Annotated in this window: 48 protein-coding genes (1 of these 48 only partly in view); 43 read left to right on the forward strand and 5 right to left on the reverse strand. The window is 46.0% G+C overall.

Going from position 1 to position 57,671, the window contains the following annotated elements; translation table 11 throughout:
- The 8 genes from pstB to LI091_RS03775 all read left to right on the forward strand — a co-directional run.
- On the forward strand, nt 1–403 hold the 3' portion of the coding sequence (gene pstB / locus LI091_RS03740) for a phosphate ABC transporter ATP-binding protein PstB (RefSeq protein ID WP_173740515.1). Its footprint begins 356 nt before the window's first position; 403 of the gene's 759 nt are visible here — the last part of the coding sequence; the start codon falls outside the window, past its left edge; the stop codon is at nt 401–403.
- 4 nt (nt 404–407) lie between these two features.
- Nucleotides 408–1,091 carry a phosphate signaling complex protein PhoU gene (gene phoU / locus LI091_RS03745; RefSeq protein WP_265190844.1) on the forward strand — a complete coding sequence of 228 codons (684 nt, stop codon included), beginning with the start codon at nt 408–410 and terminating at the stop codon, nt 1,089–1,091.
- 188 nt (nt 1,092–1,279) lie between these two features.
- On the forward strand, nt 1,280–2,962 hold the full coding sequence (locus tag LI091_RS03750; RefSeq protein WP_320442565.1) for a sensor histidine kinase: 1,683 nt from the start codon (nt 1,280–1,282) through the stop codon (nt 2,960–2,962).
- A gap of 262 nt (nt 2,963–3,224) precedes the next feature.
- On the forward strand, nt 3,225–4,553 hold the full coding sequence (locus LI091_RS03755; RefSeq protein WP_243279041.1) for a hemolysin family protein: 1,329 nt from the start codon (nt 3,225–3,227) through the stop codon (nt 4,551–4,553).
- Nucleotides 4,554–4,708: 155 nt separating this feature from the next.
- Nucleotides 4,709–5,269 carry a TetR/AcrR family transcriptional regulator C-terminal domain-containing protein gene (locus LI091_RS03760; protein WP_015526280.1) on the forward strand — a complete coding sequence of 187 codons (561 nt, stop codon included), beginning with the start codon at nt 4,709–4,711 and terminating at the stop codon, nt 5,267–5,269.
- Between the two features lie 201 nt (nt 5,270–5,470).
- On the forward strand, nt 5,471–6,025 hold the full coding sequence (locus tag LI091_RS03765) for an HdeD family acid-resistance protein (protein WP_265190845.1): 555 nt from the start codon (nt 5,471–5,473) through the stop codon (nt 6,023–6,025).
- Between the two features lie 56 nt (nt 6,026–6,081).
- Nucleotides 6,082–7,458: a radical SAM protein gene (locus LI091_RS03770; protein ID WP_021652466.1), complete on the forward strand. Its 1,377-nt coding sequence runs from the start codon at nt 6,082–6,084 to the stop codon at nt 7,456–7,458.
- 206 nt (nt 7,459–7,664) lie between these two features.
- Nucleotides 7,665–9,113 carry a uracil-xanthine permease family protein gene (locus LI091_RS03775; protein ID WP_118752848.1) on the forward strand — a complete coding sequence of 483 codons (1,449 nt, stop codon included), beginning with the start codon at nt 7,665–7,667 and terminating at the stop codon, nt 9,111–9,113.
- Nucleotides 9,114–9,480: 367 nt separating this feature from the next.
- On the opposite strand, the gene LI091_RS03780 is transcribed toward LI091_RS03775, so the two are convergent.
- Both LI091_RS03780 and LI091_RS03785 read right to left on the reverse strand, forming a co-directional pair.
- Nucleotides 9,481–9,669, reverse strand: a complete 189-nt coding sequence (locus tag LI091_RS03780; protein WP_110103587.1) for a hypothetical protein — start codon at nt 9,667–9,669, stop codon at nt 9,481–9,483.
- A gap of 332 nt (nt 9,670–10,001) precedes the next feature.
- The gene (locus LI091_RS03785; RefSeq protein ID WP_092069884.1) at nt 10,002–10,865 is read right to left on the reverse strand and encodes a class I SAM-dependent methyltransferase; all 864 of its coding nucleotides are present in this window, start codon (nt 10,863–10,865) and stop codon (nt 10,002–10,004) included.
- A 392-nt stretch (nt 10,866–11,257) separates the two neighbouring features.
- Between LI091_RS03785 and LI091_RS03790 the strand changes: the two genes are divergently transcribed.
- The 5 genes from LI091_RS03790 (at nt 11,258) to LI091_RS03810 (ending at nt 17,324) form a co-directional block, all read left to right on the forward strand.
- The gene (locus LI091_RS03790; protein ID WP_021651427.1) at nt 11,258–12,541 is read left to right on the forward strand and encodes a hypothetical protein; all 1,284 of its coding nucleotides are present in this window, start codon (nt 11,258–11,260) and stop codon (nt 12,539–12,541) included.
- Nucleotides 12,542–12,613: 72 nt separating this feature from the next.
- Nucleotides 12,614–14,014: a L,D-transpeptidase family protein gene (locus LI091_RS03795; protein ID WP_178016244.1), complete on the forward strand. Its 1,401-nt coding sequence runs from the start codon at nt 12,614–12,616 to the stop codon at nt 14,012–14,014.
- Nucleotides 14,015–14,081: 67 nt separating this feature from the next.
- Entirely contained in the window at nt 14,082–15,122 is a 1,041-nt protein-coding gene (locus LI091_RS03800) for a D-alanine--D-alanine ligase family protein (protein ID WP_265190867.1), read from the forward strand.
- 64 nt (nt 15,123–15,186) lie between these two features.
- Entirely contained in the window at nt 15,187–16,575 is a 1,389-nt protein-coding gene (locus LI091_RS03805; protein ID WP_265190846.1) for a UDP-N-acetylmuramoyl-tripeptide--D-alanyl-D-alanine ligase, read from the forward strand.
- A 149-nt stretch (nt 16,576–16,724) separates the two neighbouring features.
- Nucleotides 16,725–17,324, forward strand: a complete 600-nt coding sequence (locus tag LI091_RS03810; RefSeq protein WP_022427348.1) for a hypothetical protein — start codon at nt 16,725–16,727, stop codon at nt 17,322–17,324.
- Nucleotides 17,325–17,517: 193 nt separating this feature from the next.
- Here LI091_RS03810 and LI091_RS03815 read toward each other — a convergent pair whose 3' ends face one another.
- A complete protein-coding gene (locus LI091_RS03815; RefSeq protein ID WP_015526267.1) occupies nt 17,518–17,784 on the reverse strand; it encodes a hypothetical protein in 267 nt (88 codons plus the stop codon).
- 227 nt (nt 17,785–18,011) lie between these two features.
- On the opposite strand from LI091_RS03815, the gene LI091_RS03820 reads away from it, so the two are divergent.
- The 14 genes from LI091_RS03820 to LI091_RS03885 all read left to right on the forward strand — a co-directional run bounded on the left by LI091_RS03820 (nt 18,012) and on the right by LI091_RS03885 (nt 35,647).
- A complete protein-coding gene (locus tag LI091_RS03820; RefSeq protein WP_022427347.1) occupies nt 18,012–20,270 on the forward strand; it encodes a hydratase in 2,259 nt (752 codons plus the stop codon).
- Nucleotides 20,271–22,563: 2,293 nt separating this feature from the next.
- A complete protein-coding gene (locus LI091_RS03825) occupies nt 22,564–23,262 on the forward strand; it encodes an RluA family pseudouridine synthase (protein WP_092069748.1) in 699 nt (232 codons plus the stop codon).
- Between the two features lie 140 nt (nt 23,263–23,402).
- Complete coding sequence (locus tag LI091_RS03830; RefSeq protein ID WP_022427345.1) at nt 23,403–24,500, forward strand: substrate-binding domain-containing protein; 1,098 nt, start codon at nt 23,403–23,405, stop codon at nt 24,498–24,500.
- Nucleotides 24,501–24,813: 313 nt separating this feature from the next.
- Nucleotides 24,814–25,122 carry a V-type ATPase subunit subunit G family protein gene (locus LI091_RS03835; protein WP_022427344.1) on the forward strand — a complete coding sequence of 103 codons (309 nt, stop codon included), beginning with the start codon at nt 24,814–24,816 and terminating at the stop codon, nt 25,120–25,122.
- 16 nt (nt 25,123–25,138) lie between these two features.
- Entirely contained in the window at nt 25,139–27,145 is a 2,007-nt protein-coding gene (locus LI091_RS03840; RefSeq protein ID WP_173722451.1) for a V-type ATP synthase subunit I, read from the forward strand.
- 4 nt (nt 27,146–27,149) lie between these two features.
- Complete coding sequence (locus LI091_RS03845; RefSeq protein ID WP_015526259.1) at nt 27,150–27,620, forward strand: V-type ATP synthase subunit K; 471 nt, start codon at nt 27,150–27,152, stop codon at nt 27,618–27,620.
- A gap of 19 nt (nt 27,621–27,639) precedes the next feature.
- Entirely contained in the window at nt 27,640–28,233 is a 594-nt protein-coding gene (locus LI091_RS03850; protein WP_015526258.1) for a V-type ATP synthase subunit E, read from the forward strand.
- A 30-nt stretch (nt 28,234–28,263) separates the two neighbouring features.
- The gene (locus LI091_RS03855; RefSeq protein ID WP_015526257.1) at nt 28,264–29,235 is read left to right on the forward strand and encodes a V0D/AC39 family V-type ATPase subunit; all 972 of its coding nucleotides are present in this window, start codon (nt 28,264–28,266) and stop codon (nt 29,233–29,235) included.
- A complete protein-coding gene (locus LI091_RS03860; protein WP_173739481.1) occupies nt 29,228–29,548 on the forward strand; it encodes a V-type ATP synthase subunit F in 321 nt (106 codons plus the stop codon). The genes LI091_RS03855 and LI091_RS03860 overlap by 8 nt, the downstream gene beginning before the upstream one ends.
- A gap of 24 nt (nt 29,549–29,572) precedes the next feature.
- On the forward strand, nt 29,573–31,342 hold the full coding sequence (locus LI091_RS03865; RefSeq protein WP_265190847.1) for a V-type ATP synthase subunit A: 1,770 nt from the start codon (nt 29,573–29,575) through the stop codon (nt 31,340–31,342).
- A 1-nt stretch (nt 31,343) separates the two neighbouring features.
- Nucleotides 31,344–32,717 (forward strand): V-type ATP synthase subunit B, encoded by a 1,374-nt coding sequence (locus LI091_RS03870; RefSeq protein ID WP_118061791.1) that lies wholly within the window; start codon nt 31,344–31,346, stop codon nt 32,715–32,717.
- Between the two features lie 14 nt (nt 32,718–32,731).
- A complete protein-coding gene (locus tag LI091_RS03875) occupies nt 32,732–33,406 on the forward strand; it encodes a V-type ATP synthase subunit D (RefSeq protein WP_021975777.1) in 675 nt (224 codons plus the stop codon).
- A gap of 339 nt (nt 33,407–33,745) precedes the next feature.
- The gene (locus LI091_RS03880; RefSeq protein ID WP_015526252.1) at nt 33,746–34,300 is read left to right on the forward strand and encodes a phosphatase PAP2 family protein; all 555 of its coding nucleotides are present in this window, start codon (nt 33,746–33,748) and stop codon (nt 34,298–34,300) included.
- Nucleotides 34,301–34,456: 156 nt separating this feature from the next.
- Nucleotides 34,457–35,647, forward strand: coding sequence for a pyridoxal phosphate-dependent aminotransferase (locus LI091_RS03885; RefSeq protein ID WP_195635042.1), 1,191 nt, complete (start codon nt 34,457–34,459; stop codon nt 35,645–35,647).
- Between the two features lie 155 nt (nt 35,648–35,802).
- Here the strand turns inward: LI091_RS03885 and adhE are convergent, their stop codons facing one another.
- Both adhE and typA read right to left on the reverse strand, forming a co-directional pair.
- Complete coding sequence (gene adhE / locus LI091_RS03890) at nt 35,803–38,439, reverse strand: bifunctional acetaldehyde-CoA/alcohol dehydrogenase (RefSeq protein WP_059086686.1); 2,637 nt, start codon at nt 38,437–38,439, stop codon at nt 35,803–35,805.
- Nucleotides 38,440–39,228: 789 nt separating this feature from the next.
- Nucleotides 39,229–41,061 carry a translational GTPase TypA gene (gene typA, locus LI091_RS03895; RefSeq protein WP_265190848.1) on the reverse strand — a complete coding sequence of 611 codons (1,833 nt, stop codon included), beginning with the start codon at nt 41,059–41,061 and terminating at the stop codon, nt 39,229–39,231.
- A 201-nt stretch (nt 41,062–41,262) separates the two neighbouring features.
- On the opposite strand from typA, the gene LI091_RS03900 reads away from it, so the two are divergent.
- The 16 genes from LI091_RS03900 (at nt 41,263) to LI091_RS03975 (ending at nt 57,583) form a co-directional block, all read left to right on the forward strand.
- Nucleotides 41,263–41,889 (forward strand): single-stranded DNA-binding protein, encoded by a 627-nt coding sequence (locus LI091_RS03900; RefSeq protein ID WP_021652685.1) that lies wholly within the window; start codon nt 41,263–41,265, stop codon nt 41,887–41,889.
- A gap of 131 nt (nt 41,890–42,020) precedes the next feature.
- Nucleotides 42,021–42,527, forward strand: a complete 507-nt coding sequence (locus tag LI091_RS03905; RefSeq protein ID WP_015526247.1) for a cob(I)yrinic acid a,c-diamide adenosyltransferase — start codon at nt 42,021–42,023, stop codon at nt 42,525–42,527.
- 35 nt (nt 42,528–42,562) lie between these two features.
- Nucleotides 42,563–43,459 carry a 4-hydroxy-tetrahydrodipicolinate synthase gene (gene dapA, locus LI091_RS03910; RefSeq protein WP_015526246.1) on the forward strand — a complete coding sequence of 299 codons (897 nt, stop codon included), beginning with the start codon at nt 42,563–42,565 and terminating at the stop codon, nt 43,457–43,459.
- Nucleotides 43,460–43,494: 35 nt separating this feature from the next.
- A complete protein-coding gene (gene dapB / locus LI091_RS03915; protein WP_015526245.1) occupies nt 43,495–44,250 on the forward strand; it encodes a 4-hydroxy-tetrahydrodipicolinate reductase in 756 nt (251 codons plus the stop codon).
- A 179-nt stretch (nt 44,251–44,429) separates the two neighbouring features.
- On the forward strand, nt 44,430–44,888 hold the full coding sequence (locus LI091_RS03920) for a hypothetical protein (protein WP_118752832.1): 459 nt from the start codon (nt 44,430–44,432) through the stop codon (nt 44,886–44,888).
- An 80-nt stretch (nt 44,889–44,968) separates the two neighbouring features.
- Nucleotides 44,969–45,739 (forward strand): phosphoribosylformimino-5-aminoimidazole carboxamide ribotide isomerase, encoded by a 771-nt coding sequence (hisA, locus tag LI091_RS03925; protein WP_118752831.1) that lies wholly within the window; start codon nt 44,969–44,971, stop codon nt 45,737–45,739.
- Nucleotides 45,740–45,986: 247 nt separating this feature from the next.
- Nucleotides 45,987–46,514, forward strand: coding sequence for a ribosome hibernation-promoting factor, HPF/YfiA family (gene hpf / locus LI091_RS03930; RefSeq protein ID WP_015526242.1), 528 nt, complete (start codon nt 45,987–45,989; stop codon nt 46,512–46,514).
- Nucleotides 46,515–46,656: 142 nt separating this feature from the next.
- Nucleotides 46,657–46,782 carry a hypothetical protein gene (locus tag LI091_RS03935; RefSeq protein ID WP_265190849.1) on the forward strand — a complete coding sequence of 42 codons (126 nt, stop codon included), beginning with the start codon at nt 46,657–46,659 and terminating at the stop codon, nt 46,780–46,782.
- A gap of 11 nt (nt 46,783–46,793) precedes the next feature.
- Nucleotides 46,794–47,549 (forward strand): hypothetical protein, encoded by a 756-nt coding sequence (locus LI091_RS03940; RefSeq protein WP_265190850.1) that lies wholly within the window; start codon nt 46,794–46,796, stop codon nt 47,547–47,549.
- Between the two features lie 70 nt (nt 47,550–47,619).
- Entirely contained in the window at nt 47,620–49,419 is a 1,800-nt protein-coding gene (locus tag LI091_RS03945) for a fibronectin type III domain-containing protein (RefSeq protein WP_265190851.1), read from the forward strand.
- A gap of 232 nt (nt 49,420–49,651) precedes the next feature.
- On the forward strand, nt 49,652–52,231 hold the full coding sequence (gene secA, locus LI091_RS03950; protein ID WP_118368578.1) for a preprotein translocase subunit SecA: 2,580 nt from the start codon (nt 49,652–49,654) through the stop codon (nt 52,229–52,231).
- A 255-nt stretch (nt 52,232–52,486) separates the two neighbouring features.
- Complete coding sequence (locus tag LI091_RS03955) at nt 52,487–53,320, forward strand: carbon-nitrogen hydrolase family protein (RefSeq protein ID WP_022427328.1); 834 nt, start codon at nt 52,487–52,489, stop codon at nt 53,318–53,320.
- Between the two features lie 73 nt (nt 53,321–53,393).
- Nucleotides 53,394–54,513 (forward strand): peptide chain release factor 2 gene (prfB, locus tag LI091_RS03960; RefSeq protein WP_110104007.1). Its coding sequence is split into 2 segments (ribosomal slippage): nt 53,394–53,468 and nt 53,470–54,513, totalling 1,119 coding nucleotides; the frame shifts between segments, so codons are not numbered across the junction.
- A gap of 171 nt (nt 54,514–54,684) precedes the next feature.
- Entirely contained in the window at nt 54,685–55,137 is a 453-nt protein-coding gene (locus LI091_RS03965; RefSeq protein WP_021652696.1) for an ACT domain-containing protein, read from the forward strand.
- 4 nt (nt 55,138–55,141) lie between these two features.
- Nucleotides 55,142–56,353, forward strand: a complete 1,212-nt coding sequence (locus LI091_RS03970) for a homoserine dehydrogenase (protein ID WP_021652697.1) — start codon at nt 55,142–55,144, stop codon at nt 56,351–56,353.
- 21 nt (nt 56,354–56,374) lie between these two features.
- The gene (locus LI091_RS03975) at nt 56,375–57,583 is read left to right on the forward strand and encodes an aspartate kinase (RefSeq protein ID WP_021652698.1); all 1,209 of its coding nucleotides are present in this window, start codon (nt 56,375–56,377) and stop codon (nt 57,581–57,583) included.
- The last annotated feature ends 88 nt before the right edge of the window (nt 57,584–57,671 follow it).

The following is a 57,671-nucleotide window of genomic DNA, read 5'->3' on the forward strand; positions in this document are numbered from 1 at the left end:
GAAGCTGGACGAGATCGTGGAAAAATCTCTCCGCGATGCGGCAATCTGGGATGAGGTCAAGGACCGCCTGAAAAAAAGTGCTCTTGGAATGTCAGGCGGACAGCAGCAGCGTCTCTGCATTGCCCGTGCCCTGGCAGTACAGCCGGAGGTGCTTCTTATGGATGAGCCTACATCTGCCCTGGACCCGATCTCTACTTCCAAGATCGAGGATCTGGCAGTAGAGCTTAAAAAGGATTACACCATTGTTATGGTCACACATAACATGCAGCAGGCAACCCGTATCTCCGACAAGACAGCATTTTTCCTTCTTGGTGAGGTTGTGGAATTTGCGGATACAGACAAGCTGTTCTCCATGCCGGCAGATAAGCGTACAGAGGATTATATTACAGGAAGGTTTGGTTGAGATTATGTCAGAACGTTTTGTAAGACAGCTGGAAGAGCTTCACGTGGAACTGATCACCATGGGAAGTCTCTGCGAAAAAGCAATTTCACTTTCTGCCAAAGCTATTCAGGGTGAAGGCGGGATGACTCTCATTGGCAAGATCTTTGAGACGGAAAAAGAGATCGATGCACAGGAAAGAGAGATTGAAAATCTCTGCATGAAGCTTCTTCTTCATGAGCATCCGGTAGCCGGAGATCTGCGATCCATTTCCGCAGCGCTGAAGATGATCTCCGATATGGAACGCATCGGTGACCAGGCAGCAGATATTGCGGATCTTTCCGAGCATATCGAGGACAAAGCAGTTACCGGAGATATCATTAATATCCGGAAGATGGCAGAGGATACTGTCCGGATGGTTACAGAAAGCATCGATGCCTTTGTAAAGGGTGATCTTGAGCTTTGCAGAAAGGTTATTGACGATGATGATAAGGTGGACGATGCCTTCAATGATATTAAGGAAAAGCTGGCCGAGGTTCTGAATAACGGAAAGCCGGATGCAAGCATCGGTCTGGATATCCTCATGGCTGCAAAATATTTCGAGCGTATCGGTGATCACGCTGTGAACATTGCAGAGTGGGTGGAATATTCCATCACAGGAAACCACAGAAGCGGTTCCAGTCATACAGATAACTATTTTGTTGAGGAATAGAAATAAGTAAGAGCAGATTGCAAAGAGTTGCATTATTGCAAAAAAAAGTGCTGTGGTATTGAAAGGATATCACAGCACTTTTTATAATGTGATGAAATTTACAAGGATTTAACTTTTTCCGGATAATTATTTTTACATTGCTTTTGTAAAATGCTATATAGATTTCGGAGAAAGGAAAGGGCTGAGCTTTGAGTAAAAAAATATTTAAGTATATCATGCTGGTTTCATCACTGATCACAGTACTGGGACTGGCATTTGTCGTGGGGATCCTTTATCACTATTTTCAGGGACAGCTGATGGGTGAGCTGAAGAAAGAAGCCGTGTATATTTCCAGAGGTGTGGAAAGTACCGGGACAGATTATCTGAAGAAGCTGAATGATGAGGATTCCAGGATCACTTATGTGGATGAAAGTGGAAAAGTTATCTACGACAATGAGGCAAATGTGGAAAGCATGGATAATCACGGACATCGCAAGGAGATCCGTGAAGCAGAGATCAACGGAGAAGGTGCGGATGAAAGAATGTCATCCACGCTTTCCGAAAAAACAATGTATTATGCAGTACGCCTTGAAAATGGCAATGTGCTGAGAGTTTCCAGTAACCAGGCTTCTGTATGGATGTTGCTCCTGCAGCTGCTTCCGCCTTTTGCTGCAGTTCTGATACTTATGCTGCTCCTGTCTGGCGTATTTGCATCCAGGCTTTCCGGGAAGGTTGTGGAACCTCTTAATGGGCTTGATCTGGAGCATCCGGATGAGAATGATGCCTATGATGAGGTACAGCCGCTTCTCAGCAAGATTGGCAGACAGAGCCGGCAGATCCGTCTGCAGCTTGAGGCAGCCAGAAGACAGCAGAAAGAATTTTCTATTATCACGGAGAACATGCAGGAGGGACTTCTTGTGATCGACCGTTATACCATGGTACTTTCTGTCAACTCCAGTGTGGGAAAGCTTCTTAAGGTAAAGGAGATCAAAACAGGAGAAAGTGTATATCTTCTGAACCGCTCGGAGGAGTTCAGGGATGTCGTTTGTCAGGTCCTTGAAGGAAAGCATGAGAACAAGAGCCTTCGTCTGGATGGCAGTGAGATTCAGGTGATCGCCAATCCTGTCACAAGAGAAAACAAGACAGAGGGTGCGGTGATCCTTCTGGTGGATGTGACCGAAAAAGTAGAAAGGGAACAGCTGCGAAGAGAATTTTCCGCCAATGTTTCCCATGAACTGAAAACGCCGCTGACTTCCATTTCCGGATTTGCTGAGATCATGCAGGACGGATTTGTGAAGGATGAGGATGTGAAGGTTTTTGCAGGACGCATCTATAAGGAAGCGCAGAGACTGATCCGTCTGGTTGGGGATGTGATCCGGATCTCCCGTCTGGATGAGGGCGGATTGCCGTATCAGTGGGAAAAACTGGATCTTTACAGTCTGACTCATGATATTTTTTCTACCTTACATGAAGCTGCCGAAAAGCAGGAAGTGCATATGTATATGGAAGGCGGAAGTACAGTGCTGGATACAGTGCCGACGATCATGGAAGAGGTTCTCTATAATGTCTGCGATAATGCTGTCAAATATAACCGCCGGGGTGGAGAGGTCTTTGTGAGACTGAAGGATGGCGAGGATGCAGTTCGCGTGAATGTGCGGGATACAGGGATCGGTATTCCGAAGGAAGATCAGGAACGCATTTTTGAACGTTTTTATCGGGTGGACAAAAGCCATTCTAAGGAAATCGGCGGAACCGGTCTTGGCCTTTCCATTGTGAAGCACGGGGTAAAAACTCTGAACGGCAGGCTGTGGCTTAACAGTGAACCGGGACAGGGAACCGAGATCATTATGGAATTTCCGAAACATCATATGGAAAAGGAAGCAGCAGAGTGAACATAGGTCGTGCAGCGATGATGTTCATAGGCATGCAGCAGAGTGGAAGATGAAAGGCCGTTCTGTTGTATGTATCTGCTGCTTTTTATATCATAGTATATTGCTAGTTGGAGGTTGATGGTTTGACAGACTGGAAGGGTTATGCTATCTTATGTAATAATAATCAGAATAAGCAACAGGAAAGCGGATGATAACGGTCCGCTTTCTGTATTATAATTGGTTCGGAATAATTCCGGACGACTATACTGAGGGGAATAAAAATATGATACAGGCAATTGTTTTATTGGTGTTCCTGATCTTTCTGAATTCTGTTTTCGCAGGTGCGGAAATGGCGGTTCTGTCCATGAATGAAGCGAAGATGAAGGAGCTGGCAGAAGAGGGAGATCACCGGGCGCAGATTTTGATAAAGCTTACAGAACAGCCGGCACATTTTATGACAGCGATCCGTGTAACGGTAACTACGGCAGGATTTCTGCAGAGCGCTTTTGCGGCAGAATATTTTGCACAGCCTATGACCGCGGCACTGATAAAGGCAGGAGCAGATGTACCACAGAACATTCTGAAAATCGTATGTATGATCATTGTAACAATACTGCTTTCTTATGTAAGTCTTCTGTTTGGAGAGCTGGTTCCAAGACGTCTGGGGATGAAAAATCCGGATGAGCTTTCTCTGAGACTTGCAGGACTTCTTAAGATTGCGCTTCTTGCGGTGTGGCCGGCTACGGCACTTCTGACAGTTACCGCCAACGGAGTGCTGCACCTTATGGGAATCAGGCCGGAAGAAAAAGAGGATCAGGCCACGGAAGATGAGATCCGTATGCTTCTCAGTGAGGGAAATGAACAGGGCAGTATCCAGCAGGAAGAGAGCGAGATGATCCGCAATGTTTTTGATCTGGATGACACTACCGCAGATGAAATCTGTACTCACAGAAGAGATGTGGTTGTTCTCTACATGGAAGATTCCGATGAAAAATGGGAAGAGATTATCAGAGAGAATCGTCACACCTTTTATCCGGTATGCGGGGAAGATCAGGATGATATTATCCATATTCTGGACACCAGAGATTATTTCCGCCTGGATGACAGATCCAGAGAAGCTGTTCTGCAGCATGCCTGTTATTCACCGTTTTTTGTACCGGAATCCATGCGTGCCAACCTGATCTTCCGGGAAATGAGGGAAAAACGGGATTATTTTGCAGTAGTGCTGGATGAATACGGCTGCTTTGTGGGAATTGTCACTCTGCATGATCTTGTGGAGACGCTGGTAGGAGATATTGACGACAGGACAGATCTGCCGAAGCCGGATGATATTGAGAAGACAGGAGAACATATCTGGAAAATACAGGGAGGAGCGATCCTGGATGATGTGGCAGAGGTCATAAATGTGGAGCTTCCTGTAGAAAAATATGATACTTTCAGCGGCTTTGTCTGCGGAGTTCTGGAACGTGTACCGGAGGACGGAGAACAGTTCCGATGCAGCTGGAAAAACCTGGATATTGTGGTAAATCAGGTCAGAAACCATACCGTTGTGGAGGGAATCGTTCATGTTCAGCCAGAGAAAAAAGTGCAGGAACAGAAAGAAGAGATCTGACAAAACCTTGTTCAGCCAGGTCATGGGACAGTTATCGGGAGAAAGATCTCCGGGGATTTATGGACATTTTCGAACATGTTGTTGCTTGAAAGTATGTTATTTTTATGACATAATAAGGAAATAACCCGAGGAAAGCTTGTGATGGGGGAGAAAAAATGCCAGGTTTTACAAGACAGATCATACTGCATACACTGACGGAACTTATGAACGAAAAACCATTGTCCAAGATCACGGTAAAGGACATCGTGGAACGCTGTGGAGTAAACAGGAATACATTTTACTACCATTTCAGGGATATTCCGGATGCAGTGGAAGCAATGGTAAAGGAAGAGCTGAATGACATTCTGAAGGATCAGAAAGTACCGGAATCAGTCAGCGACTGTATGGAAATCCTTGTCAACGCAGTTCAGAAGAACAAAAAAGCCATGATACATCTGTACCGCTCGATCCAGAGGGATGTATTTGCCGATTATCTGGATCATGCCGCAGAGCGTGTGGTGGAGGAGCTGATCAACAGGGCGGTCGGAGACTTTGAAATGGATCAGGAAGATAGGCATCTTATAAGCCGGTATTATAAATGCGTATTTGTGGGAGTGATCCTGGACTGGCTGCGGCATGATATGGATTATGATATCCTGTCAGATATGCATAAGCTGGAGTATATTTACGAGAAGAGCCTTGAGAGTCAGTACAAAAATCTGAAAGAAAAGCTATGATTTCAACTAAATGAAGATTAAAAATATCCATTTAGCTGTAGAACAGGAATGTCCTCGAATTTTATTAAGGTATAGAAACGGTTAATTTTGAGCTGGTGTCTGAAATTTAGGCACTGGCTCTTTTTTGTCTGTTTTTTTAAACGACACAGTGAAGTATAATTCAGTACAATAAATGAGAAAAAATTATCAAGGAGGGAACGTATGGATGACCTGAAACAGCTGAAGCTTGTAAAAAACATCTACATCGTCATGTCATTACTGTTCTGTGTGCTGGGTATTTTTCTGATGGCGAAGCCGAAAAGTTCTGTAAAAATGCTGTGCGTGCTCATGGGAATCATGCTGATCCTGTACGGAGCTATTAAGATCAGCGGATATTTCACGAGAGATGCTTTCTGTCTGGCATTTCAGTTTGATCTGGCTTTCGGGATCCTGCTGATGGCAGTGGGAGTGATCCTGATAACCAGAAAAAATTTCGCAGTGGATCTTATTTTTTCCGTGTTCGGAATTCTGATCCTGGCAGATGCCCTGTTTAAGGTCCAGATGTCTGTAGATGCGAAGAGATTCGGTTTGGCGTTGTGGTGGCAGATCCTGCTGATCGCACTGGTCACCGGAGTGATCGGAGTTCTGGTTTTTATCAGACCATTTGAAGCAGCAGCTATGATGATGGTGTTGGTAGGATTTTCCATTTTACTGGAAGGGATCCTCAATCTATGGGTCGGGATCCTGACGATCAAGATCATCAAGAGTCGGCTTTAAACATAAACATAAAAATAACCAATCACTTTAGATAATAACATAGGAGGAAATAGAGTATGGGAATCGTAGACAAAGCAAAACAGGCAGCGATCGCAGCTACCGTAACAAAAGCACTGGATTATCTTGAGAAGGATCCGGAGACAAATATACCGAAGATCATGGAAATGGTTGATAAAGTAACACCGGATGGCTGGTATGCAGGACAGAGAAATGCGATCCGTCACTCCATCGAGGCAAAGGACAACTGGTATCAGCTGATCCTTCGTATGTATCAGCTGGATGCCGGCGTACGCCAGACATTTTTCCGCAACTTTATTGTAAATGCCAGTCTTAAGGGAAGCGCAACGCAGGAAAAGGTATCAGAAGAGAATGACTGCAATGTACCGTGGGCAATTCTTCTTGATCCTACCAGCGCATGTAACCTTCATTGCACAGGATGCTGGGCAGCAGAGTATGGCCACAAGCTGAACCTGGATCTTGAGACCATCGATTCTATCGTAAAACAGGGTAAAGAACTGGGAACCTATATGTACATCTACACAGGCGGTGAGCCACTGGTCCGCAAAAAGGATCTCATTAAGATCTGTGAGATGAATCCGGACTGCGAGTTCCTTTCCTTCACAAACGGAACTCTTATTGACGAAGAATTCTGTCAGGAAATGCTCCGTGTGAAAAACTTCGTTCCGGCTATCAGCCTTGAGGGAACAGAGGCAACTACAGACGGACGTCGTGGTGATGGTGTATATCAGAAGGTTATGCACGCCATGGAGCTTCTGAAGAGTCATGGCCTTCCGTTCGGTGTTTCCACATGCTACACATCCGCAAACGTAGATGCAGTAAGCAGTGAGGAGTATTTTGATCATCTGATTGAGTGCGGAGCTTATTTTGCATGGTTCTTCCACTATATGCCGGTTGGAAATGATGCAGCAGCAGATCTCCTTCCCACACCGGAGCAGAGAATCAAAATGTACGACAGCGTCCGCAGATTCCGTGCCACAAAATCTCTTTTCACTATGGACTTCCAGAACGATGCAGAGTATGTAGGCGGATGTATCGCAGGTGGCCGTCGTTACCTCCATATCAATGCAAACGGAGACGTGGATCCTTGCGTATTCATTCATTTCTCCAATGCGAACATTAAAGAATGTACACTCCTTGAGGCGCTGAAGAGCCCGATCTTTATGGAGTATCACAAGGGTCAGCCGTTCAACAAAAACATGCTTCGTCCATGTCCGATGCTTGAAAATCCTGAGCTTCTCCGCAAGATGGTTGAGCGTGCAGGAGCGAAATCTACAGATCTTCAGTCTCCGGAGACAGCGGAGCATCTCTGTGCAAAGTGTGATCACTATGCAGAGGTATGGAAGAAACAGGCCGATGAGCTCTGGAGTGAGAGCCAGGCAAAAAAAGCTGCAAAAAAATCAACAACTTGTTAATTAACACTTGATATAGATGTTGGGATACTGTATAATGAACCCGTTTTTCAGGAGTCTGAAATAACAGTTCAGATAAGAGTGTCGAAACAGAAGAGACACGATACGTGTACTGACAGATAACAGGGCGGTTATATTCAGCAGTGGGTATAACTGCCTTCTTTTTTATGTTATCGTCAGGACATAGGGAAAGAAAGGATGGATTCATTATGGAAAAACAGGAGAAAAACACAGCCAGCCCTTATGAGCTGGACGGACGCCCACCTCTTAAGGTGGCAATTCCCCTTGGACTGCAGCACGTGCTTGCCATGTTTGTGGGTAATCTTACCCCGCTTCTGATCATCACAGCTGCCTGCGGGATCGAAGCAGGAGGGGATCTTCAGGTTGCATTACTTCAGAATGCAATGCTGATCGCAGGAATTGTTACACTTGTACAGGTCTTTACGATCGGACCGGTCGGTGGCAAGCTTCCTATCGTTATGGGAACAAGTTCAGGCTTCATCGGCGTATGTCAGAGCGTTGCCGGAGTCATGGGAAATGGTATCGTTGCCTATGGTTCAATCATGGCAGCCTGCTTTATCGGCGGTCTTTTTGAGACTGTTCTGGGAAGCTTTCTGAAGCCCTTGAGAAAATTTTTCCCATCTGTTGTAACAGGTACAGTTGTACTTTCAATCGGTCTTTCACTGATCGGTGTGGGAATCAGCTCTTTCGGTGGCGGAAGCTCCGCAAAGGATTACGGTTCTCTTGAAAACCTTTTCGTAGGCTTTGTAGTTCTGATCGTGATCATTGTACTGAAGCATGGAACAAAAGGCTTCACAAGCTTTTCTTCAATCCTCATCGGTATTATCGTGGGATACATTCTGGTAAGTATCATGGCTATGGTACTTCCTACAACATTTACATATGTAGATGACACAGGTGCTACTGTGGAGGCTACAAAGGCCTGGGTTCTCAACTGGGACAAGGTTGCTCAGGCAAAATGGTTTGCGGTACCGGCACTGATGCCTGTAAAATGGGTGTTTGACGCACGTGCGATCGTGCCGATCCTGATCATGTTTATTGTAACTGCAGTTGAAACAGTTGGTGATATTTCCGGAATCACAGAGGGTGGTCTTGGAAGAGAGGCTACAGACAAAGAGCTTTCCGGTGGTGTTATGTGTGACGGACTTGGATCTTCCTTCGCAGCACTGTTCGGTGTGCTTCCGAACACATCCTTCAGCCAGAACGTTGGTCTGGTTGCAATGAATAAGGTTGTAAACCGTTTCTGTATCGCTACAGGAGGAATCTTCCTGATCGCATGCGGACTGTTCCCGAAGCTTGCTGCACTGATCTCCATCATGCCGCAGAGTGTTCTTGGCGGCGCTGCTGTTATGATGTTCTCATCTATTGTTGTCAGCGGTATCCAGTTAATTACCAAGTGGCCGATCGGACCGAGAAATGTTACGATCGTTTCCGTAGCACTTGGTCTTGGTTATGGACTTGGCTCCAATACAGCGATCCTGGTGCATCTGCCACAGGCGATCAGCCTGATCTTCGGCGGTTCCGGTATTGTTCCGGCAGCGGTATTTGCGATTATTCTTAATATTGTTCTTCCGAAGGATGAGAAGAGTGAGATTGAGAGAGCTGAGGAGATGCTTGAAAAAGTTAAGAATAAATAAGAAAGTGTAAGAATAAAAAGATTTTTTTTCTTTTTTGAGACTGTTGGACTTTATTGGTCTGACGGTCTCTTTTTTTTATAATTTTTTATTTTGGGGATAAAGGTTCGGCCTTTTGGAAGGCGGTAATTTGCGAGAAGGGGAAGCACTCGGAGTTGCGAAGGCCGTCTCCCCTTCTCGCGCTCTTCCCCTCCTGGCCACGCCGCTGTTCGGCGTTGTAGTGGGTGTGAATGTTCTGACAGGGTGCGGGATTCGGGGGTGTCGAGAAGGGGAGGCTGTGCCGATCTGTTGGGTGGTGGATAATAATAAAAAGGATCTGTAAAAGGCGAGATTTTACAAATAGTTCTGCCCTTTTCAGATCCTTTTTTTGTTAGTAATTGTAGGCTCCCTCATAAGCATTGCATCGTTCTTTCCGATGTCCCTGCTCTACACAGGAGCTGCACCGGTCACAAAATTCCTGCTCATAGCAGGTAGAACAGACACATCCCTTACAGGCATCCCGGTTATAAGCCGGCGTGCAGGTAAAAGGAAGAGTATCCTTCGTAGTTTCCGTACTCATAAAGATCACGCTCCTTTTTTCTATATTATAGACCTATCAAAAAAGCGTTTCAATACAAATAATCAGAAAATACAAAAAGATACCTGATAAAAAGTTACTGTTCACTCCGTTTTCAGTAATACGCTTTGTGATGCACAGAATTTATACTGATCGTATAAATTCGCGCGGTATGTCTCGGGCTTTCTGTGACCTTCGCTAACTCCGAGTGCTTCCCCTTCTCGCAACCCTGCCCACGCCAAAGTGTCCCCTAGAAAGGAAAAACCCCAACTCACAGCAGTTCACAACAGCAGAAAAAAAGTGCCAGCTAATAAGGATGCCACAACAGCCCTATCCTACCGGGAGGAGCTCCACCGTCCGGAAGCTCCGCAAGGAAGAACCAGACCACTTTCTGTTACAGGAAGTCCGATCTCCTGTGACTCCACATTACCCTTCCAGGGTTTTAGCTCCGTGGCAAGCATATAAGTCAGAACAGCCGGTGCAAGACCTGTAGTATAGGAATTTACCAGGAAAAACAGCGGATCATCACTGAGGATCTTCGTACAAAGCTTGATCAGCGGATGGATCGCATCCTCGATCTTCCAGATCTCGCCCTTAGGTCCGCGGCCGTAAGAAGGCGGGTCCATAATGATCGCATCATAATGATTCCCTCTGCGGATCTCACGCTCTACGAACTTCACGCAGTCATCCACAAGCCAGCGGATCGGCGCACCGGAAAGTCCGGAAGCAGCAGCATTCTCTTTTGCCCAGTTCACCATACCTTTGGAAGCGTCCACGTGAGTAACGGAAGCGCCGGCTGCAGCTGCAGCCAGAGTAGCGCCGCCGGTATAGGCAAAAAGATTTAAGACCTTGATCGGGCGTCCTGCATTGCGGATCTTTTCACCGAACCAGTCCCAGTTCACAGCCTGCTCCGGGAAAAGTCCTGTATGCTTGAAGCTGAAAGGCTTCAGATTAAAAGTAAGGTCCTTGTAATGAAGCTCCCACTGATGAGGCAGATCAAAGAACTCCCACTCACCGCCGCCACGGCTGCTTCTGTGATAATGTCCGTTCATATGCTTCCAGCCACGGTTTTTGCGGGGAGTATCCCAGATTACCTGCGGGTCCGGACGAACCAGAAGATAATCCCCCCAGCGCTCCAGCTTTTCTCCTTTTGATGTATCAATAACTTCATATTCTTTCCATCCATCTGCAATCCACATGATGATCAATACCTCTTTCATAATAGTAAATTTATAAGATATATATAGCATTTTTATATAGCATTTCCGGAGATTACTGTACCAGATCCGGCTGATCGGGACATGAATCCATAAAACACCATAATAATGTTTTTTCCAGTATAGAGGAAAAATGGATGCTGTGCAAGAGAAGTGCAGAATTTTCCACGAAAGATTTGACAACAGCGCTTTTACATACTAAAATGTACGCAGAGATTTTCTGCCGGGGCAGAGGCTTCCCGCTTCCGTGAAACTGTGGCTGTTTTTTGCGGAAGAGATTTTGCAGAGAATTCCTGACAGACAGAAATCGTTAACAGAAGAAACACAGCAACCGTAGATATGAAACTGTGCACAAAAAGAGGAGAAGCAAACTTATGAAAAAATATTGTGAGATGAGCAGGGAAGAGCTACTCGATTTAAAGAAAGAACTTGACCGTGAGTTCGACGAGATCAAAGCCGAAGGTCTGGCACTGGATATGTCCCGTGGTAAACCTGCACCGGATCAGCTTGATCTTTCCATGAAAATGATGGAAGTACTTGCAGGGGATGCAGATCTGAAATGTGAGACCGGTGTGGACTGCCGTAACTATGGAGTCATCGACGGAATCCCGGAAGCCAAGAGACTTCTCGGTGAGATGTCAGAGGTAGAGCCAGAGAACATCATCATCTATGGTAACTCCAGTCTGAACGTAATGTTCGATACCATTGCACGTTCCTATTCCCACGGAGTAATGGGAAATACACCATGGTGCAAGCTTGACAAGGTGAAATTCCTCTGTCCTGTACCAGGATACGACCGTCATTTTCGTATCACAGAATTTTTCGGCATTGAGATGATCAACATTCCGATGTCTCCGGAAGGCCCGGATATGGACATGGTTGAGAAATATGTCAATGAAGATCCGGCAGTAAAAGGAATCTGGTGTGTTCCGAAATATTCCAATCCGCAGGGCTACACCTATTCCGAAGAAACAGTTAAGCGTTTTGCGCATCTGAAGCCGGCTGCACCGGACTTCCGTATTTACTGGGATAACGCTTACAGCATCCATCATCTCTATGATGACAATCAGGATTTCCTTCTTGAGATCCTTGATGAGTGTGCGAAAGCAGGAAATCCGGACATTGTTTATAAATTTACTTCTACCTCCAAGGTAAGCTTCCCTGGTTCCGGTATCGCAGCAGTTGCTGCATCCAAGGCGAACCTGGATGACTTCCGCAAATACATGACTGTACAGACCATCGGACACGACAAACTGAACCAGCTTCGTCACGTTCGTTTCTTCAAAGATATCAACGGACTGCATGAGCATATGAAGAAACACGCAGACATCCTTCGTCCGAAATTCGAGCTTGTTCTCGCAACACTGGATAAAGAGCTTAACGGACTTGGAATCGGTGAGTGGACCAAACCTCACGGCGGATATTTCATTTCCTTTGATTCTATGGAAGGCTGTGCGAAAGCCATCGTTGCCAAAGCAAAAGAAGCAGGCGTTGTTATGACTGGAGCAGGCGCAACCTATCCATATGGAAAGGACCCGAAAGACAGCAATATCCGTATTGCACCAAGCTACCCAAGCGTTGAGGAGCTTGGCAAGGCAGCAGAGGTATTTGTTCTCTGTGTGAAGCTTGTAAGTGTGGAAAAACTTCTGGAGAAATAAATCGATCACATCAGACTGCCCGGTATTTCAGCACGCGTAATACCGGGCAGTCATAACTATTGGAGAGAGCTCATGGATGAGGAAAAAGAAAAAATGAAAACGGGCAAAAAGTTGGTCATTGCACTGATCATGATCCTGCTGATCCTTACAGCAGGGGCTTATGGATATGGTGTACACTATTTTACAGATCATTTTTTGCCGGGATCTCAGGTGAATGGTTTTAACTGCTCCTATAAAACTGCAGATGAAACAGAAAAGCTTCTTGCAAAGGAAGTGCAGGCATATGTTCTTACCGTTGATACAAGAAACAACGGAAAAGAGAGCATTACCGCAAAAGAAGCCGGCCTGGTCTACAAGCCGGATGGCGGAGCCAAAAAGCTGATCAAGAAACAGGACCGGTACAAATGGTTCCTTGCTTTTAATCAGAAGAAAAAATATACACTGGCAACGGATACTGCTTATGAAGATCAGAACAAGCTGACAGAGGCTGTGAAGAATCTGAAATGCATGCAGAAGGACAATATGGAAAAGCCTGCAGACGCATGCATTAAGGATAATGGCGAAACCTACGAGATCCAGCCGGAAAAAGAAGGAACGACCCTGGATACAAAAAAGGTTCAGAATGTGATCCGTGCAGCTGTTTCCGCAGGAGACAAAACAGTTAGTCTGGAAAAGAAAAACTGCTACAAAAAACCATCGATATATAAAGACGATGAAGCTCTGAAAAAAGATTGTGACCAGATGAACAAGCTTACCAGCTGCGTGATCACCTATGATTTTTCGGACCGGTCGGAACAGCTTGACCGAAATACCATCAAAGACTGGCTGGTCAGGGACGCAAACGGAGATTATATAGTAAATAAAGATCAGGTTGCAGCTTATGTGAACAGCCTGGGATATAAATATGATACCTTTGGCTGCACGAGGACATTTACCACCTACGATGGCCGCCAGAAAACCATTAAAGGCGGTGATTACGGATGGGCTATCGATCAGACCGCAGAGACTGAATGGCTTTATAATGCCATTCTTGCAGGAACTACAGAAGTGAGACAGCCGGCGTATGCTTACAGCGGACTTTGCAGAGATACCAATGATATCGGAAATACATATGTAGAGATTGACCTGACCAACCAGAGAATGGTATTCTATAAAGACGGACAGCTTCTGGTAGATACACCGGTAGTTACCGGCTGTGTCCGAAAGGGCCATTCCACACCAACCGGATGCTTTGCACTGGATGCCATGCGTTCACCGGCAGTTTTGAAGGGACCTGGATATGCATCACCGGTTACATACTGGATGCCGTTTTCCGGAGGAGTCGGAATCCATGACGCAAGCTGGCGTTCACAGTATGGCGGGCAGATCTATATCACAAATGGTTCTCATGGCTGTGTAAACACCCCGAAGGATAAGGCGGCAATCATTTATAATAATATTAGTGTAGGAGTACCAATCGTAGTTTATGAATAAGAGATTAAAAGAAATATTAAAACAATACGAAGAAAGAAAACACAAGATCATCAAGGGAGATGAAAGTATGAATATCGTTGTATTGGCAGGCGGAACCAGTACAGAAAGAGAGATCTCCATCGTAACAGGAACCGATGTCTGCAAGGCACTTCGTAAAAAAGGTCATAATGCCATTCTTGTAGATATTTTCTGTGGACTGGAGCCGGTGGACTGGGATGAGCCCTTTGGAGATAAAGATTATGAGGTAGATTCTGCGGCAGAGTATATGAGAAGCTTCGATGATGATATCGAAGAGATCAAACGCACAAGAAGAAGCTTTTTCGGACCGAATGTACTGGAATTGTGTCAGGCAGCAGACATTGTATTTATGGGACTTCACGGTTCCAACGGAGAGGATGGAAAGGTTCAGGCAACCTTCGATCTTCTGGGAATCCGTTACACAGGAACCGGATATTTAAGCAGTGCCCTTGCTATGGATAAGGGCCTCACCAAGAAGATCTTTCTCATGGATCAGGTACCGACACCGAAAGGCGTTTCCATGCTGAAAGAAAACTGTACAAGAAACATCCATGATCTTGGTATGGAATTTCCTGTTGTTGTAAAAACATGCTGCGGTGGTTCCAGCGTAGGTGTTTATATTGTAAACAACCAGAAAGAATATGAGGATGCCATTGATGGTGCTTATTCTTATGAAGATGAGGTAGTTGTTGAAGAGTATATCAGTGGCCGTGAGTTTTCCGTTGCAGTTGTAGACGGAAAGGCTTATCCGATCATCGAGATCGCACCGAAGCAGGGCTTTTATGATTACAAGAACAAATATCAGGCAGGCTCCACAGTAGAAACCTGTCCGGCTGAGATCTCACCGGAACTGACTGAGAAGATGCAGCATTATGCGGAAGCTGGCGCAAAGGCTCTCTGCATTGAGGGCTATGCACGTTTTGACTTCATGATGAAAGAAAACGGTGATATGTACTGCCTGGAGGCAAACACACTTCCGGGAATGACACCCACCAGTCTGATCCCTCAGGAAGCAAAGGTCCTGGGAATCGACTATCCGGACCTCTGTGAAGAACTGATCCGCATTTCTTTTAAGAAATACAGCAAATAAAATATCTGACCGTAACTCCTCCTGTTGACAGGAGGAGTTTCTGGCAAAAGAAAGGATTTTATTCATGAAAAATCTTACATTGGAAAATATCACAAAAGTCTGCAATGGTATTTACCACGGCCCGCAGGAAAAACTTCAGGAGGAAGTGACTGCGATCACAACGGACAGCCGTAAGGTGGAAAAAGGAGGTCTTTTTGTACCGGTAGTAGGAGAGCGTGTGGATGCTCACCGTTTTATCCCGCAGGTAATGGAAGCAGGTGCACTCGCGACCTTATCCGAGAGAACTCTTGAAGGGGCGGATCATCCGTATATCCAGGTAGGCTCCTCCCTTCAGGCAGTAAAAGACATTGCGGAGTTTTATCTGGAGCAGCTTGATATTCCGGTTGTGGGAATCACAGGAAGCGTTGGAAAGACCAGTACAAAAGAGGTGATTGCCTCTGTGCTGAAGGAAAAATACCGTACACTGAAAACCCAGGGGAATTTCAACAATGAGCTGGGACTTCCACTGACAGTATTCCGCCTTCGTGATGAAGATGAGATCGCAGTTCTGGAAATGGGAATCAGTGATTTCGGTGAGATGACCCGTCTTGCAAAGATCGCAAAACCGGACACCTGCGTGATCACAAACATCGGAACCTGCCATCTGGAAAACCTTGGGGACAGAGACGGCGTCCTGAAGGCAAAAACAGAGATTTTTCAGTATGTGAAGAGAAATATCGTACTTAACGGTGATGATGATAAGCTTTCTACAGTAAAGGAATACAACGGCATGCAGCCAGTATTTTTCGGAAACGGAGAAAATGCTTCTGTTACCTGTGAAAATGTGGAAAGCCGTGGCCTGAAGGGAATGAGCTGTGACATCTGTCTGAAAGGAAAAATGGCAGAGAACGGAGAGCTCCAGACATTTCATGTAGATATTCCAATGCCGGGACGTCATATGGTATCCAATGCACTGGCAGCAGCAGCTGTGGGCAGATTTTACGGACTGAATGCAGAGCAGATCAAAAATGGCATCGAAAGCCTGGAACCGGTCAGCGGAAGATTCAATATGATCGAGACCGGTAAATTCATGATCGTAGATGACTGCTACAACGCAAATCCCATGTCCATGAAGGCTTCCCTGGATGTTCTTCAGGACGGACTTGGAAGAAAGGTTGCCATCCTTGGCGATATGGGTGAGCTTGGAACGGATGAAGCTGCACTTCATGAAGGTGTAGGCATTCATGCAGGTCAGTGCAGGATCGATGCATGCATCTGCGTAGGACCACTTGCAGCCCATATCGCGGAAAAGGCATCTCAGACCAATCCGGACCTGACAGTCATCCGGGAAAAAGATCTGGAAAGCCTTCTTAAGACCCTGAACACATATGTGAAACCTGGAGATACCATCCTCGTAAAGGCTTCTCACTTCATGAAATTTGAAAATGTAGTCAAAGCACTGCAGGAAATGTAAAAAGACCGAAAACAGGGGCAGCATTTGACGAACGAAAATTCTTTCCAGTTAAGTTATATAGAAGTATAATATTCCTAAGGCGATGAGCAGTGCGGCTAAAGAACAAAAGCACGCTCAGGCACTGTGCGGCAGTGAAAAAGGGAGGGCTTATGCTGGAGATGATCATGAAGCTGAACATCCCGCTTTACGTCATGACATCCATGGGATGTATCGGCGGTCTGGGGATGCTAGCAACAAACCTTACCTACCGAAGAATGATCCGAAATACGCAGCGATTACAGAATCTCAAAGAAAAATGGCTGAACCTGTGGAAATCAAGGGACAGGCTCTGGCATCGGATGAACCGATTTGTGTGGTATCCGTCACTGTTTTGTACATTTCTTCTTGGACTGTCTGTTTTTCTCAACAGCAGACTGGGATACAGGGAAGGATTGTCTATGCTTTATCTTTATATAGGGGCGGCAGTGCCGGTAGTACTGCTTCTTCTTCGTCAGGCATTGGACTTTTCTTATAAGGAAGAGCTTGTGATGGCTTCTCTTGCAGATTATGTGGAACAGGTCCGTACCTGGGTGGAGGAAGTACCGGTCGCAGAAAAGCCGGATCCTGTTCTGCAGGAAGAAATCGTAGATAAGATCACTAGAAGTATCCGTCAGACGGCTGCTACCGGAAGCCACTTCAGCAAGATGCTTTCTCCGGAGGAGGAAGAGATCATGCGGGAGATCATACGGGAGTTTATGAATGCAGAGTAAAAACATATCCCGGTATATTTGAGAAAATACAAAAATGTACACAAAGATATTCCGGAATAAGGGAACCGGATGCAAAAAAAAACTCTCCGGCAGATACGATTCTCTGTATCCGCCGGAGAGTTTTTTTGTGTGACAGTAAAAAGAGAACGCAGGATAAGCATTCGTGGCTTTCCTGCGTCCTTTTATATGTTACTCAGTCTTCCTCGATCACCTGGATCTCCAGGTAGTCGAATTCAATATGTTCAATGAAATTATCCTGATAAAAGCGGGCCTTATCATGCTTTTTGAAATCCCGCACTGTGGCATCCAGCCAGATAGGATTTCCCAGATCCATCTGATAACAGATTTCCTCAAGTCCGTGAAAGATCTTGTGGGTTCTGGTATCATCGCTGTCATCACAGACAACGGTGTCCTGAAGCATGCGATTGTCTTTCCATATTTTTCCCCATAAACGAAACATAAACAGTACCTCCGTATTGAAACTGCCACAGCCGGCAGAATATGAATATCCGTCCGATATGGTCTTCAGTATAGCGGATTTTGCAGGGAAAGTAAAGCACAGGACAATAACGCTTGTACACAAAACAATGCACCAGGTGTGCTCACTTTTATTGACTAATGTGTAAAAATCCTCTATAATAAACGAAATTATGAAAAAAAGAATCATTACAGATTGGAGGAACCGAAATGAAACTTTACGATACCGGCGTTTATCTTCAGAACGGACAGGAAATCATTCCCGAGAACCAGGCTGATCTGCCTGTAGCGAAAGAAGAGGCTGCTAAGAATACCATCGCATATTCTATTCTCAAGGCTCATAATAAATCCGATAACATGGAGAAACTTCAGATCAAATTCGATAAACTGACTTCCCATGATATCACATTTGTGGGAATCATCCAGACTGCAAGAGCTTCAGGACTTGAGAAGTTCCCGGTACCATATGTACTGACCAACTGCCATAACTCCCTCTGTGCAGTAGGTGGAACCATCAATGAAGATGACCACATGTTTGGTCTCACCTGTGCCAAAAAGTACGGCGGAGTTTATGTACCGCCTCATCAGGCAGTTATCCATCAGTTTGCAAGAGAAATGCTTGCAGGCGGCGGAAAAATGATCCTCGGTTCCGACAGTCATACAAGATACGGAGCGCTTGGAACCATGGCTATGGGAGAGGGCGGACCGGAGCTTGTAAAACAGCTTCTCTGCCAGACATACGATATTAATATGCCAGGAGTAGTTGCTATTTATCTGAAAGGTGCTCCACGTCCGGGTGTAGGACCGCAGGATGTTGCGCTTGCCATCATCGGCGAGGTTTTTGCCAACGGCTATGTGAAGAATAAGGTTATGGAGTTCGTTGGACCAGGCGTTGCCAGCTTAAGCGCAGATTTCCGTATCGGTGTTGATGTTATGACAACAGAAACCACATGTCTTTCCTCCATCTGGCAGACAGATGCGAAGATCGAGGAATTCTATGCGATCCACGGAAGACCGGAGGATTATAAAGAACTGAAACCGGGCAACGTTGCATACTATGACGGCTGTGTAGAGATCGACCTCAGTGAGATCAAACCAATGATCGCAATGCCGTTCCACCCAAGTAACACCTACACCATCGATGAGCTGAAGGCAAACCTTGACGATATCCTTGCAGATGTGGAGAAGAGAGCACAGGTAAGCCTTGACGGAAAGATTCCGTTCACATTGAGAGACAAGGTAGTTGATGGCAAGCTTTATGTTGAGCAGGGAATCATTGCCGGTTGTGCAGGCGGTGGATTCGAGAATATCTGCGCTGCAGCAGATATCCTCAAGGGCAAAAATATCGGCCATGATGCCTTCACCTTAAGTGTATACCCGGCAAGTACTCCAATCTACATGGAACTGGCTAAGAATGGTGTTCTTGCAGAACTGATCGGAACAGGCGCAGTTGTGAAAACTGCATTCTGCGGACCGTGCTTCGGCGCCGGAGATACACCTGCAAACAATGCATTCAGTATCCGTCATACAACCAGAAACTTCCCGAACCGTGAAGGCTCCAAGATCCAGAACGGTCAGATCTCTTCGGTTGCACTTATGGATGCACGTTCCATTGCAGCTACAGCAGCAAACAAGGGATTCCTTACCTCAGCAGAGGAGTTTGACGGAAGCTATTCCGAGCATAAATACTACTTCGATAAGTCTATCTACGAGAACCGTGTATTTGATAGCAAGGGCGTGGCAGATCCAAGCGTAGAGATCCAGTTTGGACCGAATATCAAAGACTGGCCGGAGATGGCTGCACTTGCAGACAACCTGATCCTGAAGGTTGTTTCCGAGATCCACGATCCGGTTACTACCACTGACGAGCTGATCCCGTCTGGCGAGACATCTTCCTACCGTTCCAATCCGCTTGGACTTGCAGAGTTCACACTGTCCAGAAAGGATCCGGCTTATGTTGGCCGTGCAAAAGAGATCCAGGCAGCACAGAAGGCGATCCAGGCAGGTAACTGCCCGGCAGAGGCTGTTCCGGAACTGAAACCGGTTATGGAAACCATCCATAAATCCTACCCGGATGTTGACAAGACAAACCTTGGTGTAGGAAGCACCATCTTTGCAGTGAAACCGGGCGATGGCTCTGCCAGAGAGCAGGCTGCATCCTGCCAGAAGGTACTTGGCGGCTGGGCAAACATTGCCAATGAGTATGCAACCAAGAGATATCGTTCCAATCTGATCAACTGGGGTATGCTTCCATTCCTGATCCCGTCCGGAGATCTTCCGTTCAAGAACGGTGATTACCTGTTCTTCCCGGGAATCCGTAAGGCAGTTGAGGAAAAGGCAGACGTGATCAAGGGATATACTGTTGAAGGTGATTCTTTGAAGGAGTTCGATGTAACTCTGGGTGAGCTGACAGATGATGAGAGAGAGATCATCCTTAAGGGTTGTCTGATCAATTATAATCGTAAATAGATGCAGGGATTGAACACATATAGAGCGTGAAGGTGATGGAAGTGTGTTCATGAATATGCTGCAGAGCGGAATATAGTAATTTAAGAATTTCCGTGTTGTTTTGCAGACTGGTGACCGTTTTGATCGAGGTCGCCGGTCTGCTTTTTTACTTTTAGAGGTGTGGTTGTGGGGAGTTTTTAGGGTTGTGGATACTTATGACGATGCGGACGCGTGAGGTGTCCTGTGGGGAGCAGAGGCTGTCGTTTCGCCTGGTCATACTAAGCGTCTGAGGCAACCTGTGAAAAGTCCGGCCCATAACTCGCCATGTACGCTGATGCGTACCTGGCTCAGACAGATGGGCCTTATTCTGCGGCCTGTATCCGCAGAATACCTTTCCACAGGTCACCTCAGCCGCCAAGTATGACCAAAGGCTCACTCCGAAGCCCCTGCTCCCCACAGGACACCTCACGCTGACATTCCCAGAGACAAACCCCAGCCCCGGTAAAAATATCAAGAAAAGCTCAATAAATGATGACCGTCTCAACACTCTTCGTTATTTAATTTTTCTTCTTCTTCGTTCTTTCGAATAAAGTTTATCTCAATCCCCTGCAAACATTGTAAAGTACAAACATTGCAATGTTTGCAGTGCCAATACAGTCACACAGAAACTTTTCTAACTAATTTTCCATGTTCGAAAGTCAGGGCGGGAAGGACGGGCGGGGCGGGTGACTCTGCAGGAGTCGTAGTACTTCTTAGGCCGCGGGGAGGCTGCGTTGCTGGAAAAATCCCAGCTGTTTGAGCGTAAGCGAGTTCTGGGATTTTTTCAGCGGTTTTAGCAGAATCCCTGCAGCCTTAGAAGCACTAGACCTCCGAAGCCTCACCCGCCCCGCCCGTCCTTCACGGCCGTCCGTTCGCGACATACCCTACCTTCACAACTTCACAATAGCATAAATTAACAGAAAATAATAAAAACACAAACAAATTATAAAATATAAACACCTAATAAAACAAATAAATAAAAATAATAGCATAAAAACACAAAAATGTATTGACAAATACCCGCAACGATGTTATTATAAGACCATCAAAAACAACAAGAGAAAAACAAAAAAGAAAATCATTCAATTCATAGCATAGATGCACATGAAGGATGAAGAAAGGAAAAGGTGATTCCAGTGGGAACATAAACAAACACCATCATCAATATGAGAGTGACAGGAACCGGATTTCCTGCAAGAAAGACCTGATACAGATCACATATGATACACCTTAAGAAAACAGAAGTTTCTTTTATGAAATATAAATAAGATCCTCTTAAATCTTACTTATATTTTAAGAAATCAGAAACAAAAGGAAATCAGTATTTCAGGTAATATAGAATCGGTAACTCATATTGAACAACTGTCACACACCTGATACAAAGATTTCAGGAAATATGTAAAGAAATATTTCCCGAAAGAGTAAAACCCTCAACTCACCGGTTCGTTGGAAAGAAGAGATTCCAAGAACAAACGTGAAGATGAGAACGATACTTTGAAATGCATATCAGAACCATTAGGATATGGATTGAAGCTTTGCATCAGAAGAATATCTGAGAGGATATTAAAAATAGAAGAATCGGGCAGGAACTTTTTTCCAGGATACTTTAAAGAACTGCAGAGGAGAAAATCCCAATAGGTCGATTTGAATCAGCAGATTGCAAAGTACAGAGATGACAAATGGTTTTGAATTTAAGAAGTTAAGTCCAGAATTGTTTAGTGAACAGGAAAAAGTATAACCACCGAAATTCTTCAGATAAACAGGAAATCAAACATCGTAAAAAATGATTTCTGATCTATAAAACTTTCTAAATAATCGAAGAGATATACTTACATATATCAGTCGTTTATGAGCAGGAAATAAAAAAGAAGAGAGAATCTGAAAAAGAAAAATTTCAAAATTGAATAAAGAGAATCGAAATTATTTTATAAAGTATATAAAATCAAAGATTTCGATTGATAAGTATAATAAGTATAACAAGAAAACTTTATTCGAAAGAACGAAGAGGAAGAAAAATTGAATAACGAAGAGTGTTGAGACGGTCATCATTTTTGGAAACTGTAAAAGTAAAAAAAGTGATGACCGTCTCGTTGTGTATATAAGATTGCATATATTAAGTATACAACCGTTCCGAAAAGCCCTGGATAAAATAATATGATCCGAGCAGAGAGCAAAATTTTCAATCAGAGATTTTTCCGGACAGTTATATTTATCAGTTGCCATCAAAAACATCATCAGTTATACTTCTGTGAGAAAGGAAGTAAGATGAGAAAATATGTGGAATTATCAGATTGAAGAAAATATTTTATATGAAGACAAAGAGATCCTTGTGTGCAGAAAAACAGCAGGAATGCCGGTGCAGGCAGCAAAAATAGGAACAATGGATATGGAAAGTGCTCTGAAAAATTATCTGGCACAAAAAACACCGGGAAAGATCCCATATCTGGGAGTAGTACATCGCCTTGATCAGCCGGTAGAAGGCATTCTTGTATTTGCGAAAACATCCGAAGCAGCAGGAAATTTGAGTAAACAGATGATGGCAGGAGGCGCCGGAAAATATTACCTGGCAGTAACAGAGGGAAAAGCAAAGAGCTCAGAAGGGACTCTTACAGACTATCTGAAAAAAAATGGAAAAGCCAACATGTCTCAGGTGGTGTCTGCCAATACACCGGGAGCAAAAAAAGCGATCCTTCACTATAAAGTTCTGGATCAGCAGGAGATAAACGGAAAATCCCGGACACTTCTTAAGATCAGGCTGGAAACAGGTCGGCATCATCAGATCCGTGTGCAGCTCTCTCATGAGGGACTGCCCCTTCTTGGAGACCGGAAATATAATCCTTCGGGAGAAAAAGGTACATCACTGGGACTTTGTTCCAGTTGTCTGGAATTCAAACACCCCAGAACAGGAAAAATGATGAAGTTTGAAACAGAGCCACAGGGAAGCGCGTTTCTGGATTTTGTGAAAAAAGTGTAAAAACTCTGGACGGAAATACGAAAAAGTGTATAATGTAAAAAGCAAGTAACCAAATGTAAGATTTTTGTAAAGTATAAGTTACTGTGGACGGACAAGGCAGACGATAAAGAACAGTAACCAGCGAGGAAGAGGAGATTACAATGAAAAGAGCTGCAGTAGCGTCAGCAGCCTTGTTGGCTGTGGCAACCCTGCTGACAGGCTGTCAGAAAGAAGAAGTAGAAAAGCTTGTTGCACCGATTGTAGCAGATGTCCAGGAAACCCCTGAAGCAACCGAAGTGGAAGAAGAAAAAAGCCCGCTGATCCCTGAGATCGATGACACTCTTTCTATTGAAGAAGGTGCCAGAATAGCTGTTGTCAGCAAAAGCAAAAAAGGCGAGTTCTGGAATAAAGTAAAAGAAGGAATGGAAGCTGCTGTCAAGGACGTAAATGAAGCGTATGGTTTCAAAAAAGACAAGCAGATCACGATGACCTTTGAGGGTCCGGATGATGAAGAGGACGTAGAAAGTCAGATCAATACTCTTGATGCAGTGATCGCTGAGAATCCATCTGTAGTGTGTCTTTCTGCCGGAGATATGGATTCCTGTCAGGCACAGCTGGAAGCAGCGAAAGAGAACGGAATTCCGGTGGTCGCATTTGATTCCAATGTCAGTGATACGAAGCTGGTCAGAGCTTTCCGTGGAACAGACAATACACAGATCGGCAAATATGCAGCATATAAGCTTGGCAGCGCCATTGGAAAAATGGGAAATGTGGCTGTTTTTTCCGCACAGGAGAAAACACAGAGCGCTCAGGAACGTGTAAAGGGATTTCTGGATAATATTGCAAATTATACGGATATTAAAGTGGTGGAAACCGTATATTCTGACCAGGTTGATGATATGAAGGAAGCCATGAAGGAAGTTCTGGATAAATATCCGGCACTGGATGGTGTTTTCTGCACCAATGCCGAGGTTTCTGAAATGTTTCTGGAGGTAAATAAGGACACAGGAGAAAATAAAGTTGCTATGGTAGGCGTAGATGCAACCAGCAAACAGCAGGAAGCGATCCAGAAAGGGGAAGAACTGGGAGTGCTTTCACAGAATCCTTATGCGATGGGATATCAGACCATGTGGGCGGCTATTCAGTCTACTGCACCGAAGAAGGAAACAAAGATTGATAAGAAGGTTTTACTTGATCCGATATGGATTGATGCTGAGAATATCAAAAGCGAAGACATTGCAAATTACCTGTACAATTAACAAATAGAACAGATAGCCACTGTAGGTCGGGTGAATAGGTTAGTCCGCATTCACCGTCTGTTCATAATTGAAAGCCATCAGTCTGATGAAGATGTAAAAAACATTTTCATCGGGCTGATGGCTTTTTTGAATAAAAATAAAAAATATGAATAGAATAAACAAATAAAAAGTGTGCGAAAAAATGGCAAAAATATAACACATATGACGATTTTTTGACACAATATAAATAAATTTCTCGTTAAATTGCATAATAAACATTGTTTTAAAAAAGCGATTGTGGTACAATTTGGATATGCAGAGAGGCGGTGATCAGATGATCCAGGAAACGATCAAGGCAGTGAAAGAGGCGGAGGCAAAAGCACAGCAGAAGATAAAGGATGCATCCGTCCGTGCACAGAGTATCATCAGCGAAGCTGAGAAAGAGGCAGAGAATATTATCAGAAAGGCGGAAACAGCCGCCGGCGAACAGGCGGCATCTGATATGAAAGCAGCCGAAGAACGTGCACACAGTACAGAGAACACTGTCGTTGGACAGGCGGAGGAAGAGCTTGCAGCTTTGAAAAAGAAAGCGGAGTCGAAGCACGAGCAGGCAATCCAGACAGTAATGGACAGTTTGTTCTGAGAGGGGGAGTGCGAAAATGGCAGTATTGCAGATGCAGCGAATCAGTATCTGCGCAATGAAAAAGAACCGTAAGGCCATATTGGAAGAACTGCAGTCACTTGGAGTATTGGAGATCGATGCAGCAGAATTGGATCCGGAGCTTAAGACGATGGATACTATGAATGCCCGGCTGATCTTTGAGAAGAACGCATCCCTTTGCGATCAGGCAATCGAAATACTGGATGAATTTTCGAAGGAAAAGCAATCCATGCTGGCATCCCTGGCAGGGAAACCGCTGATCGGAAGGAAGCAGGAGGAAGAAGCTATCCGGGATCAGGAAGAGATCCTGAGAACAGCCAGAGAAATCCAGGGATACCGGAAGAAGCTTACAGAGAACAATGCGGCAGCAGTTAAGATCGAGCAGCAGGAAGCAGCTCTTGCTCCATGGCTGAAGCTGGATATTCCGATGAACTTCGGCGGTACAGCGAAAGCAGCGGTACTTGTGGGAAGTATTGATGGAAATATAACTCTGGATCAGGTATACAGTCAGCTGGCAGCGGATGCACCACAGCTTGAAGCCTTTGACATTCGGGAAATCTCAAATGACGCCGGTAAGCTGAGCCTGGTGGTTGTCTGCCTGAAAGCACAGGCACAGGAACTGGAAGAAGCGCTTCGGATGCAGGGATTTGCAAGACCGGCACAGCTGGTATCAGAGGTTCCGGCACAGGAGCTGGAGAACCTTAAGAATGAAGTGGTACGCATTCAGGAAGAGTCCGAACAGATCCGGGAACAGATACGCGCTCTTCACGACAGGAAGAGCTCTCTTCAGCTTTTGTCCGATTATTTCCGGATCCGTGCACAGAAATATGAGGTATTAGGACAGCTCCGCCAGTCGGAGAGCACTTTTTTTGTGACAGGATATCTTCCGAAGAAACAGGTTTCTGCAATGGAGAAACGGCTTACGGAGAAGTACGATATTGTTTTTGAAGCAGAAGATGCTGAGGGAGAAAATGTTCCGGTTGCCCTTCAGAACGGTAAATTCGGAGCAGCAGGAGAGGGAGTTCTGGCAGCATTTGGTCTTCCTGGAAAGGGAGAGATCGATCCTTCCACGATTATGACGGCCTGCTATGTATTTCTTTTCGGACTGATGCTGTCAGACGCAGCATATGGACTGATCGTCTTTGCAGTCTGTCTGGGAGTACTTCTGAAGTTCCCTAGGATGGAGAGCGGAATGCAGAAATCCATCCGGCTTTTTATGTACTGTGGATTGTCCACTTTGTTCTGGGGCGTGATGTTTGGCGGATATTTCGGAGATTTTATCGATGTATTTTCGAAGGTATATCTGCACAGGCCGGTCACGGTGAAGCCGGTATGGTTTGCACCGTTAAATGAGCCAATGAGACTTCTGGTGTTCTCCATGCTGTTTGGTCTGATCCATATGTTTCTGGGAATGGGTCTTAAGGGCTACATGCTGTTACGTGACAGAAAATATCTCGACTTTTTCTGTGACGTAGTACTCTGGTTCCTGCTTCTTATGGGACTGATCCTGATCTTTATCCCAAGCAGCATGTTCCGTTCTATTTCTCAGATGGATCTGAATCTTTCACCGGCAGTGATACAGGTCGGAAAATGGATGGCGATCATCGGTGCTGTGGGAATTCTCTTTATGTCAGGAAGAGACAAGAAGAATCCGTTCCTGAGGCTGGCGCTTGGAGCCTACGATCTTTACAATATCACGGGATGGGTCAGTGATATCCTTTCCTATTCCAGACTTCTGGCCCTGGGACTTGCTACCGGAGTTATCGCATCAGTTATGAACCAGATGGGAAGTATGCTGGGAGACAGTATTCTGGGATGGATCGTATTTATCCTTGTATTTGTGATTGGTCATATCTTTAACCTTCTGATCAATCTTCTGGGTGCATACGTGCACACCTGCCGATTACAGTATGTAGAGTTTTTCGGCAAATTCTTTGAGGGCGGGGGAAAAGAGTTCCACCCATTCCGCGAAAATACAAAATATGTAGATATTAAGGAGGATTAATATTATGAGTGGTATCGTTTGGGCATTATTGGGAGCAGCAATTTCCGTAGCTCTTGCAGGTATAGGTTCCGCCATCGGTGTTGGTACTGCCGGCCGTGCAGCAGCAGGCGTTGTAACAGAAGACCCGGACAAATTTGCCAAGGTTCTGCTTCTTCAGCTTCTTCCCGGTACGCAGGGTATTTACGGACTGCTGGTAGCATTCCTTGCACTTTCCAAGGTTGGTATCCTGGGCGGCGGTGTTGCTGATATTTCCCTGGAAACCGGTCTTATGATCTTTGTGGCTTGTCTTCCGATCGCTATCGCAGGTCTTCTTTCTGCGATCCATCAGGGAAAAACTTCCGTAGCTTCCATCGGTATCGTAGCCAAGAAGCCGGAGCAGTTCGGTAAAGCCATGCTTTTCCCTGCAATGGTTGAGACATATGCGATTCTGGCTCTTCTGATCTCCATTCTTGCAGTCAGCGGAATTCAGGTTTGATTCATCAGGAGGGCAGAGCATGACAGGATTAGAGAAGATGGTAAGCCAGATTCTTGAAGAGGCCGATGCTTCTGCAGCCGTTACGATCAGTGATGCGGAGAAAAAAGCCGCAGAGATCCTCAGGGAAGCCGGAGAAAAGGCAGATAAGATCCGGCAGCAGAGAGAAGAACAGTCCAGGGCAAAGGTGAAAAGCTATGAAGAGCGGACAGCTTCCGCTGCAGATATGAAGAAGCGTACCGCAGTTCTTGCAGCCAAGCAGGAGCTGATCGGAAATGTGATCGCAGATGCCTGTGACCGTGTGAAGAATCTGGATGAAGAAAAATATTTTGGGATCCTTAAGAATATGGCTGAGAAATATCTTCTTCCAAGAGAAGGAGAGATCTGTTTTTCAAAAAAGGATCTGGAACGTATGCCGGCAGGTTTCCGTGAGGAAATAAAGAGCCTGGCACAGAAAAAGGGTGGTGTGCTGGAAATTTCCGGTGAAACCCGAAACATAGACGGAGGTTTTATCCTGATATACGGCGGCATTGAGGAAAACTGTTCCATTGATGCCATGTTCGCAGAGAAGCGGGATGAGCTTCTGGATCAGGTAAGAAAGATTTTGTTTGCGTAAAACACCATCGCAAAAAGGAGGGCGTGAATGATGTTTGGTGAAGATTATGCCTATGCGGTGGCGCGGATACGTGTTCTGGAGACCGGACTTCTGAATCAGGCAGCGATCGAGCAGCTTCTGGCATGTCAGGATGAGCAGCAGTGCCTTCAGATCCTTACAGAGAAGGGCTGGGGAAATGGTGATCCTGCAGCCGGTGCGGATGCCATTCTTTCCAGGGAGAGAGAAAAGATCTGGGAGATCATGGATTCGCTGGTAGCGGACCGATCTGTGTTTTCTGTTCTTTCCTATCAGGATCTTTTCCATAACCTGAAAGCGGCTGTGAAGGCAAGCATCCTGCAAGGGGCAGCGCCGAATATTTTTTTCAGCGACTGTTCCATTGACGGAGAGGATATGGTGAAATTCCTGAAGGATAAGGAATATGATCGTTTTCCTGAGGATATGCGGGAAGCGGCAAGAGAAGCCTATGAGACCTTTTTGCACACAAGAGACGGACAGCTTGCGGATATTATCGTAGACAGGGCAGCACTGGATGCCATAAAAAAAGCCGGAGAACGGTCAAAAGAAGAGATCGTCCGGCAGTATGCGGAATCCACGGTAGCGGTAGCAGATATCCGGATCGCAGTCCGTGCCTGCAAAACAGGAAAAAGTTCGGACTTTATGAAAAAAGCCATGGCAGAATGTGACACACTGGATAAGGAGAGACTGATCCACGCGGCAGTAAGCGGAATGGATCAGATCATGGGTTATCTGGCAGAAACGAAATATGGGGACGGAGCTCTGGCACTGGCGGAATCAGCTTCCGCTTTTGAGAGATGGTGTGATAACCAGATCATGGAGACCATCCGCCCTCAGCTGTACAATTCATTTTCACTGGGACCGCTGGTAGCCTATGTGCTTGCCCGTGAAAATGAGATCAAGACGGTGCGGATCATTCTCACCGGAAAGCGCAGCGGCCTTCCGGAAGAGTTTATCCGGGAAAGGGCAAGGGAAATGTATGTATAAGATCGCAGTTTTAGGTGATTATAACAGCATTTACGGGTTTGCGGCTCTTGGCCTTGATACTTTTCCGGTGGAGGATCCTGCAGAAGGTAAAGAGAAGCTTAACCGTCTGGCGGCCGGTGAATATGCGGTTATTTATATTACGGAACAGCTGGCGGTCCAGCTTTCCGCAGAGATCAGTAAATACAGTGAGGAGCTGATGCCTGCGATCATTCAGATTCCCGGAATTTCCGGAAATACAGGTGCAGGTATCGAAAATGTAAAGAAATCCGTGGAGACGGCAGTTGGCTCCGATATTCTTTTCAGTAATGAGTGACAAGAAAGCAGGTGATTGGTTCAGATGAGCAGAGGAACCATTAAGAAGGTGGCAGGACCGCTGGTAATTGCCAAGGGTATGCGGGATGCAAATATGTATGACGTGGTTCGTGTAAGCAGCCAGCGTCTGATCGGTGAGATCATTGAGATGCATGAAGATGAGGCTTCCATACAGGTATATGAGGAGACTTCAGGACTTCGTCCGGGAGAACCGGTAGAGTCCATGGAGGTGCCCCTTTCCGTGGAGCTTGGTCCTGGCCTTATTACAAGCATTTACGATGGAATCCAGCGTCCGCTGGATGACATCATGAAGGTAGCAGGCAGCAACAACCTGAAACGAGGCGTTGAGGTTCCTGCCTTGAAGCGGGACAAAAAATGGAATTTCATTCCGGTTGCGAAGGTGGGAGATCAGCTGGAGGGCGGCGATGTTCTTGGAACCGTTCAGGAGACTATCGTTGTTACACAGAAGATCATGGTACCTCCCAATATGAAAGGTACTCTGAAGGAAATTAAATCCGGCGAGTTTACCGTGGATGAGACCGTTGCAGTTCTTTCCACAGCAGACGGCGATAAAGAGTTGACCCTGATGCAGCACTGGCCGGTACGACGTGGCCGTCCATATAAGAAGAAACTTCCGCCAGCCAAACCTCTGGTAACAGGACAGCGTGTTATTGATACCATGTTCCCTATTGCCAAGGGTGGTGTGGCAGCAGTTCCCGGCCCGTTCGGAAGCGGTAAGACGGTTATCCAGCATCAGCTTGCAAAATGGGCTGAGGCAGATATCGTGGTTTATATCGGCTGCGGTGAGCGTGGAAATGAGATGACAGACGTTCTGAACGAGTTCCCGGAGCTGAAGGATCCAAAAACAGGACAGTCTCTGATGGAGCGTACAGTTCTGATCGCCAATACCTCAGATATGCCGGTTGCAGCTCGTGAGGCGTCGATCTATACAGGTATTACAATTGCGGAGTATTTCCGTGATATGGGATATTCCGTAGCATTGATGGCAGATTCCACTTCCAGATGGGCTGAGGCTCTCCGTGAGATGTCCGGACGACTGGAGGAGATGCCAGGCGAGGAAGGTTATCCTGCATATCTTGGTTCCCGTCTTGCACAGTTCTATGAGCGTGCCGGACATGTGATCTGCAGTGGAAAAGACGGAAGAGAGGGTGCCCTGACAGCGATCGGCGCTGTATCTCCTCCAGGTGGTGATATCTCCGAGCCGGTTTCCCAGGCGACACTTCGAATTGTAAAGGTATTCTGGGGACTGGACGCAAACCTTGCATACAAACGTCATTTCCCGGCGATCAACTGGCTGACCAGCTATTCTCTGTATCTGGACAGCGTTGGCGGATGGTTTGACGAAAATGTAGCGAATGACTGGATGAAGCTCCGTCAGAGAATGATGACCCTTCTTCAGGAAGAGGCAGAGCTGGAAGAAATCGTAAAGATGGTAGGTATGGATGCGCTTTCTCCGGGTGACCGACTGAAAATGGAAGCAGCCCGTTCCATCCGAGAGGATTTCCTCCACCAGAACTCTTTCCACGAGATCGATACCTACACATCTCTGGAAAAACAGCACAATATGATGCGTCTGGTACTTGCATTTTATGATGCGGGTCTGGATGCGCTGAAACAGGGCGCAGATATCAATGATATCGTAAAGCTTCCGGTACGTGAGCAGATCGGCCGTTACAAATATACAAAAGAAGATCAGCTGGCAGCGGAATATGAGAAGGTAACCCACCAGCTTGCAGCAGAGACTGCGGAACTTCTGGGAAAGGAGGGCCTGTAAAATGCCAAAAGAATATAGGACCATACAGGAAGTTGCCGGCCCTTTGATGCTGGTACGAGGCGTTGAAGATGTGGCATTTGACGAGCTGGGTGAGATTGAGCTTGCCGATGGCGAAACAAGAAGATGCCGTGTTCTGGAGATTGACGGAAGCAATGCGCTGGTACAGTTGTTTGAGAGTTCCACAGGTATCAACCTTTCCAACAGTAAAGTACGTTTTCTGGGACGAAGCATGGAGCTTGGTGTATCCGGCGATATGCTGGGCCGTGTCTTTGACGGACTGGGCCGTCCCATTGATGACGGTCCGGAGATCCTTCCGGAAGAGAGAAGAGATATCAATGGCCTGCCGATGAATCCGGCAGCCAGAAGTTATCCGGAGGAGTTTATCCAGACCGGTGTATCCGCTATTGACGGACTGAACACCCTGGTACGTGGGCAGAAACTTCCGATCTTCTCCGCATCCGGTCTTCCTCATGCACAGCTTGCGGCACAGATCGCGAGACAGGCGAAGGTTCGCGGAAAAGACGAGCAGTTCGCCGTTGTATTTGCTGCCATGGGTATCACTTTTGAGGAGTCAAACTTCTTCGTAGAGAGCTTTAAGGAAACTGGGGCTATAGACCGTACTGTTCTTTTTGTAAACCTGGCAAATGACCCGGCTGTTGAGCGTATCGCTACTCCGCGAATGGCACTGACAGCAGCAGAGTATCTTGCCTTCGAAAAAGACATGCACGTTCTTGTAATCCTTACAGATATCACAAACTATGCGGATGCTCTCCGTGAGGTTTCTGCAGCACGTAAAGAGGTTCCGGGCCGTCGTGGATATCCCGGATACATGTATACAGACCTTGCTTCTCTCTACGAGCGTGCAGGCCGTCAGAAAGGAAAAGCAGGAAGTATCACCATGGTTCCGATCCTGACCATGCCTGAGGATGACAAGACCCATCCGATCCCTGACCTTACCGGTTACATCACAGAGGGACAGATCATTCTGAGCCGTGAGCTTTACCGTAAAGGAATCACACCGCCCATTGATGTTCTTCCGTCTCTGTCACGACTGAAAGATAAAGGTATCGGTGAGGGTAAGACAAGAGCAGACCATGCCAACACCATGAACCAGCTGTTTGCCGCATATGCCCGTGGTAAAGAGGCCAAAGAGCTGATGACCATTCTTGGTGAGGCTGCCCTCTCTGACATTGACCTGATCTATGCGAAATTTGCGGATGCTTTTGAGAAGGAATATGTTTCCCAGGGCTATCAGGCAAACCGTGATATCGAGGAAACCCTGGCCATCGGCTGGAAGCTGCTTTCCATTCTTCCGAGAAGCGAGCTGAAACGTATCGATGACAAATTCCTTGACCAGTATTACGGAAAAGTATAAAGGGGGGATGATTTGTGGCATCAACACAGGTGAATCCTACCCGTATGGAGCTTACGAAGCAGAAAAAGAAGCTGGTGACTGCAGTCCGTGGCCATAAGCTTCTGAAGGATAAGCGGGACGAGCTGATGCGACAGTTCCTGGATCTGGTGCGCGAGAACATGGAGCTGCGTAAAAAAGTAGAGGCTGGTATCCGAAGTGCCAACACCAATTTTGTCATTGCAAAAGCCGGAATGTCGGAGGAGACTCTGAACACTGCCCTGATGGCTCCCAAGCAGGAAGTCTATCTGGAAACCGGCAAAAAGAATGTCATGAGTGTGGATATTCCTGTTTTTGAATACAAAACAAGAACCCCGGATGCCAACGATATCTATTCCTATGGTTTTGCTTTTACCTCCAGTGATCTGGACGGAGCGGTAAAATCTCTGGCAGATATCCTGCCGGATATGCTCCGACTGGCAGAAGTGGAAAAAGCCTGTCAGCTGATGGCTTCTGAGATCGAAAAAACAAGGCGTCGTGTAAACGCCCTGGAGCATGTCATCATACCGGAAGCACAGGCAAACATCAAATACATCACCATGAAGCTGGACGAGAACGAGAGAAGTACCCAGATCCGACTGATGAAGGTGAAAGATATGATGCTGGAGGAGGCACATCATTATAAGGAGCGGGAGGCAGAGCGCGGAGCGTAAAGCGCAGCCATCCTGAAAGAAAAAGAAAAGTTTATATAGAAAGTTTTAAGTAACGGAAAGGAGATGTCCCTGTACTGTGTGAAATTTCGGCAGTGCAGGGGCGTTTTATTTATAAAATATTTAGCTTTTGTTATTAGAAAATCAAGAAAAATACAGTATAATAGATAATAAGTAAATCAGACAGCTGCAGATGCAGAAATATAAAAGAAAGCTGCTCTGTCTGCTGAAAAATAAAGAAAGAGGAGAAAGCTGATCTGACCAGGTAAACTGCCGGGCAGCTGCATGGCTATGAACAGCTGGCAAAGCAGATTGCGGTAGCGTCTGATCAGTAAGAGGTATATGAATATTTTACAGTCAATACAACAGCTGGACGGAGAAATCCTTCTCCTGATCCAGCGATATTTAAGAACGGATATGCTGACACCATTTATGAAATCTGTTACATTTCTGGGAAACGGAGGATGGTTCTGGATCCTCTGTGCAGTTGTTCTTCTTGCTGTTCCAAAGACAAGAAAAACAGGCTATGCGGCAGCCTTATCCCTGATCTTCGGGGCGATCGTTACCAACCTGCTTCTCAAAAATATAGTGGCAAGACCAAGGCCTTTTGCGGAAATCGAAGCTCTCATCCCTATGATCACCAAACCGAAGGATTTCTCTTTTCCGTCAGGTCACACCACAGCATCCTTTGCCGTTGCTCTGGTAATGCTCCGTATGCTTCCGAAGAAATTCGGAATCCCGGCAGTAGTTCTGGCAGCACTGGTGGCATTTTCCAGACTGTATCTTGGTGTCCATTATCCGACAGATGTTCTGACCGGATTCGTGATCGCGCTGGTGGGAAGCATGTTGTCAGTATGGATCGTGCGAACGAAACCGGAAGACAAACAGGTACACTAGCATTGTCCATAGGAAATATGAAGCACTTTACCTGGACAAAGTATTGACACGCTGAAGCAGGACGGGGTAAAATTGTAGACAGTACAACAGATTCTGACTATGGTAGAAATAATGATATGAAACCCTGTAAAATCGGATAAAAGGAGAGAGCACAAAATGATATCAGAAAAAATGAAACCCTACGTAAAAAATAATTCCGCCATCCGTATGATGTTTGAGGAAGGAAACCGCCTCCGTGCGAAATATGGCGCAGACAAGGTTTTTGATTTCAGTCTCGGAAATCCAAGTGTACCGGCACCGGACAGCGTCCGCGAAGCAATTATCGAGCTTGTAAACACTACGGATCCGACAGTTCTTCACGGATATATGAGCAACGCAGGCTTTGAGGATGTACGCCAGACCATCGCAGAATCCCTCAACAGACGTTTCGATACGAAATTTTCCGCAAAGAATCTGATCATGACCGTCGGCGCTGCAAGCGGACTGAATGTGATCCTGAAAACAATCCTGAATCCCGGAGAAGAGGTGATCGTTTTTGCACCCTATTTTCTGGAATACGGTGCATATGTCCGCAATTATGATGGTGTCCTTGTGGAAATCTCTCCGGATACCACAACCTTCCAGCCAAATCTCGCTGAGTTTGAACAGAAGATCACACCGAAGACAAGAGCAGTTATCGTAAATACCCCGCACAATCCTACCGGAGTTGTATATTCAGAAGAAACGATCAAGAAACTTTCCGCAATCCTGGAAGCAAAACAGAAAGAGTTCGGAACCGTGATCTACCTGATCTCCGATGAGCCATACCGTGAGCTGGCTTATGATGGCGTGGAGGTCCCATACCTGACGAAATATTATAACAATACTGTTGTGGGCTATTCCTACAGCAAATCTCTTTCCCTTCCGGGTGAACGTATCGGATATCTGGTGATCCCTGATGAGGCAGACGGAAGCGAAGAGCTGATCTCTGCAGCAACCATTGCAAACCGTACACTTGGCTGTGTAAATGCACCGTCCCTGATCCAGAAGGTAGTTGCAAAATGTGTAGACGCCAAGACTGATCTTGCAGCTTATGATAAAAATCGGCAGGCACTTTATAATGGCCTGAAAGACTGCGGATTTGAGTGCATCAAACCACAGGGTGCCTTCTATCTCTTTGTAAAATCTCCGGTTGAAGACGAAAAAGCCTTCTGTGAAGCCGGTAAGAAATATAACATCCTTATGGTACCGGGAAGCTCCTTCGCATGCCCCGGTTATGTGAGACTTGCATATTGTGTATCCTATGAGACAATTGTGAATTCTCTTCCTGAATTTAAAAAACTTGCAGCAGAGTATGGCTTGAAATAAACGATCATTACAAAGCAGTTGAATAAAAGATCCCCGGTACAGTCTGTTCATGCAGCCCTGTATCGGGGATCTTTTGCAAGAGGGAATAAGCAAATGAAACGTAGTCGGGAGTGAATAGACTCCCGACTGTGTTTCGTTAAAAGGATGTTCCACATTTATTTGGCTTTTTTCTTTTCTTTATTTGGCATTTCTCCGTAATAAGCTTTCAGATAGATATCTTTCAGCTCGGATACAAGCGGATATCTCGGGTTGGCACCGGTACACTGGTCATTGAAAGCCTGCTCGGACATCTCATCCAGAGTTTCCAGGAAATGCTTCTCATCTACGCCGTAATCACGGATCGTCGGCAGGATCTCGATAGTTCTCATAAGCTCATCCAGTTTAGCAAGAAGCTTTTCGAATACTTCTGCATCGTTCTTGCCTGTAAGACCTACAGAACGTCCGATCTCAGCGTAGCGTGCAAGTGTCTTCGGATACTGATACTGTGGGAAAGTACCCATCTTAGTCGGAACCTCAGCACTGTTGTAACGCATAACATCCAGAAGAACAACTGCGTTTGCGATACCGTGTGGCAGGTGGTGGAAAGCACCGAGCTTGTGAGCGAGAGAGTGGTTAACGCCGAGGAATGCATTGGCGAATGCAAGACCTGCCATGCAGGAAGCGTTAGCCATGTGATCTCTGGCCTCTACGTCATTGCCATCTTTATATGCACGCGGCAGATACTCAAATACAAGCTTGATTGCTTTCAGTGCAAGACCATCGGTGTAATCGGAAGCCATCATGGAAACATAAGCCTCAATGGCATGTGTCATAACATCGATACCGGAAGCACGGGTAAGTCCCTTCGGTGCGCTCATCATGTTATTGGTATCTACGATCGCCATATCCGGGAGAAGCTCGTAATCAGCCAGTGGCCATTTAACGCCGGTATCCTGATCTGTGATGATGGCGAAAGGAGTAACCTCGGAGCCTGTACCGGAAGAGGTCGGGATCGCTACGAAGTAAGCTTTTTTACCCATCTTCGGGAAGGTATAAACTCTCTTACGGATATCCATGAAGTCCATGGACATATCGGAAAAGTCAGCGTCCGGATTCTCATAAAGCATCCACATAACCTTGCCGGCATCCATTGCGGAACCGCCGCCAAGAGCGATGATGCAGTCTGGCTCAAAGGCTGTCATAGCCTTGGCACCGGCTTTGGCGGAAGCGAGAGACGGGTCAGGAGCTACATCAGAGAAGCATGTATGAACGATGCCCATCTGATCCAGTTTATCTTCAATCGGTTTGGTGTAGCCATTCTTGTAGAGGAAGGAGTCTGTTACGATGAAGCAGCGTTTCTTGCCCATAACAGTACCGAGCTCATCAAGAGCAACCGGCATACAGCCCTTCTTAAAGTAAACCTTTTCCGGTGTTCTCATCCAGAGCATATTCTCTCTCCTTTCAGCAACAGTCTTGGTATTGAGAAGGTGTTTGACACCAACGTTCTCGGATACGGAGTTACCGCCCCAGGAACCGCAGCCAAGAGTAAGGGATGGAGCAAGCTTGAAGTTATAAAGGTCACCGATACCACCCTGGGAAGAAGGTGTATTGATAAGGATACGGCAGGTTTTCATAGTTGCTTCGAATTTATCCATCTTCTCTGTTTCATTTACGTTGATGTAGAGGGAAGAGGTATGACCATAGCCGCCGTCTGCAACGAGCTGCGCAGCCTTTGCAACAGCATCGTCAAAATTCTTGGCCTTGTACATGGCAAGTACAGGGGAAAGCTTCTCGTGTGCGAATTCTTCGCTGATATCAACGGACTCAACCTCACCGATCAGGATCTTGGTCTCAGCCGGTACAGTAACGCCTGCCATTTCAGCGATAGTAGCAGCCTTCTGTCCTACGATCTTGGCATTCAGTGCACCGTTGATAAGGATGGTCTTTCTGACTTTCTCGATCTCGTCTTTTTTAAGGAAGTAGCATCCTCTGTAAAGGAACTCTTCCTTCACTTCTTTATAAATGCTCTCCAGAACAGTTACGGACTGCTCGGAAGCACAGATCATACCATTGTCAAAGGTCTTGGAGTGGATGATGGAGTTAACTGCAAGACGGATATCTGCGCTGTCATCAATAATGGCAGGTGTATTTCCGGGTCCTACACCAACAGCCGGTTTACCGGAGGAGTAAGCTGCTTTGACCATTCCGGGCCCACCGGTGGCAAGGATGATATCTGCGTTCTGCATTACCATGTTGGTAAGGTCAAGGCTTGGGATATCGATCCATCCGATGATTCCTTCCGGCGCACCTGCGGCAACAGCTGCTTCCAGAACAACTTTTGCAGCTTCAATAGTGGATTTCTTAGCACGCGGATGCGGGCTGATGATGATCGCATTACGGGTTTTCAGGGAAATAAGAGATTTATAGATTGCTGTGGAGGTCGGGTTGGTTGTAGGGATAACTGCAGCGATCAGTCCTACAGGTTCCAGGATCTTCTTGAGTCCGTATGCCTTGTCTTCTTCTACAACACCACATGTCTGAGTGTTCTTATATGCATTGTAAACATACTCTGCTGCGTAATGGTTCTTGATAACCTTGTCTTCCATGATACCCATGCCTGTTTCCTCAACAGCCATTTTGGCAAGTGGGATACGCATCTTGTCAGCAGCAGTAGCAGCTGCCTTAAAGATCTTGTCGACCTGCTCCTGTGTGTAGGTAGCAAAGATCTTCTGTGCCTCTTTCATTGCAGCCATTTTCGCGGTCAGGGCTTCTGGAGTGTCGATGATGGTAGGGATAGTTTCTTTCTTTGCCATGTGGAATCCTCCTGTTTTCATATGATAATGGTCTGTGGTCCTGCGGGCTTATCCTTTTTTCGCCGGCAGATGCTGCAGAGTTTTTGTAAGTCCCCGCGCTGCGTTTCGTTGTTGATTCAATCTGATTGAATTTTCAGTTTCGATACTAATATAGTATCAAAATTCTGAAAAAAACGCAAATTCTGAATTTTGTCGCTATGTGCAAAATGACGAACAAAAAATTAGGGGAAAATACTGTAAATTTTACTTTGCAGAACGCTGAATTATTGGAAAAATCTTAAAAAAAATTTTTGAAATTCAGCACTGTGCACAAAGAGCATGTTAAAAAATTGTCAGCACTGACAAAAAACATGCACACATATGAAGGGCGGGCAAAAGATAAAACGCAACATGTGGTTAAAACATTAACGTTAAACTTTTGTCAAATGATCATGCGCACATCATAATTTAACTGATTTCAGACGTCAATAGAGAATTCGATGAATAATTCACAAAAATACGGAGTAATTTTGATAAAAAATTCACAAAAATATTGTAGCAAAGTAAAGCGTGATAACATAAGAAATCAAAAAACTTGAAATTATTTAAAATTTCAGAATAATTAGGCGGAAATTATCGGGATTTTTTTCAGAAATGCAGAAAAAAAACTGTCATACAGGAAATGCTTCCCATATGGCAGTTTATATAAATATAGGTCAGGCGGATAAAAGCATCCGCATTCACTATGCGGCTTTGCGCCGAATTACTGTAAAAGGTTTCTGCTCAACAGTAAATGATAGCCAGGTTCGATCAGCTCTTGCGGAATGCGGCACGTTTTCTGTCTCTGGAGTCCAGAATACGTTTACGGATACGAAGGCTTGTCGGTGTTACCTCAAGAAGCTCATCCTGGTCGATGAACTCAATGGCCTGCTCAAGACTTAAGATCTTTGGCGGAACAAGCTTCAGTGCATCGTCAGCGGAAGAGGAACGGGTGTTGGTAAGGTGCTTGGTCTTGCAGACATTCAGCTCGATATCCTCAGCCTTACCATTCTGTCCGATAACCATACCGCTGTAAACCTTCTCGCCAGGTCCGACGAAGAGAGTACCACGCTCCTGAGCGGAGAAAAGACCGTAAGTTACAGTCTCGCCTGCCTCGAAAGCGATGAGGGAACCCTGTTTACGATACGGGAAGTCTCCCTTGTATGGTGCATATCCGTCAAACATGGTGTTCAGGATACCGGTACCCTTGGTGGAGGTAAGGAATTCGTTACGGAATCCGATCAGTCCACGGGAAGGGATGGAGAACTCAAGACGTACAGTTCCGTCGCTTGCTGTGCTCATACCCTGAAGTTCACCTTTACGCTCGCTGAGTTTCTGGATGATGGTACCGGAAAATTCCTCCGGAACATCAACATATGCGATCTCGATCGGCTCCAGTTTGCGTCCGCGCTCGTCTGTATGATAGAGAACCTCCGGTTTGCTGACTGCAAATTCATATCCTTCACGGCGCATGTTCTCAATAAGAACGGAAAGGTGAAGCTCACCACGGCCGGAAACCTTGAAGCACTCAGTTGTATCTGTGTCTTCCACACGAAGGCTGACGTCTGTATTCAGCTCACGGTAGAGGCGGTCACGAAGGTGACGGGAAGTGATAAATTTACCTTCCTGTCCTGCAAGCGGGCTGTCGTTTACAAGGAAGTTCATGGAGATGGTAGGCTCGGAAATCTTCTGGAACGGAATGGACTCCGGGTTATCTCCTGCACAGAGTGTATCTCCAATGTGGATATCTGCAATACCGGAGATCGCAACGATGGCTCCGATGGTAGCACTCTTGACTTCAACCTTGTTCAGGCCGTCAAATTCGTAGAGCTTGCTGATCTTTACGCGCTCGTGTTTGTCCGGGTCATGATGGTTCAGAAGCATCAGCTCCTGGTTCACGGAAATGGTTCCGCGCTCAACTTTACCGACACCGATACGGCCTACATATTCATTGTAGTCGATGGTGCTGATAAGAACCTGTGTATCTCCGTCCGGATCTCCCTCCGGAGCAGGAATTGCATCAAGGATGGTCTCAAAAAGCGGAGCCATATTCTCAGGCTTGTCCTCAAGGTTACGAACTGCATAGCCGGCTTTTGCGGAGGCATACAGGAACGGGCAGTCCAGCTGCTCGTCAGATGCGTCCAGATCCATGAGAAGTTCCAGAACTTCGTCAACAACCTCCTCCGGACGTGCTTCCGGACGGTCGATCTTATTGATGCAGACAATAACATGCAGGTTCAGTTCGAGAGCTTTACGAAGTACAAATTTAGTCTGAGGCATGGCACCCTCGAAGGCGTCCACAAGAAGAATAACGCCGTCTACCATCTTCAGCACACGCTCTACCTCGCCGCCGAAGTCCGCATGACCTGGAGTATCGATGATATTGATTTTTACATCCTTATAATGAACTGCGGTGTTTTTGGAGAGAATCGTAATGCCGCGCTCACGCTCAATATCGTTGGAGTCCATGACACGTTCCTGGACTTCCTGGTTCTCACGGAAAACACCGCTCTGTTTCAAAAGCTCGTCAACAAGTGTTGTTTTACCGTGATCGACATGGGCGATAATGGCCACGTTACGAACATCTTCACGCTTGGTCTTCATATAATCCAAATCCTTTCTTTCCATATATAAGTAATCTTTTTTGTTAAAAATGATGTCCAAATTTATAGTCTATCACATTTTTGTGAGATTACAAGACATAAAAAAATATTTTTGGTTTTTCATTTTTCAGGCATATTATACCGTAAATACACATAGATTGATATAGACGAAATACACGAAGAGGAAGGAGAGCTACTTATTATGGCAGATAAAATTATTGAAAACAATCAGGTATCCGTTATGGGACGGATCGCTACGGGGTTTACTTTCAGCCATCAGGTCTTTGGAGAAGGATTTTACATGATGGATATCCTAGTAAAACGTCTCAGCGATTCGGAGGACAGGATCCCGGTGATGGTGTCTGAGCGGCTGATCGATATCACACAGGATTATGTGGGAGAATATATCGAGATCCACGGACAGTTCCGATCCTATAACCGTCATGAAGAAAAGAGAAACCGGCTTGTGCTTTCAGTCTTTGCCCGGGAAGTGAAGTTTGTGGGGGAGGACGAAGAAACTGTGCCGGTCAATCAGATCTTTCTGGACGGATATATCTGTAAACCGCCTGTATACAGAAAAACACCGTTGGGAAGAGAGATCGCAGATCTTCTGATGGCAGTCAATCGACCTTACGGAAAATCCGATTACATACCATGTATATGCTGGGGAAGAAATGCCAGATATGCTTCTGCTTTTGAAGTAGGCGGGCATGTACTGATCTGGGGCAGGATCCAGAGCAGGGAGTACATGAAACGGATTAGTGAAAACGAAACAGAAAAAAGGATTGCCTATGAAGTTTCGGTGAGTAAATTGGAATATGTTGAGTAACATTGGATATATTTTGGAATAGTGGTGAGAACATTAAGGTAACACTTGCATTTCCAGCCAATCTGCGGTAATATTAAAAAAATCAGAAAAATGGGGAATTACCGGTTTCACTAACAGTAAGAGGAAAAATCATGGAAAGAGAAATAACAGAGGTTTATTGCGGGAACGGGAAAGGAAAGACAACTCTGGCTGTAGGCCGGGGGCTGCGCTTTGCTACACAGGGAAAAAGTGTGATCATCATACAGTTCCTCAAGGGCAGGGAACGCAGAGAACTGGATTTCCTTGAGGAACTGGATAATTTTGATTTCAAGATTTTCCGTTTCGAAAAAATGGACACCTGCTATAATGACCTGAGTGAGCAGGAAAAGGCAGAAGAGAGAACGAATATTCTCAATGGCCTTAATTTCGCACGGAAGGTAATTGCTACCAGAGAGTGTGATTTTCTGCTGCTGGATGAGATCCTCGGGCTTATGGATAAAGGAATCGCTCCAGTTGAGACGATCATCGATATGCTTAAGCAGAAGGATGAAAGTATGCATATAATTATGACCGGACGCTGGCTTCCGGATGCTTTGAAGCCCTATGTGGATAGTATTACCACGATAACAACAGAGCTGACTGACCAGGAACGGGAATAAGCAATATTTCACAGAAGAAAGAAGGAGGAAGACAAATGGCAATTTTTAAAGGAACAGGCGTTGCAATCGTAACACCTATGCATGAAGACGGTAAGGTGAATTTTGAGAAACTTGAGGAGATCCTTGAGGATCAAATCGCGAACAGCACAGACGCCATCGTTATCTGTGGAACAACAGGAGAATCTTCTACTCTGACACACGGAGAGCATCTTCAGACAATTAAGTTCACAATTGATAAAGTTAACAAACGTGTGCCTGTTATCGCAGGAACAGGTTCCAATTGTACAGAGACAGCGATCATGATGTCCAAGGAAGCAGCTTCCTATGGCGCAGACGCTCTTCTTATTGTAACACCTTACTATAACAAGGCTACACAGAAGGGTCTTATCGCTCATTACACAGCAATTGCCAATGCAGTTCCGGAAACTCCGCTCATCATGTACAACGTACCGAGCCGTACAGGCTGCAACATCCAGCCGGCTACAGCAGCTTACCTTGCAAAGAATGTAAAGAACATTGTCGGAATCAAGGAAGCAACAGGAGATCTTTCCCAGATCGCCAAGATGATGTCTCTGGCAGACGGACAGCTTGAGCTTTACTCCGGAAATGATGATCAGGTACTTCCGATTCTTTCTCTTGGCGGACTTGGAGTTATTTCCGTACTTTCCAACGTTGCACCGAAGTTTACACATGACATGGTCATGAAATATTTCGACGGCGACACCAAGGGAGCAACAGAGGATCAGCTGAAAGCTCTTCCGCTGATCAATGCGCTGTTCAGCGAAGTAAATCCGATTCCTGTTAAGACAGCTATGAACCTTATGGGAATGAACGTAGGGCCGCTTCGTATGCCGCTCTGCGAGATGGAAGAGGACACAAAGGCAGCTCTTGCAAAAGAGATCGAGAAATTCGGCCTTAAGCTTGCTAAGTGATCTGACTGTAAGCGAAAGGTAAAGGAGAATATACTATGGTAAAAATCATCATGCACGGCTGCAACGGACATATGGGCCAGGTCATCAGCGGCATTGTGGAGAAAGATCCGGATGCTGAGATCGTAGCAGGTATTGATATTGCAGATCAGGGAAAAAACAGCTATCCGGTATTTACCGATATTGACGCATGTCAGGTAGAGGCAGATGCAATCATTGATTTTTCTTCCGCAAAGGCAACAGACAAGCTTCTTGAGTACAGCGCGGCACGCCAGATCCCGGTTGTTCTGTGCAGTACCGGCTTAAGTCAGGAGCAGCTTGCAAAAGTGGAAGAAACATCCCGAAAGGTAGCAGTGCTGAAATCCGCAAACATGTCTCTTGGCATCAACACACTTCTGAAGCTGGTTCAGGACGCAGCTAAGGTTCTTGCAGCTGCAGGCTTTGATATGGAGATCGTAGAGAAGCATCACCGCCTGAAATTAGACGCACCAAGTGGTACTGCACTTGCGCTGGCAGACAGCATTAATGAAGCTATGGATAATCAGTATCATTATGTATATGACCGCAGCCAGAAACGTGAAAAACGCGATGATAAGGAGATCGGTATCTCCGCAGTTCGCGGCGGAACTATCGTAGGTGAGCATGAGATAATTTTTGCAGGTCAGGACGAAGTGATCGAGTTCAAGCATACTGCATATTCCAAGGCTATTTTTGGAAAAGGTGCTGTAGAAGCAGCCAAATTCCTTGCAGGCAAACCGGCAGGACGTTATGATATGAGTGACGTGATCGGCTGATCCTGACAGATTGAGCCGCAACAGAATAAAATTACAGGTAATACAGACGGGGTTCGTGTAAGATCGGACCCCGTCTTTTTTTGATGAAATTGCGGTTTTTGAAATTTTTCCCAGAATAGGATAGCGGAAAAAGTGCCATATTAGGAATACAGAATTTTTTAGAAAAAGGAGAAGATCATATGAAAAAATGGAAGGCGATTCTTTTTGGTACTTTGCTTACCCTGTCTCTGTGTACATTTACAGCCTGCGGCACAGAGGTAAACAATGCGGATGAAACAGTGGATGAAAAAGATAAAAACACGAAGGATAAGGAAAAAGATACAAACGAAAATACTGCCGTAGAAGATGAAACTATGGAAGAAAAAGCAGACAATGACGGTGTGAAGGACAATGGAGAGAGCATTAAGGATTCCGGCACGGATAACAATGAGATGTCCGATGGAAATATTACCGTGACGCCTGCAGGAAATGGAAATAACGGGACAGCAGCACCCGGAGCTGCGGATGCTGACAGAAACGAAAATGACGGAACTGTATCCGGTGAGCTGGGTGACAGTGTAAAGGACCTTGGCGACGGTGTAGGTAATGCAGTGGATGATATCGGAAACGCAGTGGGAAATGCGGTAGAAGGAAGATAACAGATATTTTACCACAGCATTGCATAAAACTGTTTCAGATGCTATTATCAGTGCATGGAAAGAAAATGGAGGACAGGATTATGAAATTCAGACCATGCATTGATATACATAACGGAAAGGTAAAACAGATCGTAGGAGGAAGCCTGAAGGATCAGGGGGATCAGGCGGCAGAAAATTTTGTGTCAGAGCAGGATGCGGCATTCTATGCAGAGCTTTATAAGAAGGCAGGATTAAAGGGCGGTCATGTGATCCTTCTGAACGGAAAGGATTCCCCGAACTATGAAGCGACGAAAGCCCAGGCACTTCAGGCTCTGGGAAAATATCCCGGAGGGCTTCAGATCGGAGGCGGCATCTGCCCGGAGAATGCGGCAGAATATCTGGAGGCTGGCGCCAGCCACGTGATCGTAACCTCCTATGTGTTTAAAAACGGAGTGATCTCCTGGGAAAATCTGGAGAAGATCCGTGATGCTGCAGGGAAAGGACATCTTGTACTTGACCTGAGCTGCCGCAAAAAAGATGGCAAATATTATATTGTCACAGACCGATGGCAGAAATTTACAGAAGAGATCGTGACACCGGAGCTGATGGAAAGGCTTGGAAGCTTCTGCGACGAATTTCTGGTCCATGCAGTGGATGTGGAAGGAAAGGCCCGAGGTGTGGAAACAGAGCTTGCAAAGCTTCTGGGACAGTATACAGCCCATCCGGTGACCTATGCAGGCGGTGTGGGTTCTATGGCAGATATTGAAGAGCTTCGAAAAGCAGGTCAGGGCAGACTGGATGTGACTGTTGGCAGTGCTTTGGATATTTTTGGCGGAAGTATACCCTTTGAAGCTCTGGCTAAAATGAAATAGTATATACAAATAGTGAAGCAGATGCTTTTGTCCCATCAATCTTCTGGCACTGGTGTGCAGATATACATTTGTAATGAATTAATTAGATGAAATACTCTAATAGTTGCGCATTCACGACAAAAAAAATATTTTGAAGGAATATATCGAATAAATTTGGAAAAAATTTATGAAATTTTTGAAAAGTGATGTTAAAATTCAATTTAATATGTTATAATAGCAACATAAAACAGCAAAGGGGATGGAAGTCATGAAATTTATTATTAGTGGAAAGAATATAGCAGTAACCGAAGGACTTAAAACAGCTGTTGAGGACAAGCTTGGTAAACTTGAAAGGTATTTCACTCCTGAAACTGAGATTTCAGTAACCTTAAGCGTTGAGAAGGATCGCCAGAAGATCGAGGTAACGATCCCTGTGAAAGGTAACATTATCCGTTCCGAGCAGGTAAGCAATGATATGTATGTATCCATCGATCTGGTTGAAGAGGTAATTGAGCGTCAGCTTCGTAAATACAAGAACAAGATCGTTGACAAGCAGCAGGAATCCACAAACTTCCAGAAGGCATACCTTGATAAGGATTATGAAGAGGATGAGGAAGTTAAGATCATCCGTACCAAGAAATTCGGGATCAAACCAATGTATCCGGAAGATGCATGCGTACAGATGGAGCTTCTCGGACATAATTTCTTTGTATTCTTTAATGCTGAGACAGAGCAGGTTAACGTAGTTTATAAACGTAAAGGAAATACTTACGGACTGATCGAACCAGAGTTCTGATAGGGGATTTTATTATCACAACTGAATATTGAATGGAAGGCTCCGGGAATCTGTGTGAGAAATCGGCAGGTTTCCGGAGCCTTTTATGTCACAGCAAAATCAGGCTTCTTTTCTGTTGCAAGCAATAGGGGAGAATTATATAATGAAGACATATGCGAAAGGAGAAAGGAAAAAGAAGCTTCCTGTGGTGATCTTAAGTGTAGCTCTTGGTATGACCATGATACCGGCTACCTGTATGGCAGCGGAATTTAACAGTGGTGAACCATAAAAGAACAGACTGTGGAGGACCTGGAACTGAGTTCCGGAGAAAACAATACAAAGGATTCCCAAAAGTCAGAAATACAATGGACAGGATTTAAATGGGACAGCTATTCCCAGGCAGAGATAACGCTTACGTCAGCCGTTAACGGCGTCTGCTATTATAAGTGGGCAGAGCGGGGGGAAGACGGAAATCCCCAGGTGCCTCAGATCGAGACCGGAAATACCGTGAATGATGAGGTTTTGATCAGTGAGGATGAAGAGTTCGGGATCACACTTGCAGACCTGGATACAGACCAGGCAGTTGATCTGTATATCCAGATTGAGGATGAGAATGGGAAATTAAGTGATCTGAAGCGGATGGAGCTTGATCAGGACAGCCGCCCGGCGAAAAAAACAGATTCTGCAAAAAAACATAAAGCATCCAAACCAAAGGCAGAGGACAGTACGGTAGAGGGGCTGGATTCTCCTCTGGAATTCTACCCGGATACATTTTATGATTTTAAGGTTATCGGTGCAGGTACCGATAATGAGGATCCGGAAAACGGAGATATTAAGTGGGTGCCTGTTTACTGGAGCACATCTGCGAATCCGAATTCCAACCGGATCCGAAGCACCTGGAAGATCGGTTCCAAGGAAGGAATCGACCAGGAGGGAACTTTTAATCTGTATGTTTTCTTCCGCAAATATACCTGCAAGGATTCCAAATGGCAGTCTACGGATAAGATACAGTCTGTACAGTACAAGTTTCAGTCAGCCCCACTTTCTGAAAAATAATACTGTGTGGAGTGCGAATATCTCCTTGACATAACAAATATGTAACTCACGGAGAAAAGGAGGAAGGTAAATGAAGAAAAAAGTTCTGGCACTTTTTTTAAGTGCCGCGCTTTGTGTGACGGTGTTTCCGGCAACCGGTATGGCTGCAGAGTTTGGCAGCGGTGATGCAGAAATCACAGAAAATGCTGGGGACAGCCAGGAAGTGTTTTCCGCAGAGGAAATTACAGAGTCTATGGGAGAGACTGAGCAGCCTGCAGAAGACAGTGAGGATATTTCTGAGGAAATGGTGGATAACGCTTCCGATGCAACCATGGAAGATGTGGAAAACGCAGAAAATGCGGAGAACAGCGAGGATGCTTTCGGCGGAGCTGAGGAAGGAGTTTCAGAAGAGATCTCCAGTGAGGATGATCCGGAAGTATTATTGACAGAACTGATACCTGAAGAAGCAGGAGACGGTATGGAAGAAGAAAGCGCAGAAGCTATGTCAGCGTCAGCTCCGGAGCTGACAGTGACACCGACAGCGGGTCCGGAACCGACAGTGACACCGATAACGAATCCGGAACCGACAGTGACACCGACAGCGGATCCTGAACTGACAGTGACACCAACACCGGTGCCAAAAATAAACGTAAAATGGACCGGAGAAAAATGGGTAAGCCGCAGTTCTGTGAATGTGACACTTAAAGTTGATGCAAACGGAGCCTGCTACTACAAAGCTGTAGCGAGAAAAAAGGACGGAACTTCTGATGTTCCGAGGGTCGATACGGGAAACTCTCGTGTGGCGGTTACTGCAAACAGAAGCTTTGTGATATATCTTAAGAATCTGGATACAGAGAAAGAATTTGATCTGTATCTTAAGGTATTGGGTTCAGACGGAAGAACCAGCAACCTGAAAAAATTAAAGTTGAATTACAGGGGAACCCGCCCGAAATATGATGTGACGCCGACACCGACCTATATACCTTCTATACCAGATGTCAAAGATAGTTTTGTAAGAGGGTTGGATTCTCCGCTGAAATTTACTCCGAATAAATATTATAATTTTACTGTGACCGGTGCGGGAACTACGAATACAAATCCCGGGCCCGGAGATGTGAAGTGGGTGCCGGTTTACTGGAGTACTTCACCAAATCCAACCGATAACAGGAAGAATACTACTTGGCGGATCGGATCTGCCAAAGGAATAAACAAAGCCGCAACTTATAACATGTATATCTTTTTCCAGAAGTATGTTTATCAGAAATCTGAATGGAAAAAGACTGATGAAGTACAGTCAGCCGTATACCAGTTCCGTTCCGCGGCCCTTACAACGGTAAAGCTTACCACGCCCGGGTTATCCGGCACTTCCAACAGTCCTGCCGGCATCGTCTTCAAATGGAAAAGAGCTGCAAATGCTTCCGGCTACAAGATCTATCGAAGGACCGGAAACAGCAGCAAGTGGGTCAATATCGCTACCGTAAGCGGAAGCAATACGCTGGTCTATACAGACGGATCAGTAAAATCAGGAACCATGTATACCTATACAGTCCGCGCATACAAGGGCTCTGCTTTAAGTGCTTATAACAAAAACGGCAGCCGGATCGTCCGTCTGACAGCTCCGGTGCAGTACAAACCGTCCAGCAAGGCTTCCGGGAAGCTGACTGTCCGCTGGAAAAAAGCAGTTGGCGCTTCCGGCTATCAGATCCAGTATGCGGCCTCAAGGTCCATGAGAGGGGCCAGAACAGTGTCCACCAGTGCACTGACCCGAACACTTTCCGGTTTGAAAAAGGGAAGCACTTATTATGTTCGTATCCGTGCATACAAAAAAGTGAGCGGAAAGACATATTACGGTGCCTGGAGCAGTGTGAAAAATGCAAAAGTAAGGAAATAAGATCTGTAATATCCCGCGGGATCCTCGAAAACAGGATCCTATGCGGGATATTTTCTGTTGTTCCTGACATGATTTGTTAAATAATTGTTCATTGTTTTTATAACAGGAAAGTGGTAGAATATATACCATATGTGATCCAGTATAACGGATATCAACAGAGAACTGGAATGATCCAAAATTGGACAGATCAGAGACAGCAGTCTTATTCGAATAAAATGATTGGAGCAGAAACATGAATGTTTTTTCAAAAGTATTTGGAACCCGCAGCCAGCGTGAGGTAAAACGTATCATGCCGCTGGTTGAAAAAACCGAGAGCTATCAGTCTCAGATGCAGCAGCTTACGGATGAGCAGTTACGAGACAAGACAAGAGAATATAAGAAACGTCTTGCAGAAGGTGCAACACTGGATGATCTTCTTCCGGAGGCATTTGCCACCGTACGTGAGGCAGCCAAGCGTGTACTTGGAATGGAGCATTACCGTGTACAGATCATCGGTGGTATCATCCTTCACCAGGGCCGTATCGCCGAGATGAAAACAGGTGAAGGTAAAACTCTTGTTTCCACACTTCCTGCATATCTGAATGCCCTTGAGGGAAAAGGTGTCCACATCGTAACCGTCAACGACTACCTGGCAAAACGAGATGCTGAGTGGATGGGTAAGGTTCACGAGTTCCTTGGCCTGACTGTAGGCGTGGTACTTAACGACATGAAGCCGGAAGAGCGTCGTGCGGCATACGGATGTGACATCACATACGTAACAAACAACGAACTTGGATTTGATTATCTTCGTGACAACATGGTCATCTATAAAGAACAGCTTGTTCAGAGAGATCTTCACTACTGTATCATCGATGAGATCGACTCTGTCCTGATCGATGAGGCACGTACACCTCTGATCATTTCCGGACAGAGCGGCAAGTCCACCAAGCTTTATGAGGTGTGCGATATCCTTGCACAGCAGCTGGAGCGTGGTGAGGCCAGCCATGAGATGACCAAGATGGCAGCCATCATGGGTGAGGAGGTTATCGAGACCGGTGACTTCGTTGTAAATGAGAAAGATAAGATCGTCAACCTTACCGAGCAGGGTATCAAGAAGGTTGAGAAATTCTTTAATATCGAGAACCTGGCAGATCCGGAAAACTTGGAGATCCAGCACAACATCATCCTTGCACTTCGTGCACATAATCTGATGCACAAGGATCAGGATTATGTTGTAAAAGATGACGAGATCCTGATCGTTGATGAGTTTACCGGTCGTATCATGCCGGGCCGTCGTTACTCCGATGGTCTTCATCAGGCGATCGAGGCGAAAGAGCATGTGAAGGTTAAGAGAGAGAGCAAGACTCTCGCAACCATTACCTTCCAGAACTTTTTCAACAAATATGATAAAAAAGGCGGTATGACAGGTACAGCCCTTACCGAAGAAAAAGAGTTCCGTGATATTTACGGCATGGACGTTGTAGAGATCCCGACCAACCGTGTAGTACAGCGTAAAGACCTTGATGATGCTGTTTACATGACAAAGAAAGAGAAATTCAACGCCGTTGTAGAGGCAGTTAAGGAAGCTCACGCAAAACATCAGCCGGTACTGGTTGGTACGATCACCATCGAGACTTCCGAGCTTCTCAGCAGAATGCTGAAGAGAGAGGGAATCCCCCACAATGTATTGAATGCCAAGTTCCATGAGCTTGAGGCTGAGATCGTAGCTCAGGCAGGACAGGCAGATGCCGTTACCATCGCGACCAACATGGCAGGCCGTGGTACCGATATCAAGCTTGACGATGTGGCAAGAGAGGCCGGCGGTCTGAAGATCATCGGTACCGAGCGTCATGAGTCAAGACGTATCGATAACCAGCTCCGTGGACGTTCCGGACGACAGGGAGATCCGGGTGAATCCCGTTTCTACATTTCCCTTGAGGATGACCTGATGCGTCTGTTCGGTTCCGAGAGACTGATGAAGGTGTTCACATCCCTTGGTGTTGAGGAGAATGAGCAGATCGAGCACAAGATGCTTTCCAATGCTATCGAGAAAGCCCAGGAGAAGATCGAGTTCAACAACTTCGGTATCCGTAAAAATCTTCTCGACTATGACCAGGTTAACAATGAGCAGAGAGAGATCATCTATGAGGAGCGTCGCCAGGTACTTGACGGTGAGAATATGCGTGATGCCATCTACAAGATGATCACAGATATCGTAGACAGCATGACAGACATGTGCTTTTCCGATGACATGGATTCTTCTGAGTGGGATCTTAATGAGTTCAACACTGCGATCACTCCGATCATCCCGATTCACCCGCTGACCGCAGAGAAGGTAAAAGGCCATAAGAAAGATGAGATCAAGCATATTGTGAAGGAAGAGGCTGTGAAGCTTTATGAAGCGAAGGAGGCTGAGTTCCCGGAACCGGAACAGCTTCGTGAGCTTGAGCGAGTTGTCCTTCTGAAATGCATCGACAGCAAATGGATGGATCACATCGATGATATGGAAATGCTCCGTCAGGGTATCGGTCTGATGGCATACGGTCAGAGAGATCCGGTTGTTGAGTACAAGATGAACGCATTCGAGATGTTTAACAGCATGATCAGCTCCATTCAGGAAGACACTGTACGTATGCTGTATCATGTTCATGTGGAGCAGAAGATCGAGCGTGAGCAGGTTGCTAAGGTAACCGGCACAAACAAAGATGACAGCGCAGGCCCGAAGAAACCGGTTCAGCGAAAAGAAGATAAAGTATACCCGAATGATCCGTGCCCATGCGGAAGCGGCAAGAAATACAAACAGTGCTGCGGACGTAAGGCTGCCAGGATCTGAGAAGGAAGATAAAAATAGTCTCACCCGGATGATGCGGTGGGGCTATTTTTTCTGGGATTTCTGTTACACAGGAACAGAGTACAGCGAATATTAAATAACCGTCATATAGACTTGTCTGATTTTTTATATGCTGCGTTGTCGTCAATCGCCGTAGCCACCGCTACGCTTCATTCTCCCGCCCTGCATATGAGAAAGTCATCCTGCGTCAATAGAGCAGATACTTAATTTTCGCTGTAAGAGAAGGGACATGATAATATGGCAATTATAAAAACTGCAATTCTTCAGACACATGTATATACTGATAAATTTCGCAATATCACCCAGGCAGCAGAACTTCTTGCCAGCCCGGAGCTTCAGGGGATCGATCTGGCAGTCCTGCCCGAAATGTTCTGCTGCCCCTACGAAAATAAATACTTTCCGGAATATGCCGAAATTGAGGGCGGAGATACCTGGGAAAAATGCTCCAGGCTGGCAGCGGAATACGGAATTTATCTCGTAGCAGGAAGTATGCCGGAGAGAGATGAAGCCGGCAATATTTATAACACTTCCTATGTCTTTGACAGAAATGGTCATCAGATCGGTAAGCACCGGAAGATGCATCTTTTTGACATTGATGTAAAAGGCGGTCAGTATTTTAAAGAATCCGATACCCTGACACCGGGAGACCAGGTGACGGTTTTTGATACAGAATTTGGAAAGATGGGCCTTTGCATCTGTTACGATTTCCGCTTCCCGGAGCTTGCCAGGCTGATGGTGGACGAAGGCGCCCAGGTAATCATCGTGCCGGCTGCTTTTAACATGACAACAGGGCCCCTTCACTGGGAGCTGATGTTCCGCCAGAGAGCCGTGGATAACCAGGTATACACCATCGGAGCTGCCCCCGCCAGAGACCTGAACGCCGGGTATCATTCCTGGGGCCACTCCATTGCCGCAGACCCCTGGGGAAAAGTCCTCATGGAGATGGAAGAGAAGCCGGCTGTGAAGGTTGTGGAACTGGAACTGGACGAGGTAAAAAAAGTCCGTGAGCAGCTGCCGCTTCTGAAGCACAGGAGAGGGGATATTTACGCCCTGACCACGTTTTCGTTGTAATTTCCATGCCCATATGGTATTGTATAAGACAGGCAGGAAATCCTGTATCAATATATAGAAAGAAGGTGAAGCTGTGGTTGAGTTAGATCAGTTCAAGAGTATTCTTGCAACATACACAGAGCCATTAGTGGAAGTGAGGGATTCACTTTGACCTCGCTAACAAAGAGCAGAAGGTCGAAGAATTAGAGCGCGAGATGGAGGCGCCTGATTTCTGGGATAATGCGGAAGCATCCCAGATGAAGATGAAACAGTTAAAGAGTCTCAAGGACGATATTGAGACATACCATAATCTGGAAACGCAGATGGAAGATATGGAAACCATGATCGAGATGGGATATGAGGAGAATGATCCTGAGATCGTCCCTGAGATCCAGGAAATGCTGGACGAGTTCCAGGCAAGCTTTGACAGCATCCGTGTGAAGACACTCCTTTCCGGAGAGTACGACGGAGAGAACGCCATCATCAAGCTGAACGCAGGAGCCGGCGGAACAGAGGCCTGCGACTGGTGCGGAATGCTTTATCGTATGTACAGCAGATGGGCGGAGAAGAAGGGCTTTGCGCTGGAAGTTCTGGATTACCTTGACGGTGATGAGGCCGGTGTGAAATCCGTAACCTTCCAGGTGAACGGAGAGAACGCCTACGGTTATTTGAAATCCGAGAAGGGTGTTCATCGTCTTGTACGTATTTCTCCGTTTAATGCAGCAGGAAAGAGACAGACCTCTTTTGTATCCTGCGATGTTATGCCGGATATCAAGAAGGATCTGGATGTTGAGATCAATGATGACGATATCCGTATCGATACCTACCGAAGCAGTGGTGCCGGTGGACAGCATATCAACAAGACATCCTCTGCGATCCGTATCACACATTTCCCGACAGGAATCGTGGTACAGTGCCAGAATGAACGTTCTCAGCACATGAACAAGGATAAGGCTATGCAGATGCTGAAGGCCAAGCTGTATCTGCTGAAACAGCAGGAAGCTGAGGAGAAGCTTTCCGGCATTCGAGGCGAAGTGACAGATATCGGCTGGGGAAACCAGATCCGTTCCTATGTCCTGCAGCCATACACCATGGTAAAAGACCATAGAACCAATGAAGAAACCGGTAATGTTGACGCAGTTCTGGACGGTGGTATTGACATTTTTATCAATGCATACCTGAAATGGATCGCGCTGGCGAAAAAGAAAGAATAACATTACTGTCACGGAACCCCATAAAGACAGAGAAAAGGACTCCGCAGGCAAAAAAGCGCTTGTGGAGTTTCTTTTATTATGATAATATATCTCTTGTACAAAAACAGTTGTCTTTATGAAACGGACAGAAGGCTGCTGGCCACAATGTGAACAGCAGTCAGAGAGGTTGCTATGCAGAAACAGGTTGAAAAGAAAAAATACTATGTAGTAAGAGAACGGGCAGTGCCGGAGGTACTTCTCAAGGTGGTTGAGGCCAAGAGACTGCTGGAATCCAAACGGGTGGCTACTGTTCAGGAAGCTGCTGAAAGGACCGGGATCAGCCGCAGTTCTTTTTACAAATATAAGGACGATATTTTTCCTTTCCACGAGGAGACCAAGGGAAAGACCATCACCTTTATCATTCAGATGGACGATGAGCCGGGGCTTTTATCAATGGTGCTGCAGACGATTGCCCGTTTTCACGGTAATATCCTGACCATACATCAGAGTATTCCCATTAACGGAGTCGCAACGCTGACGCTGAGCGTTGACATCCTTCCGGGAGAAGGCGACGCAGAGGCTATGGTGGAGAATATTGAGCAGAGAGACGGTATACACTATTTGAAAATTTTAGGCAGGGAGTAAGCATATGATAAACATAGCAGTATTAGGCTACGGTACAGTAGGAAGCGGAGTTGTTGAAGTCATCAACACCAATCATGAGAGCATTAACAAGAGAGCTGGAGATGAGATTAACATCAAGTACGTTCTTGATTTAAGAGATTTTCCGGGAGATCCGGTTGAGAAAGTTCTGGTTCATGATTATGAAGTGATCGTAAACGATCCGGAGGTAGATATTGTTGTTGAGGTTATGGGCGGGATCGAGCCGGCTTATACCTTTGTAAAAAGAGCGCTTCAGGCAGGAAAGAGCGTAAGCACATCCAATAAGGCTCTGGTAGCCAAGCATGGTTCTGAGCTCATGGAGATCGCAAAAGAAAAAAATATCAATTTCCTTTTTGAGGCAAGCTGCGGCGGCGGTATCCCGATCATCCGCGCACTGAATTCTTCACTGACAGCAGATGAGATCGATGAGATCACAGGAATCCTTAACGGAACCACCAACTACATGCTTTACAAGATGAGCACAGAGAACTGTGATTTTGATACGGTTCTGAAGGAAGCTCAGGCAAAGGGCTATGCAGAGGCAGATCCGACTGCAGACGTAGGAGGTGCTGACGCATGCCGTAAGATCGCCATCCTTTCTTCACTTGCATACGGAAAATTCCTGAATTACGAGGATATTTATACAGAAGGAATCACAAAGATCACACCGGCAGATATGGAATATGCAAAAGAGCTTGGCATGACTATCAAGCTTCTTGCCACAAGCCGCAGGATCGGAGATTCTTTCTATGCAATGGTTGCGCCGTTCCTGGTAGGCCAGAGTAGCCCGCTTTACAGTGTAAATGATGTGTTTAATGCAGTATTTGTGCACGGAAATGTTCTTGGAGATGCCATGTTCTACGGAAGCGGAGCAGGTAAGCTTCCGACTGCAAGTGCAGTAGTTGCAGATGTTGTGGATGAAGCAAAGCATCTCCACAGAAATATCATGACAAACTGGAGCAGCTATGCCCTGAAGCTTATGGATATGGATGAAGTTGAGGGACGTTTCTTCGTACGTGTGTCTGATACTACTATGGATGAAGTGGAAAAAGCTTTTGGTGATGTACAGACCATCGAGCCGGATGACCTTCCGGACGAATTCGGATTTATCACACCGGTGATGAAGCAGGCTGAATATTATGAGAAGATCAGCAAGCTCACCGGAAAAGTACTGGCAATGATCCGTGTAAAGGATTGATGCCGAAGGGAAGAAAAGAACATGTTGATTGTAAAAAAATTCGGCGGTACTTCTGTGGCAAACAAAGAGCGTATCTTTAATGTTGCCAGAAGATGTATCGAAGATTACAAAAAAGGAAACGACGTGGTGGTCGTGCTTTCTGCAATGGGTAAGTATACCGATGAGCTGATCACCATGGCAAAGGATATCAATGACAAACCTCCGAAACGTGAGATGGATATGCTTTTTACCATCGGAGAGCAGATGTCAGTGGCACTGATGTCCATGGCTATGGACAGTCTGGGAGTACCGGCTGTTTCTCTGAATGCCTTTCAGGTAGCTATGCACACAACAAGTGCACATAGCAGCGCACGCCTGAAAAAGATCGATGCGGCACGTATCCGCAGAGAGCTGGATAACCGCAGGATCGTTGTGGTCACAGGCTTCCAGGGCATTGATAAATATAATGACTATACCACACTTGGACGTGGCGGTTCTGATACCACAGCCGTAGCTCTTGCGGCAGCGCTTCATGCAGATGCCTGTGAGATCTATACCGATGTGGACGGTGTTTATACCGCTGACCCGCGTAAGGTTCCGAATGCCCGCAAGCTCAAGGAGATCACTTACGATGAGATGCTGGATCTGGCAACTCTGGGTGCGGGAGTGCTTCATAACCGTTCTGTGGAGATGGCAAAGAAATACGGCGTGCCGCTGGTGGTACGTTCCAGTCTCAACAACAGCGAAGGAACTGTGGTAAAGGAGGAAGTAACAGTGGAGAGAATGCTGATCAGCGGTGTTGCTCTGGATACAGATGCAGTACGTATTGCTGTGATCGGACTTAAAGATTCACCAGGAGTGGCATTTAAGCTTTTTGATACCCTGGCTAAGAAAAATATCAATGTGGATATGATCCTTCAGTCTATCGGCCGTGCCGGAACCAAGGACATTTCCTTTACTGTTGATAAAAATGATCTGGACGATGCAATGGGTGTTCTGGAAGCTAACCAGGCACGCATCGCCTATTCTGAGCTTCATGCGGAGAAAAACATTGCCAAGCTTTCTATTGTAGGAGCAGGTATGATGAGCAATCCGGGTGTTGCTGCAAAAATGTTCGAAAGCCTTTACAATGAGGGTGTGAACATCAATATGATCGCAACATCTGAGATCCGTGTGACGGTTCTCATTAACGAGAAAGATGGCGTACGTGCCATGAATGCGGTACATGATGCGTTTAATCTTGCAGACTAAACAGATGTGAAATATGAGAATATGATATATCTGAAGTAAAAAATGACGGGGCGGAGGCTTGGATGAGTCTCCGCCTTCTATAACGAAG

Origin of the sequence: Blautia sp. MSK20_18, assembly GCF_020553125.1 — a bacterium.
Classification (GTDB): domain Bacteria; phylum Bacillota; class Clostridia; order Lachnospirales; family Lachnospiraceae; genus Blautia_A; species Blautia_A fusiformis.

Excerpts from the sequence above, each read along its gene's own strand:
- phoU (WP_265190844.1), top strand. The coding sequence starts at position 408 with ATGTCAGAACGTTTTGTAAGACAGCTGGAAGAGCTTCACGTGGAACTG.
- LI091_RS03755 (WP_243279041.1), top strand. The coding sequence starts at position 3,225 with ATGATACAGGCAATTGTTTTATTGGTGTTCCTGATCTTTCTGAATTCT.
- LI091_RS03760 (WP_015526280.1), top strand. The coding sequence starts at position 4,709 with ATGCCAGGTTTTACAAGACAGATCATACTGCATACACTGACGGAACTT.
- LI091_RS03765 (WP_265190845.1), top strand. The coding sequence starts at position 5,471 with ATGGATGACCTGAAACAGCTGAAGCTTGTAAAAAACATCTACATCGTC.
- LI091_RS03770 (WP_021652466.1), top strand. The coding sequence starts at position 6,082 with ATGGGAATCGTAGACAAAGCAAAACAGGCAGCGATCGCAGCTACCGTA.
- LI091_RS03775 (WP_118752848.1), top strand. The coding sequence starts at position 7,665 with ATGGAAAAACAGGAGAAAAACACAGCCAGCCCTTATGAGCTGGACGGA.
- LI091_RS03780 (WP_110103587.1), bottom strand. The coding sequence starts at position 9,669 with ATGAGTACGGAAACTACGAAGGATACTCTTCCTTTTACCTGCACGCCG.
- LI091_RS03785 (WP_092069884.1), bottom strand. The coding sequence starts at position 10,865 with ATGTGGATTGCAGATGGATGGAAAGAATATGAAGTTATTGATACATCA.
- LI091_RS03790 (WP_021651427.1), top strand. The coding sequence starts at position 11,258 with ATGAAAAAATATTGTGAGATGAGCAGGGAAGAGCTACTCGATTTAAAG.
- LI091_RS03795 (WP_178016244.1), top strand. The coding sequence starts at position 12,614 with ATGGATGAGGAAAAAGAAAAAATGAAAACGGGCAAAAAGTTGGTCATT.
- LI091_RS03800 (WP_265190867.1), top strand. The coding sequence starts at position 14,082 with ATGAATATCGTTGTATTGGCAGGCGGAACCAGTACAGAAAGAGAGATC.
- LI091_RS03805 (WP_265190846.1), top strand. The coding sequence starts at position 15,187 with ATGAAAAATCTTACATTGGAAAATATCACAAAAGTCTGCAATGGTATT.
- LI091_RS03810 (WP_022427348.1), top strand. The coding sequence starts at position 16,725 with ATGCTGGAGATGATCATGAAGCTGAACATCCCGCTTTACGTCATGACA.
- LI091_RS03815 (WP_015526267.1), bottom strand. The coding sequence starts at position 17,784 with ATGTTTCGTTTATGGGGAAAAATATGGAAAGACAATCGCATGCTTCAG.
- LI091_RS03820 (WP_022427347.1), top strand. The coding sequence starts at position 18,012 with ATGAAACTTTACGATACCGGCGTTTATCTTCAGAACGGACAGGAAATC.
- LI091_RS03825 (WP_092069748.1), top strand. The coding sequence starts at position 22,564 with ATGTGGAATTATCAGATTGAAGAAAATATTTTATATGAAGACAAAGAG.
- LI091_RS03830 (WP_022427345.1), top strand. The coding sequence starts at position 23,403 with ATGAAAAGAGCTGCAGTAGCGTCAGCAGCCTTGTTGGCTGTGGCAACC.
- LI091_RS03835 (WP_022427344.1), top strand. The coding sequence starts at position 24,814 with ATGATCCAGGAAACGATCAAGGCAGTGAAAGAGGCGGAGGCAAAAGCA.
- LI091_RS03840 (WP_173722451.1), top strand. The coding sequence starts at position 25,139 with ATGGCAGTATTGCAGATGCAGCGAATCAGTATCTGCGCAATGAAAAAG.
- LI091_RS03845 (WP_015526259.1), top strand. The coding sequence starts at position 27,150 with ATGAGTGGTATCGTTTGGGCATTATTGGGAGCAGCAATTTCCGTAGCT.
- LI091_RS03850 (WP_015526258.1), top strand. The coding sequence starts at position 27,640 with ATGACAGGATTAGAGAAGATGGTAAGCCAGATTCTTGAAGAGGCCGAT.
- LI091_RS03855 (WP_015526257.1), top strand. The coding sequence starts at position 28,264 with ATGTTTGGTGAAGATTATGCCTATGCGGTGGCGCGGATACGTGTTCTG.
- LI091_RS03860 (WP_173739481.1), top strand. The coding sequence starts at position 29,228 with ATGTATAAGATCGCAGTTTTAGGTGATTATAACAGCATTTACGGGTTT.
- LI091_RS03865 (WP_265190847.1), top strand. The coding sequence starts at position 29,573 with ATGAGCAGAGGAACCATTAAGAAGGTGGCAGGACCGCTGGTAATTGCC.
- LI091_RS03870 (WP_118061791.1), top strand. The coding sequence starts at position 31,344 with ATGCCAAAAGAATATAGGACCATACAGGAAGTTGCCGGCCCTTTGATG.
- LI091_RS03880 (WP_015526252.1), top strand. The coding sequence starts at position 33,746 with ATGAATATTTTACAGTCAATACAACAGCTGGACGGAGAAATCCTTCTC.
- LI091_RS03885 (WP_195635042.1), top strand. The coding sequence starts at position 34,457 with ATGATATCAGAAAAAATGAAACCCTACGTAAAAAATAATTCCGCCATC.
- adhE (WP_059086686.1), bottom strand. The coding sequence starts at position 38,439 with ATGGCAAAGAAAGAAACTATCCCTACCATCATCGACACTCCAGAAGCC.
- typA (WP_265190848.1), bottom strand. The coding sequence starts at position 41,061 with ATGAAGACCAAGCGTGAAGATGTTCGTAACGTGGCCATTATCGCCCAT.
- LI091_RS03900 (WP_021652685.1), top strand. The coding sequence starts at position 41,263 with ATGGCAGATAAAATTATTGAAAACAATCAGGTATCCGTTATGGGACGG.
- LI091_RS03905 (WP_015526247.1), top strand. The coding sequence starts at position 42,021 with ATGGAAAGAGAAATAACAGAGGTTTATTGCGGGAACGGGAAAGGAAAG.
- dapA (WP_015526246.1), top strand. The coding sequence starts at position 42,563 with ATGGCAATTTTTAAAGGAACAGGCGTTGCAATCGTAACACCTATGCAT.
- dapB (WP_015526245.1), top strand. The coding sequence starts at position 43,495 with ATGGTAAAAATCATCATGCACGGCTGCAACGGACATATGGGCCAGGTC.
- LI091_RS03920 (WP_118752832.1), top strand. The coding sequence starts at position 44,430 with ATGAAAAAATGGAAGGCGATTCTTTTTGGTACTTTGCTTACCCTGTCT.
- hisA (WP_118752831.1), top strand. The coding sequence starts at position 44,969 with ATGAAATTCAGACCATGCATTGATATACATAACGGAAAGGTAAAACAG.
- hpf (WP_015526242.1), top strand. The coding sequence starts at position 45,987 with ATGAAATTTATTATTAGTGGAAAGAATATAGCAGTAACCGAAGGACTT.
- LI091_RS03935 (WP_265190849.1), top strand. The coding sequence starts at position 46,657 with ATGAAGACATATGCGAAAGGAGAAAGGAAAAAGAAGCTTCCTGTGGTG.
- LI091_RS03945 (WP_265190851.1), top strand. The coding sequence starts at position 47,620 with ATGAAGAAAAAAGTTCTGGCACTTTTTTTAAGTGCCGCGCTTTGTGTG.
- secA (WP_118368578.1), top strand. The coding sequence starts at position 49,652 with ATGAATGTTTTTTCAAAAGTATTTGGAACCCGCAGCCAGCGTGAGGTA.
- LI091_RS03955 (WP_022427328.1), top strand. The coding sequence starts at position 52,487 with ATGGCAATTATAAAAACTGCAATTCTTCAGACACATGTATATACTGAT.
- LI091_RS03965 (WP_021652696.1), top strand. The coding sequence starts at position 54,685 with ATGCAGAAACAGGTTGAAAAGAAAAAATACTATGTAGTAAGAGAACGG.
- LI091_RS03970 (WP_021652697.1), top strand. The coding sequence starts at position 55,142 with ATGATAAACATAGCAGTATTAGGCTACGGTACAGTAGGAAGCGGAGTT.
- LI091_RS03975 (WP_021652698.1), top strand. The coding sequence starts at position 56,375 with ATGTTGATTGTAAAAAAATTCGGCGGTACTTCTGTGGCAAACAAAGAG.